The 57,006-nt window shown below is 58.2% G+C and carries 52 protein-coding genes, 1 other RNA gene and 5 pseudogenes (1 of these 58 running past the window's edge); 49 read left to right on the top strand and 9 right to left on the bottom strand.

What is annotated here, in order from left to right; all coding sequences use genetic code 11:
- The 3 genes from CAter10_RS02150 to CAter10_RS23330 form a co-directional block, all read left to right on the top strand.
- Nucleotides 1–365, top strand: partial view of a sigma-70 family RNA polymerase sigma factor gene (locus CAter10_RS02150; protein WP_061532104.1) — the 3' portion only. It extends 136 nt beyond the left edge of the window; only the last 365 of its 501 coding nucleotides appear in the window; its start codon lies beyond the left edge, outside the window; it ends in the stop codon at nucleotides 363–365.
- Nucleotides 362–1,318, top strand: coding sequence for a FecR domain-containing protein (locus CAter10_RS02155; protein WP_061532105.1), 957 nt, complete (start codon nucleotides 362–364; stop codon nucleotides 1,316–1,318). The genes CAter10_RS02150 and CAter10_RS02155 overlap by 4 nt, the downstream gene beginning before the upstream one ends.
- 145 nt (nucleotides 1,319–1,463) lie before the next feature.
- Nucleotides 1,464–3,143, top strand: coding sequence for a TonB-dependent receptor (locus tag CAter10_RS23330; protein ID WP_236905475.1), 1,680 nt, complete (start codon nucleotides 1,464–1,466; stop codon nucleotides 3,141–3,143).
- Here CAter10_RS23330 and CAter10_RS24120 read toward each other — a convergent pair.
- Nucleotides 3,130–3,264: a hypothetical protein gene (locus CAter10_RS24120; protein WP_335340181.1), complete on the bottom strand. Its 135-nt coding sequence runs from the start codon at nucleotides 3,262–3,264 to the stop codon at nucleotides 3,130–3,132. The genes CAter10_RS23330 and CAter10_RS24120 overlap by 14 nt on opposite strands.
- Between CAter10_RS24120 and CAter10_RS23335 the strand changes: the two genes are divergently transcribed.
- The 5 genes from CAter10_RS23335 (at nucleotide 3,209) to CAter10_RS02180 (ending at nucleotide 8,861) form a co-directional block, all read left to right on the top strand.
- Nucleotides 3,209–4,483, top strand: a complete 1,275-nt coding sequence (locus CAter10_RS23335; RefSeq protein WP_335340224.1) for a TonB-dependent receptor domain-containing protein — start codon at nucleotides 3,209–3,211, stop codon at nucleotides 4,481–4,483. The genes CAter10_RS24120 and CAter10_RS23335 overlap by 56 nt on opposite strands.
- A 91-nt stretch (nucleotides 4,484–4,574) precedes the next feature.
- Nucleotides 4,575–6,146 carry a thioredoxin family protein gene (locus tag CAter10_RS02165; RefSeq protein WP_061535127.1) on the top strand — a complete coding sequence of 524 codons (1,572 nt, stop codon included), beginning with the start codon at nucleotides 4,575–4,577 and terminating at the stop codon, nucleotides 6,144–6,146.
- A gap of 135 nt (nucleotides 6,147–6,281) precedes the next feature.
- The gene (locus CAter10_RS02170; RefSeq protein ID WP_061532106.1) at nucleotides 6,282–6,953 is read left to right on the top strand and encodes a glutathione S-transferase; all 672 of its coding nucleotides are present in this window, start codon (nucleotides 6,282–6,284) and stop codon (nucleotides 6,951–6,953) included.
- A 178-nt stretch (nucleotides 6,954–7,131) separates the two neighbouring features.
- On the top strand, nucleotides 7,132–8,625 hold the full coding sequence (locus CAter10_RS02175; RefSeq protein WP_061532107.1) for an AMP nucleosidase: 1,494 nt from the start codon (nucleotides 7,132–7,134) through the stop codon (nucleotides 8,623–8,625).
- Between the two features lie 5 nt (nucleotides 8,626–8,630).
- Nucleotides 8,631–8,861: a hypothetical protein gene (locus tag CAter10_RS02180; protein ID WP_061532108.1), complete on the top strand. Its 231-nt coding sequence runs from the start codon at nucleotides 8,631–8,633 to the stop codon at nucleotides 8,859–8,861.
- Between the two features lies 1 nt (nucleotide 8,862).
- On the opposite strand, the gene CAter10_RS02185 is transcribed toward CAter10_RS02180, so the two are convergent.
- Both CAter10_RS02185 and CAter10_RS02190 read right to left on the bottom strand, forming a co-directional pair.
- Nucleotides 8,863–10,044, bottom strand: a complete 1,182-nt coding sequence (locus tag CAter10_RS02185; protein WP_061535128.1) for a YbfB/YjiJ family MFS transporter — start codon at nucleotides 10,042–10,044, stop codon at nucleotides 8,863–8,865.
- Between the two features lie 51 nt (nucleotides 10,045–10,095).
- Entirely contained in the window at nucleotides 10,096–11,187 is a 1,092-nt protein-coding gene (locus CAter10_RS02190; RefSeq protein ID WP_061536926.1) for an NAD(P)H-dependent flavin oxidoreductase, read from the bottom strand.
- A 146-nt stretch (nucleotides 11,188–11,333) separates the two neighbouring features.
- On the opposite strand from CAter10_RS02190, the gene CAter10_RS02195 reads away from it, so the two are divergent.
- The 27 genes and pseudogenes from CAter10_RS02195 to tatC all read left to right on the top strand — a co-directional run bounded on the left by CAter10_RS02195 (nucleotide 11,334) and on the right by tatC (nucleotide 36,829).
- Nucleotides 11,334–12,215 (top strand): LysR family transcriptional regulator, encoded by an 882-nt coding sequence (locus CAter10_RS02195; RefSeq protein WP_061532110.1) that lies wholly within the window; start codon nucleotides 11,334–11,336, stop codon nucleotides 12,213–12,215.
- Nucleotides 12,216–12,326: 111 nt separating this feature from the next.
- Nucleotides 12,327–13,058 (top strand): transposase, encoded by a 732-nt coding sequence (locus CAter10_RS02200; protein ID WP_061532111.1) that lies wholly within the window; start codon nucleotides 12,327–12,329, stop codon nucleotides 13,056–13,058.
- A gap of 170 nt (nucleotides 13,059–13,228) precedes the next feature.
- Nucleotides 13,229–17,917, top strand: coding sequence for a glutamate synthase-related protein (locus CAter10_RS02205; RefSeq protein WP_061532112.1), 4,689 nt, complete (start codon nucleotides 13,229–13,231; stop codon nucleotides 17,915–17,917).
- Between the two features lie 126 nt (nucleotides 17,918–18,043).
- A complete protein-coding gene (locus CAter10_RS02210; RefSeq protein WP_061532113.1) occupies nucleotides 18,044–19,507 on the top strand; it encodes a glutamate synthase subunit beta in 1,464 nt (487 codons plus the stop codon).
- A gap of 234 nt (nucleotides 19,508–19,741) precedes the next feature.
- Complete coding sequence (locus tag CAter10_RS02215; protein WP_061535129.1) at nucleotides 19,742–20,545, top strand: ABC transporter ATP-binding protein; 804 nt, start codon at nucleotides 19,742–19,744, stop codon at nucleotides 20,543–20,545.
- Nucleotides 20,545–21,333, top strand: a complete 789-nt coding sequence (gene mlaE / locus CAter10_RS02220; protein WP_061532114.1) for a lipid asymmetry maintenance ABC transporter permease subunit MlaE — start codon at nucleotides 20,545–20,547, stop codon at nucleotides 21,331–21,333. Before CAter10_RS02215 ends, mlaE begins: the two co-directional genes overlap by 1 nt.
- A gap of 183 nt (nucleotides 21,334–21,516) precedes the next feature.
- The gene (gene mlaD / locus CAter10_RS02225) at nucleotides 21,517–21,990 is read left to right on the top strand and encodes an outer membrane lipid asymmetry maintenance protein MlaD (RefSeq protein ID WP_061532115.1); all 474 of its coding nucleotides are present in this window, start codon (nucleotides 21,517–21,519) and stop codon (nucleotides 21,988–21,990) included.
- Nucleotides 21,987–22,721 (top strand): MlaA family lipoprotein, encoded by a 735-nt coding sequence (locus CAter10_RS02230; RefSeq protein WP_061532116.1) that lies wholly within the window; start codon nucleotides 21,987–21,989, stop codon nucleotides 22,719–22,721. Before mlaD ends, CAter10_RS02230 begins: the two co-directional genes overlap by 4 nt.
- Nucleotides 22,722–22,937: 216 nt before the next feature.
- Nucleotides 22,938–23,570, top strand: a complete 633-nt coding sequence (locus CAter10_RS02235; protein ID WP_061532117.1) for an MlaC/ttg2D family ABC transporter substrate-binding protein — start codon at nucleotides 22,938–22,940, stop codon at nucleotides 23,568–23,570.
- Nucleotides 23,571–23,658: 88 nt separating this feature from the next.
- A complete protein-coding gene (locus CAter10_RS02240; RefSeq protein WP_061532118.1) occupies nucleotides 23,659–23,964 on the top strand; it encodes an STAS domain-containing protein in 306 nt (101 codons plus the stop codon).
- 200 nt (nucleotides 23,965–24,164) lie between these two features.
- Nucleotides 24,165–25,118 (top strand): ABC transporter ATP-binding protein, encoded by a 954-nt coding sequence (locus CAter10_RS02245; RefSeq protein WP_061535131.1) that lies wholly within the window; start codon nucleotides 24,165–24,167, stop codon nucleotides 25,116–25,118.
- Nucleotides 25,118–25,873, top strand: coding sequence for an ABC transporter permease (locus CAter10_RS02250; RefSeq protein ID WP_061535130.1), 756 nt, complete (start codon nucleotides 25,118–25,120; stop codon nucleotides 25,871–25,873). The genes CAter10_RS02245 and CAter10_RS02250 overlap by 1 nt, the downstream gene beginning before the upstream one ends.
- A 72-nt stretch (nucleotides 25,874–25,945) precedes the next feature.
- A complete protein-coding gene (locus CAter10_RS02255) occupies nucleotides 25,946–26,182 on the top strand; it encodes a BolA family protein (protein ID WP_061532119.1) in 237 nt (78 codons plus the stop codon).
- Nucleotides 26,183–26,257: 75 nt separating this feature from the next.
- Nucleotides 26,258–27,508, top strand: a complete 1,251-nt coding sequence (murA, locus tag CAter10_RS02260) for a UDP-N-acetylglucosamine 1-carboxyvinyltransferase (RefSeq protein WP_061532120.1) — start codon at nucleotides 26,258–26,260, stop codon at nucleotides 27,506–27,508.
- A complete protein-coding gene (gene hisG, locus CAter10_RS02265) occupies nucleotides 27,505–28,164 on the top strand; it encodes an ATP phosphoribosyltransferase (RefSeq protein ID WP_061532121.1) in 660 nt (219 codons plus the stop codon). Before murA ends, hisG begins: the two co-directional genes overlap by 4 nt.
- A gap of 65 nt (nucleotides 28,165–28,229) precedes the next feature.
- On the top strand, nucleotides 28,230–29,552 hold the full coding sequence (gene hisD / locus CAter10_RS02270) for a histidinol dehydrogenase (RefSeq protein ID WP_061532122.1): 1,323 nt from the start codon (nucleotides 28,230–28,232) through the stop codon (nucleotides 29,550–29,552).
- A 19-nt stretch (nucleotides 29,553–29,571) separates the two neighbouring features.
- Nucleotides 29,572–30,359 (top strand): annotated as a pseudogene (locus CAter10_RS02275) (DNA-methyltransferase).
- Between the two features lie 249 nt (nucleotides 30,360–30,608).
- Nucleotides 30,609–31,205 carry an imidazoleglycerol-phosphate dehydratase HisB gene (hisB, locus tag CAter10_RS02280; RefSeq protein WP_061532123.1) on the top strand — a complete coding sequence of 199 codons (597 nt, stop codon included), beginning with the start codon at nucleotides 30,609–30,611 and terminating at the stop codon, nucleotides 31,203–31,205.
- 183 nt (nucleotides 31,206–31,388) lie between these two features.
- Nucleotides 31,389–32,027 carry an imidazole glycerol phosphate synthase subunit HisH gene (gene hisH / locus CAter10_RS02285; protein WP_082797765.1) on the top strand — a complete coding sequence of 213 codons (639 nt, stop codon included), beginning with the start codon at nucleotides 31,389–31,391 and terminating at the stop codon, nucleotides 32,025–32,027.
- A gap of 98 nt (nucleotides 32,028–32,125) precedes the next feature.
- Entirely contained in the window at nucleotides 32,126–32,950 is an 825-nt protein-coding gene (gene hisA / locus CAter10_RS02290) for a 1-(5-phosphoribosyl)-5-[(5-phosphoribosylamino)methylideneamino]imidazole-4-carboxamide isomerase (RefSeq protein WP_061532124.1), read from the top strand.
- The gene (gene hisF / locus CAter10_RS02295; RefSeq protein WP_061532125.1) at nucleotides 32,947–33,711 is read left to right on the top strand and encodes an imidazole glycerol phosphate synthase subunit HisF; all 765 of its coding nucleotides are present in this window, start codon (nucleotides 32,947–32,949) and stop codon (nucleotides 33,709–33,711) included. The genes hisA and hisF overlap by 4 nt, the downstream gene beginning before the upstream one ends.
- Nucleotides 33,708–34,103, top strand: coding sequence for a phosphoribosyl-AMP cyclohydrolase (hisI, locus tag CAter10_RS02300; RefSeq protein ID WP_061532126.1), 396 nt, complete (start codon nucleotides 33,708–33,710; stop codon nucleotides 34,101–34,103). Before hisF ends, hisI begins: the two co-directional genes overlap by 4 nt.
- A gap of 144 nt (nucleotides 34,104–34,247) precedes the next feature.
- Nucleotides 34,248–34,637 (top strand): phosphoribosyl-ATP diphosphatase, encoded by a 390-nt coding sequence (locus tag CAter10_RS02305; protein ID WP_061532127.1) that lies wholly within the window; start codon nucleotides 34,248–34,250, stop codon nucleotides 34,635–34,637.
- Nucleotides 34,638–34,723: 86 nt separating this feature from the next.
- Nucleotides 34,724–35,095 (top strand): histidine triad nucleotide-binding protein, encoded by a 372-nt coding sequence (locus tag CAter10_RS02310; RefSeq protein WP_061535133.1) that lies wholly within the window; start codon nucleotides 34,724–34,726, stop codon nucleotides 35,093–35,095.
- 102 nt (nucleotides 35,096–35,197) lie between these two features.
- Entirely contained in the window at nucleotides 35,198–35,407 is a 210-nt protein-coding gene (gene tatA / locus CAter10_RS02315) for a Sec-independent protein translocase subunit TatA (RefSeq protein WP_061532128.1), read from the top strand.
- Between the two features lie 57 nt (nucleotides 35,408–35,464).
- Nucleotides 35,465–35,974, top strand: a complete 510-nt coding sequence (tatB, locus tag CAter10_RS02320) for a Sec-independent protein translocase protein TatB (RefSeq protein ID WP_061532129.1) — start codon at nucleotides 35,465–35,467, stop codon at nucleotides 35,972–35,974.
- Nucleotides 35,975–36,064: 90 nt separating this feature from the next.
- Nucleotides 36,065–36,829, top strand: coding sequence for a twin-arginine translocase subunit TatC (gene tatC / locus CAter10_RS02325; protein ID WP_061532130.1), 765 nt, complete (start codon nucleotides 36,065–36,067; stop codon nucleotides 36,827–36,829).
- 54 nt (nucleotides 36,830–36,883) lie between these two features.
- On the opposite strand, the gene CAter10_RS02330 is transcribed toward tatC, so the two are convergent.
- On the bottom strand, nucleotides 36,884–37,570 hold the full coding sequence (locus CAter10_RS02330; RefSeq protein ID WP_061532131.1) for a DUF2461 domain-containing protein: 687 nt from the start codon (nucleotides 37,568–37,570) through the stop codon (nucleotides 36,884–36,886).
- Between the two features lie 13 nt (nucleotides 37,571–37,583).
- A complete protein-coding gene (locus tag CAter10_RS02335; RefSeq protein WP_061532132.1) occupies nucleotides 37,584–38,759 on the bottom strand; it encodes a S1C family serine protease in 1,176 nt (391 codons plus the stop codon).
- A gap of 15 nt (nucleotides 38,760–38,774) precedes the next feature.
- On the opposite strand from CAter10_RS02335, the gene CAter10_RS02340 reads away from it, so the two are divergent.
- The 7 genes and pseudogenes from CAter10_RS02340 (at nucleotide 38,775) to CAter10_RS02370 (ending at nucleotide 47,615) form a co-directional block, all read left to right on the top strand.
- Complete coding sequence (locus CAter10_RS02340) at nucleotides 38,775–39,542, top strand: Nif3-like dinuclear metal center hexameric protein (RefSeq protein WP_061532133.1); 768 nt, start codon at nucleotides 38,775–38,777, stop codon at nucleotides 39,540–39,542.
- Between the two features lie 22 nt (nucleotides 39,543–39,564).
- Nucleotides 39,565–39,987, top strand: coding sequence for an RNA-binding S4 domain-containing protein (locus CAter10_RS02345; RefSeq protein WP_061532134.1), 423 nt, complete (start codon nucleotides 39,565–39,567; stop codon nucleotides 39,985–39,987).
- Between the two features lie 322 nt (nucleotides 39,988–40,309).
- On the top strand, nucleotides 40,310–40,978 hold the full coding sequence (locus CAter10_RS02350; RefSeq protein ID WP_061535134.1) for a TetR/AcrR family transcriptional regulator: 669 nt from the start codon (nucleotides 40,310–40,312) through the stop codon (nucleotides 40,976–40,978).
- A gap of 25 nt (nucleotides 40,979–41,003) precedes the next feature.
- Nucleotides 41,004–42,794, top strand: a complete 1,791-nt coding sequence (locus CAter10_RS02355) for an acyl-CoA dehydrogenase C-terminal domain-containing protein (protein WP_061532135.1) — start codon at nucleotides 41,004–41,006, stop codon at nucleotides 42,792–42,794.
- 86 nt (nucleotides 42,795–42,880) lie between these two features.
- A pseudogene (locus CAter10_RS02360) lies at nucleotides 42,881–45,266 on the top strand (3-hydroxyacyl-CoA dehydrogenase/enoyl-CoA hydratase family protein).
- 143 nt (nucleotides 45,267–45,409) lie between these two features.
- Entirely contained in the window at nucleotides 45,410–46,606 is a 1,197-nt protein-coding gene (locus CAter10_RS02365) for an acetyl-CoA C-acyltransferase (RefSeq protein WP_061532136.1), read from the top strand.
- A 244-nt stretch (nucleotides 46,607–46,850) separates the two neighbouring features.
- Nucleotides 46,851–47,615 (top strand): enoyl-CoA hydratase, encoded by a 765-nt coding sequence (locus CAter10_RS02370; RefSeq protein WP_061532137.1) that lies wholly within the window; start codon nucleotides 46,851–46,853, stop codon nucleotides 47,613–47,615.
- 78 nt (nucleotides 47,616–47,693) lie between these two features.
- Here CAter10_RS02370 and CAter10_RS02375 read toward each other — a convergent pair whose 3' ends face one another.
- The 4 genes and pseudogenes from CAter10_RS02375 to CAter10_RS02390 form a co-directional block, all read right to left on the bottom strand.
- A complete protein-coding gene (locus tag CAter10_RS02375; RefSeq protein WP_082798031.1) occupies nucleotides 47,694–47,843 on the bottom strand; it encodes an entericidin A/B family lipoprotein in 150 nt (49 codons plus the stop codon).
- Nucleotides 47,844–48,004: 161 nt separating this feature from the next.
- A complete protein-coding gene (locus tag CAter10_RS02380) occupies nucleotides 48,005–48,676 on the bottom strand; it encodes a MarC family protein (protein ID WP_061532138.1) in 672 nt (223 codons plus the stop codon).
- Nucleotides 48,677–48,819: 143 nt separating this feature from the next.
- Entirely contained in the window at nucleotides 48,820–49,737 is a 918-nt protein-coding gene (locus CAter10_RS02385; protein ID WP_061532139.1) for an ornithine cyclodeaminase family protein, read from the bottom strand.
- Nucleotides 49,738–49,751: 14 nt separating this feature from the next.
- Nucleotides 49,752–51,019, bottom strand: a pseudogene (locus CAter10_RS02390) (D-amino acid dehydrogenase).
- A 237-nt stretch (nucleotides 51,020–51,256) separates the two neighbouring features.
- On the opposite strand from CAter10_RS02390, the gene rnpB reads away from it, so the two are divergent.
- The 7 genes and pseudogenes from rnpB to CAter10_RS02425 all read left to right on the top strand — a co-directional run bounded on the left by rnpB (nucleotide 51,257) and on the right by CAter10_RS02425 (nucleotide 57,001).
- Nucleotides 51,257–51,582, top strand: an RNA gene (gene rnpB, locus CAter10_RS02395) — RNase P RNA component class A.
- Nucleotides 51,583–51,730: 148 nt separating this feature from the next.
- Nucleotides 51,731–52,285 (top strand): fasciclin domain-containing protein, encoded by a 555-nt coding sequence (locus CAter10_RS02400; RefSeq protein WP_061532140.1) that lies wholly within the window; start codon nucleotides 51,731–51,733, stop codon nucleotides 52,283–52,285.
- Nucleotides 52,286–52,500: 215 nt separating this feature from the next.
- Complete coding sequence (locus tag CAter10_RS02405) at nucleotides 52,501–53,661, top strand: acyl-CoA dehydrogenase family protein (protein ID WP_061532141.1); 1,161 nt, start codon at nucleotides 52,501–52,503, stop codon at nucleotides 53,659–53,661.
- Nucleotides 53,658–54,445, top strand: a pseudogene (locus CAter10_RS02410) (enoyl-CoA hydratase). The gene CAter10_RS02405 and the pseudogene CAter10_RS02410 overlap by 4 nt, the downstream one beginning before the upstream one ends.
- A pseudogene (locus tag CAter10_RS02415) lies at nucleotides 54,445–55,615 on the top strand (enoyl-CoA hydratase/isomerase family protein). The pseudogenes CAter10_RS02410 and CAter10_RS02415 overlap by 1 nt, the downstream one beginning before the upstream one ends.
- A 63-nt stretch (nucleotides 55,616–55,678) precedes the next feature.
- Nucleotides 55,679–56,128 (top strand): DsrE family protein, encoded by a 450-nt coding sequence (locus tag CAter10_RS02420; protein WP_061535136.1) that lies wholly within the window; start codon nucleotides 55,679–55,681, stop codon nucleotides 56,126–56,128.
- A 333-nt stretch (nucleotides 56,129–56,461) separates the two neighbouring features.
- Nucleotides 56,462–57,001 (top strand): DUF2244 domain-containing protein, encoded by a 540-nt coding sequence (locus CAter10_RS02425; RefSeq protein WP_335340183.1) that lies wholly within the window; start codon nucleotides 56,462–56,464, stop codon nucleotides 56,999–57,001.
- The last annotated feature ends 5 nt before the right edge of the window (nucleotides 57,002–57,006 follow it).

Here is a 57,006-nt window from a genome sequence, read left to right on the forward strand (position 1 = left end):
TGGCGTTGCCGCCGGCGACGACGATCAAGGAGCCGCGTGCGTTGCTGACCACGATTGCGCAACGTCTGGTGTATGACATCTGGCGTCGGCGCGATCTTGAACGAGCCTATCTGGAATTGTTGGCGGCCATGCCGGAGCAATCGCAGCCTTCGCCGGAGGAGAGTGCGTTGGTTTTGCAATCGCTGCTCACGGTGGAACGCTTGCTGGACGGCTTGTCGGACAAGGCCCGCGCGGCTTTCCTGTACAGCCAGGTGGATGGCATGACCTATGCCGAAATCGCCGCCAGGCTGAAGGTCTCCACCGGCCGCGTCCAGCAATATGTGGCTCAGGGTTTGCTGTGCTGCTACACGGCGACCTCAACATGAAAAAATTCTCATTCGACGATCCGATTGCTACGCAAGCCGCCAACTGGATGGCATTGTTGCGCTCCGAGCGCGCCACGGAAGCGGACCGCCGCGCCTATCTGCAATGGCTGGCGGCCGATCTGCGGCATGCCACCGTGGGCGCCGGCCTTGAACGTGCGCTTGGTACTTTCCAGGCATCGGCGCAGGCCGGCGTCTCTGGCGAGGTGATCGATAAGGCTCTGCAACTATCTGGAAGCCGGCGCCAGGTATTGCGTGGCGGCTTGCTGTTGCTGGGATTGGGGGGCGTTGCTGCGGTGCTGGTCGACCGCGAAACGCCGCTGCTGGAGCTGGCCGCCGATATACGCACAGGCACCGGCCAACGCCGTAGCGTCGGACTGGCGGACGGCAGTACGGTGATACTGAATGCGCGTAGCGCCGCCGATATCGATTTCGATGCACAGCAACGGCTGTTGCATCTGCGTTCCGGCGAATTGCTGGCGCGGGTGGCGCTTGATCATCGGCGGCCGTTCGTAGTGCGCACCGAGCACGGCGCGGTGCGCGCGCTGGGGACGGCGTTTGTGCTGCGGCGGGAAGCCGATTACAGCGAGGTCAGTGTGCTGTCTTCACGAGTTGAAATAGCTACCCGCGACGGTGTGCGGCAGCGCCTGTCGGCGGGGCAGAGCGCGCGTTTTGATCGTGGCGGGATTAGCGCCACGCCTGCGCGGCCGGAAGCGGAGTCAGCCTGGGTCGACGGCTTGTTGGAAGTCAACGACCGGCCGTTGGCGCAGGTAATTTCAGCGATCCGGCCCTATCGTAGCGGCGTGATACGGGTGGCGCAGCGGGCCGCGCAATTGCGCGTGAGCGGGGTGTTCCCTTTGGACGATACCGACCTGGCCCTCAGCATGCTGAGGCAGACCTTGCCGATCCGTATACAGCGTAGCACGCCTTACTGGGTCAGTATTTCGATGGCTTAATTGAGTCGCTTGGCTACAGCAAAATCCGCATATTCATATTAAAAAATCTTCTTCCGAAATCCCTATAAATTTTCTGTCGCCGTTTCACAAACCTAACGTGAAGCAGCAATGAAAAATCATAATAATCGGGAAGGAAGAAAGACACATGCAAAAACTCAAGACGTTGCCGGCGCAGATCGCGCTGGCGCTGCTGGTTGCTTATGCCCTGCCAAACGCCCACGAGGCAGCGCAGGCGCAAACATTACCTGCAGCCGCGGCAACCCAGCAATACGATATCGCCGCCGGTCCGCTCAATGGCGTGCTGGCGCATATCGGCCGCCAAAGCGGAAAATTGCTGTCGTTCGATGCGGAACTAGTGCGACCGTATCAGAGTGCTGCGATCAAAGGCAGCTATACTGCAGAGCAGGCGTTAGCCTTGGCGCTGAAGGGTAGCGACCTGGAGGTCGCTCCGCTCGATCATGGCGTGCTGACCATCCGTCGCGCCAAGGTTGTCAGCCCCGCGTCGGAGGCGATTGCGCCGAAAGCCAAGACCGCGCCAGCGGTCGCGGCGATTGTCGCTACGCCGGATGAAGAGCACAAGGAAGTGTTGGTGACCGGCTCGCGGATTCCGCGCGCCAGCAAGGAGGGACCAACCAGCGTCACCGTGATTACCGGCGAGGAGATCGAGAAGCAGGGTTATCGCAATGTGTTCGACGCGCTCAGCGCACAGACGCAAAATACCGGCATGACGCAGGGCGCCGATTTCGGCAATACCTTCACGCCGGCAGCAAACACCATCAGCCTGCGCGGCCTCGGCCCGAACCATACGTTAATCCTGGTCAATGGCCGGCGCGTCGCCGATTATCCGGTGGCGTATGACGGCTCGGTCAATTTCGTCAATCTGGCGAATATTCCGTCGGCCCTGGTCGACCGTATTGAAATCCTGAACGGCGGTGCTTCGGCGGTGTACGGCTCCGATGCGATTGCCGGCGTGGTCAACGTCATCCTGAAGAAAAAAGCCGAAGGTTTCGATCTCAACGTCAAGGCTGGTGGCACCCAGGATGGCGGCGGGTCGAACCAGCGCATCCAGTTCACCGGCGGTGGCAGCAGCGGTAACCTGAGCGGTGTGTTCGGCATTGAGTTGAGCCGAACCCAGCCGATCTGGAGTCGTCAGCGCGATTTCATGTCGTCAACGTCGTCGGACGGCACGGCGCCGACCCGGATCGCCGGGCGCATGAATGTCGACAGTGAAAATTATGTCGACCCTGGCGCCGGCTGTTCCCAGCTCGGCCAGCTGTTCAGCGGCAGCGTGGTGCAGACCGGCAATCCGTATTGCGCCAGCGGCAAGGCGCAGCCGTCTTACTGGACCACCATGACGCAGAATGAAAGCGAAAACCTGTTCGGTAGCCTGACTTACCAATTGACGCCCAAGACTGAGGTATTCAGTGACCTGATGCTGGGTTTTAACGCCACGCAAAACAATACTCGCGGTCCAAACTGGACCTCGGAAGGCGGCGGCAACAGCTATTTCTTCAATCAGAATACTGGCGCCGACGAAAGCTGGTCGCGCCGTATCGCGCCGGAGGAAATCGGCGACGCTACGCGCTACAACAAAAAATGGCGAGACATCGCCGGCAACTGGACCGTCGGCGTGCGTGGCGATATTCCTGCCACCAGCAGCTGGAACTACGAGGCGGCCTACAATATCTCTGCCTACACAAGCCGTCAGACGACGCCTTTGCTGCTGAATAATGTCGATAGTTTTTCCTCGGCCCGCGCCTTGGCTACAACTCTGACGGCGTCGCCATTTACGCGCCGAATCCCAACCGGCTTTACCAGCCGCTGACGCCAGACCAGTTCAACTCGATTGCTGGCGAGGCGATCAGTCGCAATAAATCGTGGACCCAGACCCTGAGCCTGAGCGCCAACGGTGAGCTGTTCAACCTGCCGGCCGGCCCGGTGCGCATGGCTGTCGTGACGGAGTTAGGCAGCCAGGGTTTCAGCAATACACCGGATCCGCAAATCAACCAGGGCGTGTTCTATAACCAGTCGGAGGCGGAAGGCGCCAGCGGTTCGCGCAAGCGCTATGCACTGGGCACGGAGTTGAATATTCCGCTGCTCAAGCAATTGGTTGCCACCGTCGCCGGCCGTTACGACGAATACAATTTCGCCGGCCGCAGCGACGGCAAGTTCACCTATAACACCGGGTTGGAATTCCGTCCTGCAAAAACACTACTATTCCGGGGCAACTACGCCACCAGCTTCCGCGCGCCGGACATGAATTACATCTATTCGTCGACCACGCACGGCTATTATTCGTCGACCACCGATTACTATCTATGCCAGCAGACGGGGCAACCATTGGCAGGTTGCAGCTACAACAATTATTCGCCGGGCGCCAACTATATCCAGACCGGTAGTAAGGATCTGAAGCCGGAAAACGGCAAGTCCTGGAGCTATGGCGTCGTGTGGTCACCGAGTTCCAACTTCGATATTTCGGCCGATTTCTGGCGCATCCAGATCGACAACCTGGTGACCAATCTCGATCCCGATACCATCTTGCGCAACGAAGCGAATTGCCGCGCCGGCCAGCTGGATATCAACTCGCCAACCTGCGTCGATGCGCTGGCGCGGGTGGTGCGTAATCCACCTAATGCCGTGTACCAGCCGAATGCGATCCAGGACATTCTGGTGAACCCGATCAACGCAGCACAGGAGCGTACCAGCGGCCTCGATTTCAGCGGCAAGTGGCGCATCAAGGGCGGCAACGTTGGCGATTTCGTCCTGAAGGCGAATTACACCAAGGTATTGAGTCACCACTACAAGCAGTTCGCGAACGATCCGGACCAGGATTTGCTGAACTCGCTGACCAATCCGGATTGGGGTTCCAAGGTCAACGCCAGCGTCACCTGGCTGCGCGGCCCATGGACCAGCACGGTGCAGGTTACGCGTTATGGCAGCTTGCCGAGCGCCGACCAGACTCGTCGAATCTCGCCGTTCGCGCTGGTCAACCTGAGCGCCAGCTACCAGATCAACCCGCGCGCCTCGGTATCGCTGATCGTCAACAACGTGTTTAACTCAGTCAAGCAAGACACCACCGCAGGCTGGCCGTATTATCCTGTTGGGAACTACAACCCGTATGGTCGTATGGGGTGGCTGGAATTTAATTATCATTTTGGTTCATAGAACCGGCTGGAACAGATCCGAGATCTGAGTGCAAAAGGGGATGGCGCAGGCCGACCCCTTTTTGTGATTTAACCATTTATACATGTACAAGATGAAAATCCAATCTGTTACTGCTGCCATCATCGCCACCCTGATATGCGCAGCCGGGCCAGCGCTCGCGCTGCCGACCACCGGCCAAAAGCCGGCGGCCGCAACCCCCGCCGCAGTTGATGGCATCAATTGGTATGACGGCGACGTCGATGCCGCTTTTGCCTTCGCCAAGGCACATAACAAGCCATTGTTCCTGTATTGGGGCGCGACCTGGTGCCCGCCGTGCAACCAGGTCAAGGCGACGATTTTCAATCGCCAGGCCTTCATCGAGCGTTCGCGTTTTTTCGTGCCGGTGCATATCGATGGCGACAGCCCTGGCGCGCAGAAGTTGGGTGAGCGTTTCAAGGTGCGCGGCTATCCGACCATGATCCTGTTCAAGCCGGATGGCAGCGAGATCACCCGTCTGCCGGGCGAGGTCGATGCAGAGCGCTATCTGCAGACGCTGACGCTCGGTATCAGTGCCAACCGGCCGGTCAAGCAAACCTTGCAGGCAGCGCTGAGCGGCGGCAAGCTGACGGCTGACGAATGGCGTTTGCTCGGTTACTACTCGTGGGATACCGACGAGCAGCAGTTGGTTGCCAGCAAAGATCTGTTTCCTACTTTGAAGCGCCTGGCGGCAGCTTGCCCGCCGGGTGAAACCGCCAACCGGCTGGCTTTGAGCGCACTGGTGGCGGCTGCCACAGCAACGCCGGGGAACATCCCCGAAATCGACAAAGCGGCTGCGGTCGTGCTGCTGACCAAGGCGGCGTCGGACACCCGCATCGCGCGCGAGAACATGGACCTGTTGACCAACTATCCGACCGATCTGGTCGGGCTGGCAACCGCGCCGCAATCACCCGCGCGAGCCAAGCTGATCGGCGTCTGGACCACCGCGCTGCAACGTCTGGCGCTCGATACCAGCCTGTCCAAGACCGATCGTCTGTCGGCGTTGGCGGCGCAGGTGTCACTCGCACGCCTCGATAGCCCGGAGGCCAAGTTGATGCCGGCGTTGCTCAAGGAAGTGCGGCAGCGGGTGGCGCAAGCTGATGCCGCGACTACCGATGCCTACGAACGGCAATCGGTCATCAACACTGCCGCGCATGCGCTGGGCGATGCCGGCCTGCTGGATGAATCCGATACCTTGCTCAAGGCGGAACTGAAGCGCTCGCATGCGCCGTATTACTTCATGTTGAGCCTGGCATCGAACGCCAAGAAACGCGGCGACAAGACGGCTGCCATCAATTGGTATGAGCAGGCTTATCAGGCCGCGCAGGGACCGGCGACCCGTCTGCAATGGGGCGCAGCCTACCTGTCCGGCGTGCTGGAACTGGCGCCGCAGGACGAGGCGCGCATCGAGAAGGTCGCGCACGGCTTGTTCCAGGAGCTGGCCGGCACCCAGAACGCGTTCTATGAACGCAATCGCTCGGTGCTGGAACGACTTGGACACAAGCTGGTCGATTGGAACGCCGGCGGCAAGCACCAGGCGGTGGTGCAGCGCTTGCGAACGCAGCTTGACGGCGTTTGCGCCAAGCTGCCTGACGCCGATGCGCAGCGGGCCACTTGCCAGGGCTTGCTCAGCCCGACGCGCGCCTGAATAGCGCAACAGTCATGGTCGACGGAAATAATGTAGGGGAAAGGTTCTAACCCAAGATCATTCAGGGTAAATGGGGTACGCTAGCGGCAAATCATCCGCCTTTGCTCCCCCATTTACCTGATCGGATCCGTCGACATGATTATTGTCCATCACCTCAATAACTCCCGTTCGCAGCGCGTGCTGTGGCTGCTAGAAGAACTCGGACTTGAATACGAAATCAAGTTCTATCAGCGCGATCCCAAGACCATGCTGGCGCCGGCATCGCTACGCGCTGTACACCCGTTGGGCAAGTCGCCGGTGATCACCGACGGCGACAACACGATCGCCGAATCGGGCGCGATCATCGAATACCTGGTGCAGCAATACGGAGGAGGGCGTTTGATTCCGCCGGTTGGCAGCAAGGACCGTTTGCGCTACACCTACTGGCTGCATTACGCCGAAGGTTCGGCCATGCCGCCGTTGCTGATGAAATTGATTTTTGGCCGCATCGACCGACCGCCAATGCCGGCCTTGTTGCGTCCGCTGGCGCGCATGATTTCCAAGGGCGTCCAGCGCGGCTATATCGATCCGCAAATCAAGTCGCACCTGGATTTTCTAGAAGGTGAGCTGGGCAAGAGCACCTGGTTTGCCGGCGAAGAATTCACGGCTGCAGATATCCAGATGAGTTTTCCGCTGGAAGCGTCGCAATCGCGCGGCGGCCTCGATGCCAGTCGGCCACGCCTGTCGGCATTCCTGCAACGTATTCATGCGCGGCCGGCGTACCAACGTGCTATCGAAAGAGGTGGTAAATACGATCTTCTGAAATAATTGCCATGATTGCACGGTCGTGAATAGGCGGCCGCGCATTGCGTGATGCACCCATGTCGCGACAATCCCAGTAGAATTGAGTTGAATTGAGTCGTAACGAACGCTGATGTTGCGCTCGACGACGCCAAAGCGTTTGGTCGCATTTGGTTTCACTCACAGATATCGCTACGGAGAGTCAATGTTCCCGACTGAGAAATTCACCGACCCGCACGCCGCCGTCGAACGCGTGATGGAAATCTACGAACATCACACCGCGTTGCTGCGCGATGCATTCAAGCGTTTTTCGAATGGCGAAGTGATGCCCGAGCGGGTGCGTGCCTGCTACCCTTTCGTACGCGTAACGACTGAAGTCAATACTCGCGCCGACACACGCCATTCCTTCGGTTTTGTATCCGGCCCCGGCGTCTACGAAACCACGCTGACCCGGCCGTCGCTGTACGCCAATTACCTTGTCAGCCAGTTCAAGCTGCTGCGCGATAATCATGATGTGCCGCTGGAAATCGGCGTCAGCGAACTACCGATCCCGGTGCACTTTGCCTTCCCTGAAGGAATTCACGTCGAAGGCAATCTCGATCCCGAACATCTGCGTACCTTGCCCGATGTATTCGATCTGCCGAACCTGGCCACCATGGACGACCGCATCGTCAATGGCACTTACGAGGAAATGCCGGGCGAGCCGCATCCGCTGTCGCTGTTCACCGGGCCGCGTATCGATTATTCACTGCATCGCCTGAAGCATTACACGGCGACTTCGCCGGATCGTTTCCAACGCTACGTGCTGTTCACCAACTACGCGTTCTACGTTGATGAATTCATCCGCATGGGACGTGAGCTGATGCAGGCTACCAGCGATCCCGCGCAACGCGAATACCGCCAGCAATACACGGCCTTTGTCGAGCCGGGTGATCTGACTACCTGGAACGCTAATCTCGACGATCTGCCAGCCGACCGTGCGCTGACCGGCATCGCGCCGGCGCGCCAGCCGCAGATGCCGGCTTACCATCTGCAGCGCGCCGATGGTTCCGGTATCACGCTGATCAATATCGGCGTCGGCCCATCCAATGCCAAAACCATCACCGACCACGTCGCCGTATTGCGGCCGCATGGTTGGATCATGCTCGGCCATTGCGCCGGCTTGTCGACTTCGCAGCGCATGGGTGATTACGTGCTGGCGCACGCCTATGTGCGAGACGACCATGTACTCGACGACGACCTGCCGCTGTGGGTGCCGGTGCCGGCGCTGGCCGAAGTGCAGCTGGCGTTGCAGGATGCCGTCGCCACCATCACTCAACTGGAAGGCTACGAGCTCAAGCGCATCATGCGTACCGGCACCGTGGCTTCGGTCGACGACCGTAACTGGGAGTTGCGCGATCACCGCAAGCCTTTGCTGCGTTTCAACCAGAGCCGGGCGATTGCACTGGATATGGAAAGCGCAACCGTGGCGGCCAACGGTTTCCGCTTCCGGGTTCCGTACGGTACCTTGCTATGCGTTTCCGACAAACCGCTGCACGGTGAAATCAAGTTGCCGGGCATGGCGAACCGCTTTTACGAGCAGCGCGTTAACCAGCATTTGAAGATAGGCATCAAGGCGCTGGAGTTGCTGCGCAACCAGGGCGTTGAACAACTGCACAGCCGCAAGCTGCGCAGCTTCAGCGAACCGGCGTTCCGCTAAGCGTCGTGGCTACGGTCATCAAACATCGTGGCGTCAACATCGTCACGCTGGCCGAGGGCGAAGCGATAGCGGAACATTGCCGCGACGGTGACATCGCGCTAGTACAGGATGGGGCCGGCTGGTGGACGCATTTTGTCGGCGCGGATGGCGCCATCGACAGCTACGACGCGCCATTCCCGTCGTACAACAAGGCACTGTGGACCGCCAAGGCGGCAGCCGAATTTGCTGGCGAATAGCTCAAGCGAGCTGCTGTTTGCTTTCCCGGTACATCAACCCTAGCAGGCAAGCGCCCGCCACCAGTGCGACGGCCGCCACGCACAACGAGGAAGTGAAGTTGCCGCTGCCCTGAACCAGACGCGTCGCCAGCGGCGGCCCAATGATCTGGCCGATGCCATAGGCGGCCGTGAGTAAGCCCATCAGGCTGCGTGCCTGGTCGCCGCGCAGACGACGCGCATCCCGCATCGCAAACAAGGTAATCGCGGTGAACGGCAGGCCCAGCAAGATACTGCCAAGCGCAAAGCCGAATACACTGGGTGAGGCCACGCCGATCAGGATGCCGCAGGCCTGTAACAAATAGCATACTGCCAGTAGCAATCGATTGTCCCAATGGATCGGCAAGCGCGTCGCCAGCAAGGCACCCAGCGAAACGCAGATGCCGAACAAAGGCCAGAACAGGTCCGGCCAACTGGAACCCGGCAATGCCTGGCGTGCGATCACCGGCAGGAAAGTGGCGGTGATGATGTAGCCGAATCCAGCCAGCGCATAGGCGATCGTCAGGCCGCGTGTCTGCCTGATGATTTGTGTTGGCGGGAGTGCATGCGAGGCAGATGTTGGCGCGCTGGTGGTAGTTGTTGAACCGGTGAAGGTGCGCCACACGATTGCTGTCAGCAGCAACGCTAGCAGCGCGTAGCTGAGCCAGCCATAGGATGCCTTCCAATCATGCGAGACCATCGCGCTGGTGGCTAACCCGGTCAGCAGGATGCCGAGTCCGGGCCCGCAATAAATGACGCCGCCCAGTGCCGGCGCTTGCAGTTGCGCCAACCGTTGCAGGCACCAGCCGGAGGCGAACACAAACGTGCAGGCGCTGGCGACGCCTGCCAATGCGCGCAGCGCCAGCCAGACCGCGGACGACTGCGATAGGCCCATGCCCAGAGTCAGCAATACGGTGGCAGCGAGGCCGATGCGGATGAAACGGGTGGCGCTGCCGCGTAACGCCATGCACAGCATGGCGCCGACAAAATAACCGAGGTAATTCGCGGTTGCCAGCCAGCCGCCTGCCGCCAGGTCGATCACGCCGTCGTGCAGCATCATCGGCAGCAGCGGCGTGAAAGCGAAGCGGCCGATACCCATCGCTACCGCCAGGCATAGTGTGCCGGCCAGCGCTACGCGCCATGCTTCCCGACTCTGATCTATTTCCATCGCGATGCCTGTAGTTGCGGTGGTTTGTATTTCGTTCAAGTTCAGCTCTTACTAGTAGTTGATGGCATGCGGCACCTTCAATTCAGCCGCCAGCGTGGCGATCAATTCCGCCGCCGGCATCGGCCGCGCCATCGCCACACCTTGTCCGGCCCAGAGCGACATGAATTCGGGCCGGTTGAGTTTGGCGGCGGTTTGGCGGATTTCTCCGGTCAGGGCATTTTGCACCGGATATACCGGCAGTGCGCTTTCATGGGGCGCCATCTGCTCCGTATAGGTATTAGTGATGCCGCGCGCATGGCGGCCGGAGAAACTGCGGGTCAGGCGCGTGCTGTCGTCGCGTGCAACCGCGAGCTGCGCGCGCCACGCTGGGGCAATGCCGGATTCAGGGCAAGCCAGGAAGGCCGTGCCAAGTTGGGCCGCCTGCGCGCCGAGCAGCAACGCCGCAGCGATGCCGCGGCCATCCATGATGCCGCCGGCGGCGATCAGCGGCACCTTTACCGCTGCCGCTGCTTGCGGAATCAACGTCATCAAGCCGACGCTGGACTGTTCGATGTCGCCGAGGAAGGTGGCGCGGTGGCCGCCAGCTTCAGAACCTTGAAGGCAAACGAAATCCGCGCCAACCTGTTCCCAGGCGACTGCTTCGGCGACCGTGGTGGCGGTGCCGATCACCTTGCTGCCTTTGGCGTGGAACTGCGCCACCGTATCTGCGGACAGAATGCCGAACGTGAAGCTGACCACTGGCGGCGCGGCTTCCAGTAGGGCCGCCAGTTGCTCCTCGAAGTTCTCGCTGAATTTCTGTGGACGTGTGGCAAGGCCGAGGCCGAGTGCGTCACGGAACGGCAACAGCAGCTTTTCTGCCAGCGCGATTTCTGCCTCGGCGGGCTGGCGGGTCTCCAGGATCAATAGATTAACGTTGAAAGGCCGCGTCGTCAGCGTGCGAATTTTCTTGACCGCCTCGATGATCGCCGCCGGCGACAGCAATGCCGCCGCAAACGAACCCAGGCCGCCGGCGTTGCAGACTTGCGTCACCAGCTCGATTGGGGATGCGCCGTTCATGGGGCCTTGCACGATCGGATAGCGGAGATCGAGTTGTGCCGCAAATGACCCGCTCTGTGGGGTGGAATTTAAGTTGACATTGGACATGCGGGTGCTCCTGAGGATTGGCGGTCTGGATATGCCTGGTTTGTAAATGATATAGCGCCGTGCCTGATGGAATTCATCCTACCTTGACATCATCATCCTGAAAAATGAATAATTAAAATATTATCCATCTTTAAATGAGATGACCTATGGATCTCCTATCTCTGGAAATCTTCCGCACGGTGGTGCGCGAGGGTGGCATTACCCGTGCGGCAGAACAGTTGCATCGGGTGCAATCGAACGTCACCACCCGCATCCGCCAGTTGGAGCAATCGCTGGGCGTCAGCCTGTTTTCCCGCAACAACAAGCGCCTGGTGCTGACGCCGGCTGGTGAAATCCTGCTGGGCTACGCCGAGCGCTTGCTCAACCTCGCCGTGGAAGCGCGCGAGGCAGTCCAGCCGGCCGTGCCGCAAGGGCGCTTGCGCATCGGGTCCATGGAAAGCACTGCAGCCAGCCGTTTGCCGCTACCGCTGGCGCGCTTCCATCAGCAATGGCCGGCAGTGCAGCTCGAACTGAGTACCGCCCCGACCCAAACGCTGATCGACCGCGTGCGTGCATTTACCCTTGATGCTGCGCTGGTAGCTGGTCCGCTGGAAGATCCGTCGCTGACGATCTTGCCCCTGTATGCCGAAGAACTGGTGCTACTGGCCCCGCGCAACCACCCGCCGATCAGTAGTCCCGACGACTTGCAGACCCACACCCTGATCGCCTTCGAAAACGGCTGCGCCTATCGCCGCCACGCCGAAAACTGGCTGGCCTCCGGCAGCATCCCCGGCCGCCGCCCCGACCGCATCCTCGAACTAGGCTCGTATCACGCCATGCTAGCCTGCGTCGCGGCTGGCGCCGGCATCGCCCTGGCGCCGCGTTCCGTACTCGAGCTCCACAACAGCAGCGAAAGCCTGGCCATCTACCCCATCGGCCCCGCCGGTCAAATCCCCACCTACCTGATCCGTCGCCATGACTACAGCTCCCCCGCCTTCGACGCCCTCAGCCAAATCCTCCAGGCCGAAGCAAAAACAATTCGACTCTGACCCCAATTAATGAAAAATAATTAGGGTCAGAGTCAAATTAAGAAATAACAAATGGGGTCAGAGTCGAATTAATGGATAAAATGAAGGCATCTACACTGCTTTCTTTTTGCCATGGCTCGCTTACCTCGTCTCGTTATTGCCAATCAGCCGCATCACCTTATTCAGCGCGGTGTTGATCGACAGGCAATTTTCCGTGAAACCGAAGATTACGTAAATTTTCTTGGCCGTTTGCGGGATGCTGCCAAGCAGTTCAAGGTCGCTATCCATGGCTATGTGCTGATGACAAATCATATCCACTTGCTGGCTACGCCCAGCGATGTGGAGGGTTTGGCGCGGATGATGCAATGGGTAGGGCGACATTACGTGCCTTATTTCAATCAGAAATACGCGCGTGAAGGGACTTTGTGGCAAGGACGCTACAGGGCGACGGTGATCGATTCGGAGCGGTATTTCATGTTGTGCAGCTGCTATATCGACCAGAATCCGGTGCGTGCCGGGATCACTTCTGCGCCGGGAGAATATCCTTGGTCAAGTTATCTGCACCACGTTGGCATCAAGCCGGACCCGTTGGTGACTGACCATGCGCTTTATTGGGCCTTGGGTAATACGCCTTTCGATCGTGAGGCTGCGTATAAGGCGATGGCTGAGCAAGCGCTTACATCGGATCAATCCAAGCAGCTGATGGAGGCTACAAACAAAGGTTGGCCACTAGGGTCCGATGCGTTCAAGGCCAAGCTGGAAAAGCAGGGCGCCGTGAGAGTGCGTCCGGGCCAGCGCGGGCGGCCGTTCAAGGTGAAGCCAGAGTTGTCGGCGGATGCGGTCGTAGCGACGACAAAAAAATAGAAAAATAATGAAAGCGCCATCGTTTGCACTAAATTGACTCTGTCCCCATTTAATTTTGGTGCAAAAATGGATGCAATTAAATTGACTCTGACCCCATTTATTGTGATTGAAGTCTGTTGGCGTCTGCACTATTCTTAATATCCTTACTCTCAAAGTGGTGGAGCAACGTTATGCAAGCGCAAGGTTTATACGATCCGGCCAATGAGCACGATGCCTGTGGTGTCGGCTTTATCGCCCATATCAAAGGCAAGAAGAGTCATTCGGTCATTGAGCAGGGTTTGCTGATCCTGAAGAACCTCGATCACCGGGGTGCGGTCGGCGCGGATAAGCTGATGGGTGACGGCGCCGGGATCTTGATTCAAGTGCCTGACCAGTTCTATCGCGAAGAGATGGCGAAGCTGGGTGTGACCTTGCCGCCGCCGGGCGAATTCGGCGTCGGCATGGTGTTCTTGCCAAAAGAGAATGCTTCGCGCATCGCTTGTGAACAGGAAATCGAGCGCGCGGTGCTGGCTGAGGGGCAGGTTGTGCTGGGCTGGCGCGATGTGCCGGTCGATATCGAGATGCCGATGTCGCCGACCGTGCGCGACAAAGAACCGGTGATCCGCCAGATTTTCATCGGCCGCGGCCCAGACATCATGGTCACCGATGCGCTCGAACGCAAACTGTACGTGATCCGCAAATCCTCCGGCCACGCGATTCAGGCGCTGAATCTGCTGCATGGCAAGGAATTTTTCGTGCCGTCGATGTCGGCCCGCACCGTGGTCTACAAGGGCTTGCTGCTGGCTGACCAGGTCGGCGTGTATTACAAGGACTTGCAGGATGCGCGCTGTGTATCGGCATTGGCGCTGGTGCATCAACGCTTCTCCACCAACACTTTCCCGGAATGGCCGTTGGCCCACCCGTACCGACTGCTGGCGCACAACGGCGAGATCAACACCGTCAAGGGCAACTTCAACTGGATGCGTGCGCGCGAAGGCGTGATGAAGTCGCACGTGCTGGGCGACGACCTGAAGAAGCTGTTCCCGCTGATCTATGAAGGCCAGTCCGACACCGCCTGCTTCGACAACGCGCTCGAATTGCTGCTGATGTCCGGCTATCCGATTGCGCAAGCGATGATGATGATGATTCCTGAGGCGTGGGAAAACCACACCACTATGGATGACAACCGCCGCGCCTTCTACGAATACCACGCTGCAATGATGGAGCCATGGGATGGCCCGGCGGCGATGGCGTTTACCGACGGCCGTCACATCGGCGGCACGCTGGATCGCAACGGCTTGCGTCCGGCGCGTTACATCGTTACCGACGATGATTTCGTGGTGATGGCTTCCGAATCCGGCGTGCTGCCGATTCCAGAGTCGAAGATCATCCAGAAATGGCGTCTGCAGCCAGGCAAGATGTTCCTGATCGACCTCGACGCCGGTCGCATTATCGACGACAAGGAATTGAAAGACACGTTCGCCAACGCCAAGCCGTACAAGCAATGGATCGAATCGGTGCGGGTCAAACTTGACGAGCTGAAGGCAGAGCCATATGAATCCGGTTCGACCATCCCGTTGCTGGATCGCCAGCAATTGTTCGGTTATACCCAAGAAGACATCAAGTTCCTGATGTCGCCGATGGCTGCTGCCGCTGAAGAGGCGATCGGCTCGATGGGCAACGACTCGCCGCTAGCGGTCATGTCCAACAAGAACAAGACCTTGTATCACTACTTCAAGCAGTTGTTCGCACAAGTCACCAACCCGCCGATCGATCCGATCCGCGAAGCGATGGTGATGTCGCTGGTGTCCTTCATCGGACCGAAGCCGAACATGCTGGACACCAACAACATCAACCCGCCGATGCGCCTGGAAGTGTCGCAGCCGATCCTCAACTATGACGACATCGCCAAGCTGCGCAACATCAGCGCGCATACCGGCGGCAAGTTCAAGTCACATGAGCTGAACATCTGCTACCCGGTTGCATGGGGCAAGGAAGGCATCGAAGCGCGTCTGGCCTCGTTGTGCGCCAAGGCGGTTGACGCCGTCAAGTCGGGCCACAACATCCTGATCGTGTCGGACCGTAAGGTCGACGCGGAGCAGGTCGCGATTCCCGCGCTACTGGCCACGTCCGCGATTCACCAGCATCTGGTGAGCAAAGGCTTGCGCACCTCGACTGGCCTGGTGGTGGAAACCGGTTCGGCGCGCGAGACCCATCACTTCGCACTGCTGGCGGGCTACGGCGCGGAGGCGATCCATCCCTACCTGGCGATGGATACTCTGACCGAAATGGCGCACGGCTTGCCGGGCGCGCTGTCGGCTGACAAGGCGATCTACAACTTCCAGAAGGCGATCGGCAAGGGCTTGCTGAAGGTCATGTCGAAGATGGGTATTTCGACCTACATGTCGTATTGCGGCGCGCAGATTTTCGAAGCGATCGGCCTCAACAAGAGCATGACCCAGAAGTACTTCAAGGGCACTGCATCGAACGTTGAAGGTATCGGCGTGTTTGAAGTGGCGGAAGAAGCCTTGCGCCTGCATCGCGCCGCGTTCAGCGACGATCCTGTGCTGGCCAACGCACTCGACGCCGGCGGCGAATACGCGTTCCGTATCCGCGGTGAAGAACACATGTGGACCCCGGATGCGATCGCCAAGCTGCAACACTCGACCCGCGCCAACAACTTCAACAGCTATAAAGAATACGCCCAACTGATCAACGATCAGTCCAAGCGCCACATGACTCTGCGCGGCTTGTTCGAATTCAAGATCGATCCAAGCAAGGCGATCCCGCTGGATGAAGTCGAACCGGCCAAGGAAATCGTCAAGCGTTTCGCTACCGGCGCGATGTCGCTCGGCTCGATCTCGACTGAAGCGCATGCCACGCTGGCAGTGGCGATGAACCGCATCGGCGGCAAGTCGAACACTGGCGAAGGTGGTGAGGATGAGAACCGCTATCGTCAAGAACTGAAGGGCATCCCGATCAAACAGGGCGAGACCCTGGCATCGGTGATTGGCAAGGACCGCATTGAAGTCGACATCCCGCTGTTGGCCGGCGACTCGCTGCGTTCCAAGATCAAGCAGGTGGCCTCCGGACGTTTCGGCGTCACCGCTGAATACCTGACTTCGGCCGATCAGATCCAGATCAAGATGGCGCAGGGCGCGAAGCCAGGCGAAGGTGGTCAGCTGCCAGGACACAAAGTGTCCGAGTACATCGCCAAGCTGCGTTTCTCGGTGCCAGGTGTCGGTCTGATTTCGCCGCCGCCGCACCATGACATTTATTCGATCGAAGATCTGGCGCAGTTGATCCATGATCTGAAGAACGTCAATCCACGCGCTTCGATTTCGGTCAAGCTGGTGTCGGAAGTCGGCGTCGGCACGGTGGCTGCAGGTGTGGCCAAAGCCAAGTCGGATCACGTCGTGATCGCCGGCCATGACGGCGGCACCGGCGCTTCGCCTTTGTCGTCGATCAAGCATGCCGGTTCGCCTTGGGAACTGGGCCTGGCCGAAACCCAGCAGACGCTGGTACTGAACGGCTTGCGCAACCGTATCCGGGTGCAGGCTGACGGCCAGATGAAGACCGGTCGCGATGTTGTTATCGGCGCCTTGTTGGGGGCGGATGAATTCGGTTTCGCTACCGCACCGCTGGTGGTTGAAGGCTGCATCATGATGCGCAAATGCCATCTGAACACCTGCCCGGTCGGCGTTGCTACGCAAGATCCGGTGTTGCGCGCCAAGTTCTCCGGCAAGCCTGAACACGTGGTCAATTTCTTCTTCTTTATCGCAGAAGAAGTACGTCAGATCATGGCGCAGCTGGGCATTCGCAACTTCAACGAACTGATCGGCCGTGCCGACCTGTTAGACAAGTCCCACGCGATCACCCACTGGAAGGCGCAGGGCCTGGATTTCAGCCGTATCTTCTATCAACCGGTGTTACCAGAAGGCGGCGTGTATTACCACACCGAAGAACAGGATCACGGTCTCGACAAGGCACTCGATCACAAGCTGATCGCGCAAGCCAAGGCGGCGCTGGAGAAGGGCGAGCGCGTCTCGTTCATCTCGCCGATCAAGAATCTGAACCGCACCGTTGGCGCCATGCTGTCCGGCGAAGTGGCGAAGAAATACGGTCATGAGGGCCTGCCCGACGACACTATCCATATTCAGTTGCAAGGCACCGCAGGCCAGTCGGCCGGCGCGTTCCTGGCGCATGGCGTGACGTTGGACCTGGTTGGCGAAGGTAACGACTATGTCGGCAAGGGCTTGTCCGGCGGCCGCATCATCGTCCGTCCGAACACCGAGTTCCGTGGTCGTGCGGTCGACAACATCATCGCCGGCAACACCGTGCTGTATGGTGCGATTGCGGGCGAAGCCTTCCTCAATGGCGTGGCCGGCGAGCGTTTTGCCGTGCGTAACTCGGGTGCGATTGCCGTCGTTGAAGGCACCGGCGATCATGGTTGCGAATACATGACCGGCGGCACAGTCGTGGTGCTGGGCGATACCGGCCGTAACTTCGGCGCCGGCATGTCGGGGGGGCTAGCTTATGTCTACGATCCGGATGGCACGTTTGCGGCGCAATGCAATATGTCGATGGTGGCGCTGGAGCCGGTATTGAGCCAGGGTGAGCAGGAAGCCACGATTGATCGTGCGATCTGGCACAGCACCGTGCGCGGTGGTGAGGCGCAAGCTGACGAAGCGATCCTGAAGGGGCTGATCGAGCGCCACTTCAAGTACACCGGCAGCACCCGTGCCCGTAACCTGCTGGACAACTGGGTTGCCTCGCGCAGCAAGTTCGTCAAGGTGTTCCCGACCGAGTACAAGCGCGCCTTGGGCGAGCTGAATGCGGTCCACAGCACCAAGCCAGCCAAGGAAAAAGTTGCCGCTTGATCGCTGGCCCGGGTTTGCCCGGGTGACGGTTAAGCCAGGTTAAAGCCAAGTAACGATAAGGGGCGTCGCGAGAGTTTCATGGGTTGATCGCGGCGCATCCTGCAGCCAAAAAAATGTGAGTGAAAAATGGGAAAAGTAACGGGTTTTATGGAGTTTCAGCGGGTCGGTGAAACGTATGAAGCGCCAGTGGCACGCAAGAAGCATTACAAGGAATTCATCCTCAGCCTGAGCAATGACGAAGCCAAGACGCAAGGCGCGCGTTGCATGGACTGCGGCATCCCATTCTGCAATAACGGATGCCCGGTGAACAACATCATTCCTGACTGGAATGATCTGGTGTATCGCGGCGCGTACCATGAAGCGCTGGAGACCTTGCATTCAACCAACAATTTCCCGGAATTCACCGGCCGCATTTGTCCGGCGCCATGCGAAAGCGCCTGCACGCTGGGCATCAACAGCGATCCGGTCGGCATCAAATCGATCGAGCATTTCATTGTCGACAAGGGCTGGGAAAACGGCTGGATCGTGCCGCAGCCTGCGCTGGTGAAGACTGGCAAGAAAGTCGCGGTGGTTGGCTCTGGCCCTGCGGGCCTGGCAGCGGCTCAGCAGTTGGCGCGCATCGGTCATGATGTTACGGTGTTTGAAAAGAGCGATCGTGTTGGCGGCCTGCTACGCTATGGTATTCCCGATTTCAAGATGGAAAAATCGCATATCGATCGCCGTGTAGAGCAGATGGAAGCTGAAGGCGTGACTTTCCGTACCGGTGTGCTGGTGGGCAAGGATTTTCCGTCGAATGTGAACAACTGGGCCAAGAAAACCATTTCGCCGGATGAGCTGAAGGCCGAGTTCGATGCCGTGGTCATCGCTGGCGGCGCCGAGCAGCCGCGCGATTTGCCGGTGCCGGGGCGTGAGCTGAAGGGCGTGCATTTCGCGATGGATTTCCTGCCGCAGCAAAACAAGATCAACGCTGGCGACAAGGTCAAGGATCAGATCCTGGCAGGCGGCAAGCATGTTGTGGTGATCGGCGGCGGCGACACCGGTTCCGATTGCGTCGGCACCTCCAACCGTCAGGGCGCGGTATCGATCCAGCAGTTTGAACTGATGCCGCAACCGCCGGAACAGGAAAACAAGCCGCTGGTATGGCCGTACTGGCCGACCAAGCTGCGCACCTCGTCGTCGCATGAAGAAGGTTGCGATCGCGATTGGGCGGTGGCGACAAAGCGTCTGGAAGGCAAGAACGGCAAGGTCGAGAAGCTGATCGCCGCTCGTGTCGAGTGGAAAGACGGCAAGATGCAGGAAGTACCGAATTCGGAATTCGAGATGAAGGCCGATCTGGTGTTCCTGGCGATGGGTTTCGTTTCGCCGGTGGCGCAGGTGCTGGATGCATTCGGCGTCGACAAGGATGCGCGCGGCAACGCCAAGGCCACTACCGACGGCGATGGCTGCTACAAGACATCGGTCGACAAGGTGTTCGCAGCCGGCGACATGCGCCGCGGCCAGTCGCTGGTGGTATGGGCGATCCGCGAAGGCCGCCAATGCGCGCGCGCTGTGGACGAGTTCTTGATGGGAGCATCAGTCTTACCACGTTGATGCTGCAACTTCAGTAGCGGCGCCTATGTCGCACCAGCAACGCGCGAAGAGCATGTCCCCGGCGAAAACCGTGGCCATGCTCTTTTTTTGTCTGCGCGGCTTTTGCACATGCTTTACGGCAAGAGTCAAATTGTTGTAAGAGAGGCACATGCTGATGAGCAGACTATCGCGAGGCCCTGAACGATTGTCGCATTTGCACTACAATACCCACCTTTGGCTTATTCGGTGGGTGTAGTGGCAAATATCGTCGAAATCCGTGATCTGCAATTTGGCTATGGTGAGAGAACGATTCTATCGGGACTCAACATGGACTTCGCACGCGGCAAAGTGATTGCCGTCATGGGCGGTTCCGGTTCCGGCAAGACCACTATATTGCGCCTGATCGGCGGCCAGTTGCGGCCGCAGGCCGGCAGCGTCAAGGTTGACGGCGAAACCGTGCATACCTTGTCGACCAAGGCTCTGTATGCGTTGCGTCGCAAGATGGGCATGCTGTTCCAGAGCGGCGCATTGTTTACTGACCTGACGGCATTTGAGAACGTAGCGTTCCCGCTGCGCGAACATACCGATTTACCGCCGGAACTGTTGAACAACCTGGTGCTGTTGAAATTGAATGCAGTCGGCTTGCGCAATGCGGCGCAATTGAAACCGTCCGAGATTTCCGGCGGCATGGCGCGGCGCGTGGCGCTGGCGCGCGCGATCGCGCTGGATCCGTCGCTGATCATGTACGACGAGCCGTTTGCCGGGCTTGATCCGATTTCGATGGGTGTCACCGCCAACCTGATTCGCAAGTTGAATGATGCGCTTGGCTCCACCAGCATCCTGGTGTCGCATGACGTGAACGAGTCGTTCGCGATTGCCGATTACGTGTATTTCCTGTCGCAAGGAGAAATCGTGGCGCAAGGTACGCCTGCAGAAATGCGCGTATCGACCCACCCGTATGTGAAGCAGTTCGTGAATGCTGAACCGGACGGCCCAGTGCCGTTCCACTATCCAGGCAAGTCGTTGGCCGAGGATCTGGGACTGAAGGGACTGCGCTGATGTTTAACTGGATAAGCAATGGCCTGGCTACGATCGGTCGTACCTTGCGTGAATCGATTACCGGCCTGGGCGTGGCGACGCGCATGTTCCTGTCGATCCTGCGCGTTTCGCCCGGCTTGTGGCGGCGGCCGCGGCTGATTACCGACCAGATTCATTTCATCGGTAATTACTCGCTGGTCATCATTGGCGTATCGGGCCTGTTTGTCGGCTTCGTGCTGGGTTTGCAGGGCTATTACACGCTGAATAAGTATGGCTCTGAGCAGGCCTTAGGCCTGCTGGTGGCGTTGTCGCTGGTGCGCGAGCTGGGGCCGGTCGTGACTGCGCTGCTGTTCGCTGGCCGCGCCGGCACCTCGCTGACTGCCGAAATTGGACTGATGAAGGCCGGCGAGCAGTTGTCGGCGATGGAAATGATGGCGGTCGATCCGTTGCAGCGCGTCGTGGCGCCGCGCTTCTGGGCTGGCGTCGTGGCGATGCCGGTACTGGCGGCGCTGTTCAGCGCGCTTGGTATCTTTGGCGGCTATCTGGTTGGCGTCAAGCTGATCGGCGTCGACGAAGGCGCATTCTGGTCCCAGATGCAGGGCGGGGTGGATGTCTGGCTGGACGTGGCTAACGGCGTGCTGAAAAGCGTCGTCTTCGGGGTCGCTGTGACCTTTGTGGCGGTATGGCAAGGGTATGAGGCCAAGGCAACGCCGGAGGGCGTATCCAGGGCCACCACACGCACCGTGGTAATCGCCTCGCTGGCGGTCCTGGGGCTGGATTTCCTGTTGACCGCGCTGATGTTTAATTGACTTGATTGACAGGCGGCGCATTGTCCCGGTTGCCGGAGCCGGCGTTGTTTGCAGCAGATCGTTTTACTTCTCGTTACTATTTTCTTGAGATTGTTCAGTCAATCGCCGGGTATTCGGCGCCAGCTATGGCAGTATGTCTGGACTGAATCAATGCCTCGGGTTGTATTTTTAAGGTGATGAATCATGCAACAAAAAACTGTAGATGTCTGGGTAGGTATGTTTGTATTGATCGGCGTGCTGGCCCTAGGCTTTTTGGCGCTGAAGGCAGGCAACCTGAGTAGTTCATCTTTCAATGCAACCTATCCGGTAACCACCAAGTTCGACAATATCGGCGGCTTGAAGGTGCGGGCTTCGGTCCGTAGCGCCGGCGTCGTGGTAGGCCGTGTCGCCTCGATCAATTTCGACGACAAGAGTTTCCAGGCGGTGGTGACCTTGAATATGGACGACCGTTACAAGTTTCCAAAAGACAGCTCGGCCAAGATCCTGACAGCAGGCCTGTTGGGTGAGCAATACATCGGCATCGAGCCGGGCGGCGATACCAAGAATCTGGTCGCCGGCGATAATATTAAATTGACACAATCTGCAATCGTGCTGGAGAACCTGATCAGTCAGTTCTTGTACAGCAAGGCCGCGGACGTAAAGGATAGCGAACAATGAAAATGACGATGCGCCTCGGGTCCCTGGCGATGGTTGCCGCGCTGAGCGGCTGCGCCACCACCGGCAATACAAGTAACAGTAATCCGCAAGACCCACTGGAGGGTTTCAACCGTGCGATGTTCAGCTTTAACGATACGCTGGACAAGGTTGCGCTCAAGCCAGTGGCCACCGCTTACCGCTCGTGGCTGCCAAGTTTTGTGCAAACCGGCATTCATAATTTCTTTGGCAATATCGGCGATGTCTGGAGCTCGGTCAACGGCTTCCTGCAAGGCAATGTCGCAGATGGAACTTCGGACGTGATGCGGGTTGCCGTCAACTCTACCCTGGGTCTTGGCGGTTTGCTGGATATCAGCTCGGAAGCCGGTTTGCAGAAGCACAACAAGGATTTCGGTCAGACTCTCGGCAAATGGGGCATCGGCTCGGGTCCCTACCTGGTGCTGCCGTTGTTCGGCCCATCCAATATCCGCGATACGGCGGCTTTGCCGGTGGATTTCTACGGCGACCTGTGGTCTTACAAATATCCGGTGCGCTGGCGCAATACCGGTTCGGTGGTGCGCCTGATCGACAAGCGGGCCAACCTGCTGGACGCCGGCGATCTGCTGGAGGATGCGGCGCTCGACAAGTATCAATTTGTGCGTGATGCCTACACCCAGCGCCGCCAGAGCCAGATCAAAGGCGATGACGATAGCGACGCGACGGATAAGCCAGGCAAGACCAAGTCGGACGAGTAATTTTCCGACTTATGTTGCCGGTTTGTTAGGCATCTTCATGCTTCTTGCTTAATGATTTGGCATGGAGCGATTTGTCGCAGCGTCGCGAATTTTGAGCTTTGCTCTACAATTTGTAACATTGGGCGCAGGAACCGGGCATTGAAATTGCCGTCTTAGGGCTTATCTGCAACAGCGCCATAAGCGTCCTCTAACAAACATTGGGATTGTTAAAAATATATGAATATTCTGAAAAAATACCTGGCCTTGTCGCTGACAGTTGGCAGCCTCTTGTTCAGCGCTGCAGCCAGCGCACAGGAAGCGCCTGATGCTCTGGTGAAACGCATCAGCCAAGATGTCCTGGACACCGCCAAGGCCGATAAAAGCGTTCAGGGCGGCAACCAGCAGCGCATCCTGGCGCTGGTTGAAGAAAAGATCATCCCTTATGTTGATTTCGATCGCATGACAGCATTGGCAGCCGGCCGTTACTGGCGTGACGCCACGCCTGACCAGCAAAAGCAATTGATTGCGCAGTTCCGCAGCTTGCTGATCTACACATATTCCGGCGCCCTGTCGCAAGTGCGCGACCAGAAGATCGATTTCAAGCCGATGCGTGGCGATCCATCCGATACCGACGTCGAAGTGCGTTCGCAAGTGATTCAGCCTGGTCGCGAGCCGATCCAGTTAAATTACCGTATGGAAAAAATCAGCGCCGGATGGAAAATTTATGATGTCAACGTATTGGGCGCGTGGCTCGTTGAATCATACAAGGGCACTTTCGCCACCGAAATCGGTAAGTCCGGCATCGATGGCTTGATCAAGACGCTGACCGACAAGAACAAGGCGCGTGCTGCTGCCAAGGGCGGTAAATAATTGCCGGAAGGGCATGTTGGCCATCGTAGCGTGGCCCGATGCTGCTCCAGCCGGTTGATGTTTTTATGAAATTTGTTGATTGACTACCATGTTCAGGCCTTCTCACTCGCTTACTGTCGGTAACGCCAAAGTCACTCTGGAAGAGGGCTTGCGCGCGATCGCCGGGGGCGAGACCGAGATCGATCTGAGCGACGTGGTGGCCGTCGATTCGGCCGCCGTCGCAACATTGCTCGCATGGCAATGTGCCGCCCTTAATCAGGGCCACTCCTTGCATTTTTCCAGTTTGCCAGCCAATCTGGAAAGCTTGATCGACCTGTACGGCGTGACGGAATTGCTGTCGCCGGCAACCGTAGTGGTTGCCGCCAGTACACAGGCAAATACGCAGCATCATTGACCTCTCTCTTTTTCCTCCCCAGTAGCTTGCCGGGTTTGTCGCTGTTACCCGGCCTCCGCAGCAAAAATCCAATATAATCAAGGGTTACGCCACCAGGCAGCATGTCAAGGTGTTCGGATTCAGCATGGTTCTTCAGCTCGATTCGAATGCGTACCGGCAATGTTGCGGCGACCCAATTTGAGAGCATTTACCAAGGCACTATGGCGGCCATTCAAATCACCAACGTCAAGAAACGTTATCAGTCCCTGCAAGCATTGGGCGGCGTTTCGTTGACTATCGAAGAAGGCGAATTCTTCGGTTTGCTCGGCCCGAACGGCGCCGGCAAGACCACCTTGATTTCGATCATTGCCGGCCTGAATCGCCCCGATTCCGGCAACGTCACGATCCATGGCCACGATGTCGTCAGCGACTATCGCGCTGCGCGCCGCAATCTCGGCGTGGTGCCGCAGGAGCTGGTGTTCGATCCGTTCTTTACGGTGCGCGAGACGTTGCGCATGCAGTCCGGCTATTACGGCCTGAAGAACAACGACAAATGGATCGATGAGGTCATGGAAAACCTCGACCTGACCAACAAGGCCGACACCAACATGCGCGCGCTGTCCGGTGGCATGAAGCGGCGTGTGCTGGTGGCGCAGGCGCTGGTGCACAAGCCTCCGGTGATCGTGCTCGATGAGCCGACCGCCGGCGTCGACGTCGAACTGCGCCAGACCTTGTGGAAATTCATTTCGCGCCTGAATCGTGAAGGCCATACAGTAGTGCTGACTACGCACTATTTGGAAGAAGCGCAAGAGCAATGCAACCGCATCGCCATGCTGAAGCTGGGGCAGGTGGTGGCGCTCGATTCGACGTCCGCGCTGATCAAGCGCATCGCCGGTTCGCAGCTGCTGGTCCAGCTGTCGGGTGGCAGTCTGCCAGCTTCGCTGCAGCATCTGGTATTGCACGCCGATGGCGGCAAGTTCGCGTTGCGGGTCAATGAATACGCCGATGTCGAGCCTATCCTCGGCGCCTTGCGCCATGCCGGCGCGGTGATCGAGGACATGCAGCTGCAACAGGCCGATCTGGAGGATGTGTTCCTGCAGATCATGGATAGCAAGATCAGTTCCGGCGGCTTCAATGTGTTTGCCGATGAATACAATGTGGGCGGTGTCAAATGATGGTGGGTTTCCAAACTTTGTTTTACAAGGAAGTATTGCGCTTCTGGAAAGTGGCGACGCAAACCATTTGCGCGCCGATCCTGACCGCCATGCTGTACCTCCTGATTTTCGGCCACACGCTCAAGGACCATGTCCAGGTTTATCCCGGCGTGCAATACACCTCATTCCTGATTCCCGGCCTGATCATGATGAGCGTGTTGCAAAATGCCTTCGCCAATACCTCGTCATCGTTGACACAGTCGAAAATGACCGGCAATCTGGTGTTCGTCTTGTTGCCGCCGTTGTCGCACTGGGAGCTGTTCGGCGGCTACGTGCTGGCATCGGTGGTGCGCGGCGTGGCGGTTGGCCTGGGTGTCTTCGTGATTACTGCCTGGTTTGCCAACCTGTCATTCGTAGCGCCGTGGTGGATCGTGATTTTCGCTGTACTGGGCGCGGCGCTGCTGGGCACGATGGGTTTGATCGCCGGGATCTGGGCCGACAAATTTGACCAGTTGGCGGCCTTCCAGAACTTCCTGATCATGCCGGCGACTTTCCTCGCAGGGGTGTTCTATTCCATTCATTCGTTGCCACCGTTTTGGCAAGTCGTGTCGCATCTGAACCCGTTTTTTTATATGATTGACGGCTTCCGCTATGGATTCTTTGGTCAGTCGGACATCAATCCGTTGATCAGCCTGGCAGTCATTTGCGTGACGCTGGCATTGCTGTCGACGCTGGCGGTGCAGATGCTGAAGCGCGGCTATAAGTTGCGTCACTAAGTTACGCCACCAAGCAACAAGTTAAGCAATCAAATTAGGTCATTAAATTACGTCACCAAGTCAGAAACTGCCATGTTCCCTACACCAGATTTAGTTAAAAGTTATATAGCCGCCGGCCTTGAGTGTTCGCACCTGGAAGTGGAAGGCGATGGCCAGCATTTCAAGGCAGTGATCGTCTCGGCGGCGTTTGCCGGCAAGCGCCCGATACAGCGCCATCAGATCGTCTACGCGGCATTGGGCGATCGCATGCGCGAAGAAATCCACGCGTTGTCGATGAAGACACTGACACCGGAAGAGTACCAACCTTAATAAAGCGGGCGGGGCAGTTTTTTGCCCACGCGCAGCAGACTAGATACCACGTTTAAATTACAGCGAGAAGCAAGAATGGATAAATTATTGATACAAGGCGGCAACCGCCTTTCCGGTGAGATCACCATCTCCGGCGCCAAGAATGCCGCGCTGCCGATCCTGTGCGCGGGTCTGCTCACCTCCGATCAATTGCAATTGTCGAACGTGCCGAACTTGCACGATGTGTCGACCATGTTGAAGCTGCTGCGCCAGCTGGGTTTGAAAGCGACTCAGGACGGCCATTTCGTGATGCTGCAAGGCGATGCGATCAGCAGTCTGGAAGCGCCCTACGAATTGGTGAAAACCATGCGCGCCTCGATCCTGGTGCTGGGTCCATTGCTGGCCCGCTTCGGCGAAGCGCGGGTATCGTTGCCTGGCGGCTGCGCGATTGGTTCGCGTCCGGTTGATCAGCACATCAAGGGTTTGCAAGCGATGGGCGCCGAGATCACGATCGAAGCCGGCTATATCCACGCCAAGGCCAAGAAGTTGAAGGGCACCCGCGTGGTGACCGACATGATTACCGTCACCGGCACTGAAAACCTGCTGATGGCGGCAACGCTGGCTGACGGCGAAACCGTGCTGGAAAACGCTGCACGTGAACCGGAAGTGACTGACCTGGCCAATCTGCTGGTAGCGATGGGCGCCAAGATCGAAGGCATCGGTACCGACCGCCTGGTGATCCAGGGCGTGGAAAAATTGCACGGCGCTGAACATGCCGTGATCGCCGATCGTATCGAAACAGGTACTTTCCTGTGCGCTGTAGCAGCCACCGGCGGCGATGTCATGCTGAAGAACACCCGCAGCCACATCCTTGATGCTGCGCTCGACAAGTTGCGCGAAGCCGGGGTGATCCTGACTTCCGGCGACGACTGGATTCGCGTGCAAATGGCGGCGCGACCGAAAGCGGTCAGCTTCCGCACCACTGAATATCCAGGCTTCCCGACCGACATGCAAGCGCAGTTCATGGCTTTGAACAGCATTGCCGACGGCACCAGCCACGTCACCGAAACGATCTTTGAGAACCGTTTCATGCACGTGCAGGAAATGAACCGCCTCGGCGCGGCTATTGATGTGCAGGGCAATACTGCCATCATCAAGGGCGTCGACAAGCTGGTCGGCGCGCCGGTAATGGCAACCGACTTGCGCGCTTCGGCGTCGCTGGTGATTGCCGGCCTGGTCGCGCAGGGCGAAACGCTGATCGAACGCATCTATCACCTAGATCGCGGCTATGACCAGATGGAGCGCAAGCTGTCGGCCGTCGGTGCCAAGATCGAAAGAATCAAATGAGCCAGAAACTGACGCTGGCCCTGTCCAAGGGCCGCATCTTCGAAGAAACCTTGCCGTTGCTGAAGGCCGCAGGGATTGTCGTAACCGAAGATCCGGAAACCTCGCGCAAGCTGATCCTGCCGACCAACGATCCGCTGGTCAATGTGATCATCGTGCGCGCTTCCGATGTGCCGACCTACGTGCAATACGGCGCTGCCGATTTCGGCGTGGCCGGCAAGGACGTGCTGCTGGAACATGGCGGCGAAGGCCTGTATCAACCGATCGACCTGGAAATCGCCAAGTGCCGCATGTCGGTTGCGGTATCGGCCGGTTTCGACTACGCCAGCGCGATCCGCCAAGGCGCGCGCTTGCGCGTCGCCACCAAATACCTGCTGACCGCGCGTGAGCATTTTGCCCGTAAGGGGATGCACGTTGACCTGATCAAATTGTATGGCTCGATGGAATTGGCGCCGCTGGTCGGCCTGGCCGATGCGATTGTCGATTTGGTCAGCACCGGCGGCACCTTGCGCGCCAATAATCTGGTTGAAGTCGAACACATCATGGATATTTCGTCGCGGCTGGTGGTGAACCAGGCGGCGTTGAAACTCAAGCGCGAACGCCTGCAGCCGATCCTGGATGCGTTCGAAAAGGCATCGGGGCAATCGGCAGCGGCATGATTCGAAGCACGGCTCCTGCCGTGGCTTGGCAGACCGGCTCTGTCATTTAGCAAATTGGAAGCAACATGAGCATAGCAATCAGAAAACTCGATGCCGAACGGCCGGATTTTCGCACACAGCTGAGCGCCGTCCTGGCGTTCGAAGCGAGCGAAGACGAGGCAATCGAGCAGGCCGTGGCCAAGATACTGGCCGACGTCAAGGTACGTGGCGATGCCGCCGTGCTGGAGTACACCAATCGCTTTGATCGTCTCAGCGCTGACGACGTCGGGCTGCTGGAAATCGGTCAGCAAGAGTTGCAGGCTGCGCTGGCGCAGTTGTCGCCGCAACGCCGTCATGCATTGCAGACTGCCGCCGACCGGGTGCGTGCTTATCATGAGCGCCAAAAGCAGGAATGCGGCTCGGATGGCTTTACCTACACGGAAGCTGACGGTACCGTGCTCGGCCAGAAAGTCACGCCGCTCGATCGCGTCGGCATCTATGTCCCGGGCGGCAAGGCGGCTTATCCATCATCGGTATTGATGAACGCGATCCCGGCCAAGGTCGCCGGCGTGCAGGAAGTCATCATGGTGGTGCCGACCCCGGATGGCGTCAAGAACCCGTTGGTGCTGGCTGCTGCGGCCATCGCCGGCGTTGACCGCGTGTTCACCATTGGCGGCGCGCAGGCGGTAGCCGCACTGGCCTACGGCACCGCGACCATTCCGCAAGTCGACAAGATCGTCGGCCCCGGCAATGCCTATGTTGCCGCCGCCAAGCGCCGCGTATTCGGCACGGTCGGCATCGACATGATTGCCGGACCGTCGGAGATCCTGGTGTTGTGCGACGGCACTACCGATCCGGACTGGGTCGCGATGGACCTGTTTTCACAAGCCGAGCACGACGAACTGGCGCAGTCGATCCTGCTGTGTCCCGATGCCGACTATATCGCTGCGGTCGAAGCCAGCATCAACCGCCAACTGCCGTTGATGCCGCGCCATGAAGTGATCCGTACTTCGCTGACCAATCGCGGCGCGCTGGTCAAGGTGCGCGACATGGAACAGGCTTGCGAGATCGCCAACCTGATCGCCGCCGAGCACCTGGAAATTTCGACCGAAAATCCGCAGCACTGGGCCGATCGCATCCGTCATGCCGGCGCCATGTTCCTCGGGCGTTTTTCGTCGGAATCGTTGGGCGATTACTGCGCCGGCCCGAACCACGTGCTGCCCACTTCGCGCACCGCGCGTTTCTCGTCGCCGCTTGGCGTCTACGATTTCCAGAAGCGCTCCAGCATCATCAACATCAGCGAAGCCGGCGCGCAAACGCTTGGCAAGATCGCCGCTGAACTGGCCTATGGCGAGGGTTTGCAGGCGCATGCGCGTTCTGCAGAATATCGTTTGAAAGATGCGCCGTGATGGTAACGACTGCATTGGCATGAGCGGCGACTGGCTCAACCGGGTCTTTCGCGAGGATGCGCTGCAAGGCTTGCAGCGCATTCCGGACGGCTCGGTCGATCTGTTGCTGGCTGATCCGCCGTACGGTCTCGGCAAGGACTATGGCAACGATTCCGACAAGCTCGATACCGCTGCTTACTTGCGCTGGACCGAATCATGGATCGACGCCGCGCTGCCGAAGCTGAAGCCGAACGGCAGCTTGTATATCTTTTTGACCTGGCGCTTTTCCCCGAAATTTTCGTCATGCTCAAGCAGCGCATGACCATGATCAACGAAATCATCTGGGACCGCCGAGTGCCTTCGATGGGCGGCGGTACGCGGCGCTTTTCGTCGGTGCACGACACCATCGGGTTTTTTGCCGGCGCCAAGGATTATTACTTCGATCTCGATGCGATCCGGATTCCCTACGACGCCGAAACCAAGAAAGCCCGTTCGCGCTCGATTTTCGTCGGCGCCAAATGGCTGGAGCTGGGTTACAACCCGAAGGATGTATGGAGTGTTTCCCGTCTGCATCGCGAACACCGCGAGCGGGCCGACCACCCAACCCAAAAGCCGCTGGAAATCGTCGAACGGATGATCAAGGCTTCTTGCCCACCGGGCGGCATTGTGCTCGATCCGTTCATGGGCAGCGGCACGACCGCTGTTGCGGCACGGCGCTGCGGCCGCAATTTTGTTGGCTTTGAATTAAATCCGGAATATTGCGCGTTGATCGAGCAACGTCTGGCGCAACTGGATGGCGAGCAACCCGATGAGCGGGCGCTGGCTTGACCGTTTGCGCCAAATAGCAACATCCATATCGATTATCAGGGCCGGCATTAGCGGGAAAACATGAAAATGTCGGTAAAATGGTGGTGCGACTCACAAGGCCGCAGCGGTTAGGCTTCGATAACGGAGAAGCAGCAACAAATTTCGATCTCAGATCGAAGCCTCGAATAATTTAGTACACTTACCTTCTCGACGCCGAAATTGCCTTATTTTTTGCGTCATTTGCCTTGTAACTTTGGTCTCAACTTCAACATGTCTACGCCTAGAACTGCAGCGATTACCCGCAATACCAACGAGACGCAAATTCGCGTCGCGATCAATCTGGACGGCACCGGCCAGCAAAAACTGAACACCGGCGTGCCGTTCCTGGATCATATGCTGGATCAAATCGCGCGACATGGCCTGATCGACCTGGATATTGAAGCCAACGGCGACCTGCATATCGACGCCCACCACACGGTGGAAGATGTCGGCATTACCCTTGGGCAAGCATTTGCCCAAGCCATCGGCGACAAGAAAGGCATTCGCCGCTACGGCCATGCCTACGTGCCGCTGGACGAAGCGTTGTCGCGCGTCGTCATCGACTTCTCCGGCCGTCCCGGACTCGAATTCCACGTACCGTTCAAGCGCGCCATGATCGGCGGCTTTGACGTCGACCTCACCCACGAATTTTTCCAGGGCTTCGTCAATCACGCACTGGTGTCATTGCACATCGATAATCTGCGTGGCGAAAACGCCCACCATCAATGCGAAACCGTATTCAAGGCCTTCGGCCGGGCGTTGCGGATGGCTTCCGAGCTCGATCCGCGTTCCGCCGGCACGATTCCTTCGACCAAAGGCAGTTTGTAAAATTGCGGGACAGAGTTCAGGAGCCGCTGAAGCGTGGCGAATTACACTATCTGTGTGACTCTGTCCCCCAACTGATGAGACTGAAAAACGCTTAAATTGCAAAGAAAGCAATGGAGCAAGGCCGTAAAGGCGCCGTAGCTACGCTTGGCCCCACGATCCGTTTCCTCGACTTGAATCCTTATCATGAACAAAATTGTAGTGGTTGACTATGGCATGGGTAACTTGCGCTCGGTGGCGCAAGCCCTGCGTCAGGTAGCGCCGGAAGCCGATGTTCGCATTTCCGGTACGATTGCCGATATCCAGGCCGCTGATCGTCTGGTCTTGCCGGGCCAGGGGGCGATGCCGGATTGCATGCGTTCCTTGCGCGAGTCCGGACTGCAGGACGAACTGCTGGCGGCGGCGCGCAACAAGCCGCTGCTGGGCGTGTGCGTGGGCGAGCAGATGCTGTTCGACATGAGCGAGGAGGGCGATACCGCCGGCCTTGGCCTGTTGCCAGGCAAAGTCGTGCGTTTCCGCCTGGATGGCAAGCTGCAGGAAGACGGTTCGCGTTTCAAGGTGCCGCAGATGGGCTGGAACCGCGTGCATCAGGCGCAGTCTCACCCGCTCTGGAATGGCGTGGCCGACGATGCTTATTTTTATTTCGTCCACAGTTATTACGCCGTGCCGGCCGATGTGGCGCATACCTTCGGTGAGACTGATTACGGCGCGGCGTTTAGCTGCGCGGTCGGCCGTGATAATATTTTTGCGACACAGTTCCACCCGGAGAAGAGCGCTGCCGCCGGTTTGCAGTTGTACAAGAATTTTGTGCAATGGCAACCCTGACGCAATGTGCAACACAGAATTTACGAGCCACCGCAGCGTGGCGAATGATGCCGTTCCCAATCAATCAGATTTTTAACTGACCTAATACAACTGTAGCCATGCTGCTGATACCTGCCATCGACCTCAAAGACGGTCACTGCGTACGCCTGAAACAAGGCGATATGGACCAAGCCACTGTGTTTTCCGACGATCCGGGTGAAATGGCCCGCCATTGGCTGGCCCAGGGCGCACGACGCCTGCATCTGGTCGACCTGAATGGGGCATTTGCCGGCAAGCCGAAGAACGAACCGGCGGTCAAATCGATCATCAAGGCGGTGCGCGAATTCGCGCTGGCCAACGGCGTCGACGAAATCCCGGTACAACTCGGTGGCGGTATCCGCGACCTCGACACCATCGAACGCTATCTCGACGATGGCCTCAGCTACATCATCATCGGCACCGCAGCGGTCAAGAACCCCGGCTTCCTGCAGGATGCCTGCAGCGCGTTCCCGGGACAGATCATCGTCGGTTTGGATGCCAAGGACGGCAAGGTGGCGACTGACGGCTGGAGCAAATTGTCCGGCCACGAAGTGATTGACCTGGCCAAGAAATTCGAAGACTACGGCTGCGCCTCGATCGTGTATACCGACATCGGCCGCGACGGCATGATGGGCGGCGTCAACATCGAAGCCACCGTCAAGCTCGCGCAAAGCATGACGATTCCGGTGATCGCGTCCGGCGGCGTGCATAACGTCAAGGATGTCGAGGATCTGTGCGCGGTACAGGATGAAGGCATCGAGGCAGTGATTTGCGGGCGCTCGATTTATGAAGGTACGCTCGATTTGCGTTCGGCGCAGGACCGCGCCGATGAATTGAGCGATCAACTCGGTAACCTCGCCGGCAACGAAGATTTATCGGAGCAGCCCGACGCTGACAAGCCATGAGCCTCGCCAAACGCATCATCCCTTGCCTGGACGTGACCAATGGCCGCGTCGTCAAGGGCGTCAATTTTCTTGAACTGCGCGACGCCGGCGATCCGGTCGAGATCGCTCGTCGCTACGATGAGCAGGGCGCCGACGAAATCACTTTCCTCGACATCACCGCATCATCCGATAACCGCGACCTGATCCTGCCGATCATTGAAGCAGTCGCATCGCAGGTCTTCATCCCGCTGACGGTGGGTGGCGGTGTGCGTGCGGTCGAGGATGTGCGCCGCTTGCTGAACGCAGGCGCCGACAAGGTCGGCATAAACACTTCCGCCGTCACCAATCCGCAACTGGTGGCCGATGCCGCCGCCAAGTACGGGTCGCAATGCATCGTGGTTGCCATCGACGCCAAGCAGGTCGCGCCCGGCAAGTGGGAAGTGTTCACGCATGGCGGCCGCAAGGCTACCGGTCTCGATGCGATCGAATGGGCGCAAAAGATGGAACAACTGGGGGCGGGCGAAATACTGCTCACCAGCATGGACCGCGACGGCACCAAGGTCGGCTTCGACCTGGCCCTGACCAGCAGCGTGTCGAACGCCGTGACGATCCCGGTGATTGCCTCCGGCGGCGTCGGCGGTTTGCAGGACCTGGCCGACGGCATCAAGATCGGCCGCGCCGATGCGGTGCTGGCAGCCAGCATTTTTCACTATGGTCAACACACTGTGCAGGAAGCCAAGCAGTTCATGGCGGCACAGCAGATTCCGATGAGGCTAGCATGAGCAGCGTAAGTTGGTTAAACAAGGTCAGATGGGATGAACACGGCCTGGTGCCGGTAATTGCCCAGGAAGTCGGTTCCAACGACGTATTGATGTTCGCGTGGATGAATCGCGACGCGCTGGCGAAGACCGTGGCGCTGGGCGAGGCAGTTTACTGGAGCCGCTCGCGCAAGAAACTCTGGCACAAGGGCGAAGAATCCGGCCACGTGCAAAAGGTGCATGAAATTCGTCTCGATTGCGATGAAGACGTGGTCTTGCTGAAAGTGACCCAGGCCGGCGATATTGCTTGCCACACAGGGCGCCATTCCTGCTTCTTCCAGAAATACGAGAGCGACAGCAAGAGCTGGGAAGCGGTCGACCCGGTATTGAAGGAACCGGACGAAATTTACAAATGACCGGCTGAGGCCATGTAGCCATTGAATTTGGCCATGGCTGGCGCCGTCCCCGCGAATGCGGGGATCTATTTTACGGCCATCAAGTCGGATTCTCGCGTGTGTGGGAATGACAGATGGCGATAACAGTGCGGATTTGAAGCAATCATGAGCGATACCTTACAGCGTTTGGCGGCCGTCATTGAGTCGCGCAAGCCGGCCAACGGCGGCAATCCGGAGACGTCCTACGTGGCGCGTCTGTTCGTCAAGGGCGACGATGCGATCCTGAAGAAGATCGGCGAGGAGGCGACAGAAACCGTGATGGCAGCCAAGGACGCGCGGGTCGATGGCGATGTTTCACACGTGCTGTATGAGTGTGCGGACCTGTGGTTTCATTCGATGGTCCTGCTGGCCCAGTTCAACCTGACGCCGCAAGATGTGCTGAACGAGTTGGCGCGGCGCGAAGGTTTATCCGGGATCGAAGAAAAAGCTAGCCGGAAGTTGAGCGAGGGCGTGAGCGTGGGCGAGCAGCGGGAATCTGGCAAGAACAAGATCTGACGCAATTTTCCATCCGGAAAATGCTACTCCGGGTAACATGCAACATCGCTGATTAACTGTCTCATTGTGTGACGCTGGGAGATAATTTGGAAAATTGTATTTTTTGCAAAATTGCAGCCAAGCAGATTCCGTCGAAACTGATTTACGAGGACGACGACCTGATCGCCTTTCACGACATCAATCCGGCGGCGCCGGTGCATCTGCTGATCGTGCCGAAGCAGCATATCCCGACGCTGGCCGACTGTACCGAACAACACGCTGCGCTCCTGGGTAAAATGGCGCTCCTGGCGCCGCGCCTGGCGCAAGAACAGGGTTGCGGCTACCAGCTGGATGCACAGGGCCAAGCCAGTGGCGGCTACAAGACCTTGTTCAACGTCGGACCCGACGGTGGCCAGGAGGTGTACCATTTGCATATGCACGTCATCGGTGGTCCACGGCCATGGCGCGGACAGCGCTGATTCCGTTTCGACGGATGGTGAACACTGTCGATGGTTGTAAGGATTTAACGGTTAACTTGACTTAATAGGCTGGGACACGCGGTGTCCGGCGAGGAGAAAAAAATGGGTTCGTTCAGTATTTGGCATTGGCTGATTGTGTTGGTCATCGTGATGTTGGTGTTTGGCACCAAGAAAATCGGCAATATGGGTTCCGACCTGGGTAAGGCGGTCAAAGGCTTCAAGGATGGCGTCAAGGGCGAGGAAGAAAAATCCGAGGCGGACAAGGCCGCTATCGACGTGACAGCCAAAGAAAAGGACAAGTCCGGCAACTGATTCGGCGTTGCCGGCGCCGTCGTGCCGGTTTAACCGAACCTTGGCCGCTAAGTACCCATGATCGATATTGGTCTCACTAAACTCGCACTGATTGGCGTCGTCGCACTGATTGTGGTCGGCCCCGAAAAACTGCCGACCGTGGCGCGTATGGCCGGGTCGTTGTTTGGCCGCGCCCAGCGCTATATCAATGAGGTGAAGTCGGAAGTCAGCCGCGAGATCGAGCTGGAAGAATTGCGCAAGATGCAGAAGGATGTGCAGGAAGCTGCCAGCGACATCGAGCAAAGCATTTCGCAGAGCATCTCTGAAACCAAGCATTCCCTGCATGCGGCGTGGGACGACAATCTCGAAGTCGGCGCCAACGGCAACACAACGGATCAACTGAAGGTTGAGCAGTTGGCGATCAAGGCCAAGAGTTTTCGCAAGAAAAAATTGGCACGCAGCAGCGCCATCCCGGCCTGGTACAAGCAACAGAACGGCTACCGGGCCAGTGTGCTGTCGGGCGCAGCCCGCGTCGCCAAATACCGCCCCGCCAGCCAAGGCAAGGCTTCTGGCTCATTCTTTTCATGAACCCTGGCCCCATTTCCGCCTGCGACAGCTTGTCATCGATAGCTGCGGGCGTATCGGCAATCTCGCCTGCTAGCAACACACCATGCACCCATGACTGAAGAACAGAAAACCGGCGTAGAAGAGACTTTCATTTCGCATCTGGTGGAATTGCGGAATCGCATCATGAAGGCCGCGATTGCGATTGTCGTGGTGTTCCTGTGCCTGATGCCGTGGTCGGCGAATATCTACGACTTCCTGGCGGCGCCTATGCTGGGCGCCCTGCCACATGGCAGCAAGATGATTGCTACCGGTGTCATCACGCCATTCCTGATCCCGGTCAAGGTGACATTGCTGGTCGCCTTCGTCATCGCCCTGCCTTGGGTGCTATATCAGTTGTGGGCATTCATCGCACCGGGTTTGTACTCCCATGAAAAGAAACTTATCGCGCCGCTGGTGGTGTCTTCCTCTATCCTGTTCATCGCCGGAGTGGCTTTCTGTTATTACTTGGTGTTCGGCGTAATTTTCCACTTCATCAACAAGGTGGCGCCGGCATCGATTTCGGTGACGCCGGATATCGACAACTACTTCGATTTCGTGATGACCATGTTCATCGCCTTCGGCGTGACCTTTGAGGTGCCGATCGTGGTGATCGTGCTGGTGCGCATGGGCTTGGTCTCGCTGGAAAAATTGAGATCGATCCGCCCCTACGTGATTGTCGGCGCGTTCGTGGTAGCGGCGGTGGTGACACCGCCCGATATCATGAGCCAGATGCTGCTGGCCGTGCCTTTGTGTCTGCTGTACGAGGTTGGCCTGCTGTTCGCGCCGCTGTTTGTCAAAGCCACGCAGGCGCCTGCCGAATCGGAAGAGACGATCTAATACTCCTTTGCCATGCCGGGCGCAACGGCACCCGGCGGCAACGCCTGTCTGGGGCTATTCCTCTATCGGTGTCTTGATCTGCCGTAGCCAGCCCACCAGCGGGAGGGCATCCTTGAAGCTGCTGACCAATTCCTTTTCCAGCTCGTCGGACAGCATCTTCTTCAGGTGCTGTTCTTTCCAGACGATGAAATTCTTCAACTTGATGTATTCGATGTGCGGCAGGTCGGCATCGAAACCCTTGGGCGGCCGAGTCAATTGGCCTTCCGTTTGCAGGTCGCCGTAAGTCCCCATCAATTTCTTGTTTTTCAGCAGCTTGCCGAATCCGCCAGCGTCATCAACGATGTGGCGGCGAATCGCGCGCAGCCGATCCGATGGCGGCATATATTCGCCGCCAGCGACCAGCAGGGTGCCGCTAGCATCGATGTGGAAGTAATAAGCAGGGCCGCCGCCCTGGCTTGGCTTCTTCAGGCCGCTGGCCGTGATGGATGCGGAAAAATGTGTTTTATACGGACTCTTGTCGTGCGAAAAACGCATGTCGCGATTGATCCGGAACAGCGCCTTTTTCGGATTGCAGGCGGCAACTGCAGGATCGAACTTGCTGATTTCCGCAATCAGGCGGATCACCAGTTCGAGGAACTCGGCGCGCAGGATATCGTAGCGTGGCTTGTTCATGACGAACCAGGCCCGGTTGTTGTTTTCCGATAGTTCGGCGAGGTATTGCGTGAGGTCGCGTACGTGCATTGCTGTTTTTCCCTTATTCCGACTCAGCCTGGCGTTTTACCGGTGGGCGTTTCCCGATGACCGCTTCCAGAGTCGATTCCTGTGTCTTGCGCAATACGGTCAGCTTGGCTTTGGTGCCAGGCTGTAGCTGGGCGATCTGATTCATCATGTCGGTGGTGTCGGCAATCGGCTTGCCTTCGACGGCAACCAGGATATCACCGGGCTTCAGGCCGGCTTTGTCGGCCGGGCCGTTTTTCAGCACGCCAGCAATGATGGCGCCGGTCTTGCGAGTCAGACCAAAGCTTTCCGCCAGTTCCGGCGTGATGTCCTGCGGTTCGACGCCGAGGTAGCCGCGCACTACGTGGCCGGTATTGATGATCGATTCCATCACGGTCTTGGCGGTCGTCATCGGGATCGCAAAGCCGATGCCAAGCGAGCCGCCGGTGCGTGAATAGATGGCGGTATTGATGCCTAGCAGGTTACCGTTGGTGTCGACCAGCGCACCGCCGGAGTTGCCTGGGTTGATCGCGGCATCGGTCTGGATGAAGTTCTCGAACGTATTGATGCCGAGATGGTTGCGGCCGAGCGCGGAAATAATGCCCATGGTCACGGTCTGGCCGACGCCGAATGGATTGCCGATCGCCAGCACCACATCGCCGACGCTGGCCTGATCGGCGTGGCCGAGCGTGATCGCCGGCAGGTTTGGCAGATCGATCTTGATCACGGCCAGGTCGGTTTCCGGATCGGCGCCCACTACTTTGGCGGTTGCGGTGCGGCCGTCGGCCAATGCCACCTCGATCTCATCTGCAGCTTCAATCACATGATTATTGGTCAGGATGTAGCCTTGCGAACTGACCACCACGCCCGAGCCAAGGCTGGATTGCTTGTCGTCCGAATCGTCGCCGCGATCGCCGAAGAATTTTCTGAGCAGCGGGTCTTCCAGTACCTGTGGCGGAGTGGTCGGCTTGGCGTCTTTGCTGGTAAAGATGTTCACCACCGACGGCATCGCCCGATGTGAGGCGTCGCGATAGGAGCCCGGCGTTGGCGTTCCTGGCGCCACCTCCTGCAACGGCACCTTCGATGCGGCGATATGCAGAGGCGAGCTTGTCAGCGATCCGGTTGCCCAGTCGGGCTTCAAGGTCGTTACAATGAACCAGATCGCTAAACCGATGGTTACGGTTTGCGCAAATAACAGCCAGAAACGTCGCATAGTGGGAGTCTTTAAATGAGTCAAAAGTCGGTAAGTCGTACCGAACTGGCAAAATATCTTGCCGAAGCATTAAATATTACACAGTTCCGAGATTATTGCCCAAATGGCTTGCAGGTGGAAGGACGCGCTGAAATTAGCCGGCTGGTGACCGGTGTCACCGCCAGTCAGGCGTTGCTGGAAGCGGCGCTGGACAACGACGCAGATGCGATCCTGGTGCATCACGGCTACTTTTGGCGGGGTGAGGACGCGCGCGTGATTGGCCCCAAATACAAGCGTCTGAAATTGCTGTTGACGCATGACATCAATTTGTTCGCCTATCATCTGCCGCTCGATTCGCCCCCACTCTTCGGCAACAATGTACAGTTGGCGCAGCAACTCGGCTTGGCGCCGAACGGACGCTTCGGTGACGACAATCTGGGCTGGCTCGGCAACATCAGCGATGCTGGGGTGCGCACAGTCGGCGATCTTGCTGCTGTGATCGAACGCAAGCTTAAACGTGTCCCGGTGCTGATCGGCGATCCAGACCAGCCGCTGGCGCAAGTGGGCTGGTGTACCGGCGCCGCTCAAAGTCTGTTGGGTGACGCCATTGCTGCCGGAGCAGGCGTATTTATCAGCGGTGAAATTTCCGAACCGACCGTACACCTGGCGCGGGAAAGCGGCGTTGCTTACCTGGCGGCTGGTCATCATGCGACCGAGCGCTACGGTGTTCAGGCGCTAGGAAGCCATCTCGCCGAGCATTTCGGTTTGCAGCACCAGTTCATCGATATCGACAACCCTGTGTAGTTGCGCGGCGGCAAATCAACGTATGAGCAAAACAGTCAGCAAAACAGCAGGCAAAGCAGTGAGCAACACCGTCGACGCGGTACGCATCGACAAATGGCTCTGGGCGGCGCGGTTTTTCAAGACCCGCACACTGGCCGGCGACGCAGTTGATAACGGCAAGATCCGCCTGAACGACGAGCGTACCAAGCCGGCGCGCAATCTGAAGATCGGCGACATGCTGGCGATAGACAATGGCGCCGGCACGTGGGAAGTGGAAGTGATGCTGCTGGCCGATACGCGCAGTGCGGCGGCGATTGCACAGACGCTTTACCGCGAAACCGAGGAAAGCGTTGTCTTGCGCGGCAAACTGGCCGAAGACCGCAAGTTCTTCCGTGAACCGACCATCGAAATCAAGGGCCGGCCGACCAAGCGCGACCGCCGTTTGTTGGACAAGGCGCAATCCTGAAGTGCCCTGATTCGATGGTAATTTGATATCGCTTCTGCCCACTTTTCGGGGTAGCGTGAGAGAGCCCAGAGCATTTTCCAGGCGCGCGGCGGGGAGCATTTCCGCAGCCAAGGCGCGTAAATGGAGGTGCAATAAATTTCGAATGAGTTCTCGGTAGAACACGCGCTCTAAGTCGCTGTTTGACATTTCGATTCTGGTGCATAATAGTACGAGCGTTCGCATTCTTGCAGGCAGCTGTCATCAAGCGAGCAAACGCCAATACCAACCAGACAGAGACAGGACTATCGTGGCACATCCGATCACCGACACGCCGCCGAAATTCATGCGTAAAGGCGAAATGACGCGCGCAGCGATTCTCGACGTCGCCATTACTCTGGCAAGCCGTGACGGCCTTGAAGGTTTGACGATTGGCTTGCTCGCCGAAAAAATGAACATGAGCAAATCCGGCGTGTTCGCGCATTTCGGCTCGCGTGAGGATCTGCAGATCGAAGTGGTGAAGTTGTACCACCGCCAGTTCGAGCAGGAAGTATTCTATCCCAGCATCAAAGAAGCGCGCGGCTTGCCACGCCTGGAAGCCATGTATGCGCGCTGGATCCGTCAGGTGACGATTGAAATCGCCTCGGGTTGCATCTACATCAGCGGTGCCGTCGAATACGACGATCGTCCTGGTGAAATCCGCGAGCAATTGGTCAGCATGGTGCGTACTTGGCAGCAGGCGTTGCATCGCTGCGCGTTGCAAGCCATCGAAGCAGGTCACCTGCGGGACGATACCGATGCCGACCAGTTGGTCTACGAAATGTACGGTCTGATTCTCGGACTGCATCACGATGCCCGTTTCCTGAAGAAGGCAGGCAGCGTCGAACGTGCGCAAAAAGGCTTCGATCGCCTGATTGACAGTTACCGCAATACCGCGCAGGTTTCCAAGCCAGTTGCAGCGGCAAAGAAATCCTCGCAAACGAATCAAAAAATCTCTGCCAAGACGGCAGCTTGACAAATTTAATCATCAGGAGAGCACCATGGGTCAATACGTCGCGCCACTGCGGGATATGCAATTCGTCATGCACGAGTTGCTGCATGTAGAAGATGAGTTGAAGCAATTGCCGAAGCATGCCGAGATCGATGCCGACATCATCAATCAGGTGCTGGAAGAGGGCGGGAAATTTACCTCCCAGGTATTGTTCCCGCTGAACCATTCCGGCGACCGCGAAGGCTGCCACCACGACAAGACTACGCACACTGTCACTGCACCAAAAGGCTTCAAGGAAGCCTACAAGCAGTACGTCGAAGCCGGCTGGCCTGCGCTCTCCTGCGATCCAGAATTCGGCGGCCAGGGCCTGCCGCTGGTGATCAACAATTCGTTCTACGAAATGATGAATTCGGCCAACCAGGCCTGGACCATGTACCCGGGCCTGTCGCACGGCGCCTACGAGTGCCTGCACGCACACGGCACTCCGGAGCAGCAAGCGCTGTACCTGCCTAAACTGGTTTCCGGCGAATGGACCGGCACCATGTGCCTGACCGAATCGCATTGCGGCACCGACCTTGGCATGCTGCGCTCGAAAGCCGAGCCGCAAGCCGATGGTTCTTACAGCATCACCGGCAGCAAGATTTTCATTTCGGCCGGCGAGCACGACATGTCGGAAAACATCATCCACCTGGTGCTGGCGCGCCTGCCTGGCGCACCGGAAGGTTCCAAGGGCATCTCGCTGTTCCTGGTGCCGAAATTCCTGCCAAATGCAGACGGTTCACTGGGTGCACGCAATCCGATCACTTGCGGCGCCATCGAAGAAAAAATGGGCATCCACGGCAATTCGACCTGCCAGATGAACCTGGACGGCGCGACCGGCTGGCTCATCGGTGCGCCGCACAAGGGCTTGAACGCGATGTTCGTGTTCATGAACGCCGCCCGCCTGGGCGTCGGCATGCAAGGTTTGGGTTTGACTGAAGTGGCTTACCAGAACGCTTTGGTCTATGCGAAAGACCGTATCCAGATGCGCAGCCTGTCGGGCATCAAGGCGCCTGACCGCCCAGCCGATCCGATCATCGTCCATCCTGACGTGCGTCGCATGCTATTGACCGCAAAGGCGTATGCTGAAGGCGCGCGCGCTTTCTGTTCTTACGTGGCGCTGCAACTGGACAAGGAACTGAACCACCCGGACGAACAAGTGCGCAAGGATTGCGCTGATGAAGTCGCTCTGCTGACACCAGTGGTCAAGGCTTTCATCACCGACAATGCCTGGACTTCGACATCGGAATGCATGCAGGTGTATGGCGGCCACGGCTTCATCGCAGAGTGGGGCATGGAGCAATATGTGCGCGATGCCCGCATCAACATGATCTATGAAGGCACCAACACCATCCAGTCGCTCGATCTGCTGGGCCGCAAGGTGTTGATGGACAACGGCGCCAAGCTGAAGAAATTCGGCGCCAAGGTGCAGGCGTTCATCGAAGAGAACGGCGCCGACGAAGCGCTGTCGGAATTCATCACGCCGCTGGCCGACCTCGGCGACAAGGTCAGCAAGCTGACCATGGAAATCGGCATGAAGGCTTTCCAGAATCCTGACGAAGCCGGTGCAGCAGCAGTACCTTACCTGCGTGTAGTTGGCCACCTGGTGTACGCCTACTTCTTTGCACAAATGGCAAAGATCGCTTTGGCCAAGCAAGATTCAGGCGACAAGTTCTACGTTTCCAAGTTGGCGACCGCACGTTTCTATTTCGCCCGTCTGCTGCCAGAAACTGCAATGTTGATTCGTCAGGCGCGTTCCGGTTCGGGCAGCCTGATGGCGCTGGAAGCAGATTTGTTCTAATGGATTTGTTCTAAATAAGCCGTAGGGTGGGCCTGGCGCGATCAGCGCGGGTCCACGCTCCCAACAGACTGACCAAGGAGAAACAAGTGTCGAATTTCATCGTTAAAAAAGTCGCCGTGCTCGGCGCCGGCGTGATGGGTGCGCAAATCGCCGCCCACTGCCTGAACGCCAAAGTGCCGGTGGTGCTGTTCGATCTGCCAGCCAAGGAAGGCCGAAGAACGGCATCGTTCTGCGCGCCATCGAAAACCTGAAGAAGCTCAGCCCTGCGCCGCTCGGCAACAAGGATGACGCTTCCCTGATCGAAGTCGCCAACTACGAAGACAATCTGGATGTGCTGGCCGGTTGCGACCTGATCATCGAAGCCATCGCCGAACGCATGGACTGGAAGCATGACCTGTACAAGAAGGTTGCGCCGCACATTGCACCAAACGCAATTTTTGCATCCAACACATCCGGCCTGTCGATCACTGCATTGTCGGAAGGTTTCGACGCCGAACTGAAAGCACGCTTCTGCGGCGTCCACTTCTTCAACCCGCCACGCTACATGCACCTGGTGGAACTGATCCCGACCGCCACAACCAAACCAGAGATCCTCGATCAGCTGGAAGGCTTTCTGGCGACCACGCTGGGCAAGGGCGTGGTCCGCGCTAAAGATACCCCTAACTTCATCGCCAACCGCGTAGGCGTGTTCGGCATCCTGTCGACGGTTCATCAAGCTGAAAAATTCGGCCTGTCGGTGGATGTTGTCGATGACCTGACCGGCGCCAAGCTGGGCCGCGCCAAGTCCGGTACTTTCCGTACTGCTGACGTGGTCGGCCTGGACACCATGGGTCATGTCATCAAGACCATGCAGGACAACCTGAAGGACGATCCTTTCTACGGTGTGTACGCAACGCCGCCGCTGCTGGCCAAGCTGGTCGAGCAGGGCGCGCTGGGCCAGAAGGCCGGCGCCGGCTTCTACAAGAAGGTTGGCAAGGACATCCTGCGCATCGACGCCGCCAAGGGCGAGTACGTGACCGACGGCGGCAAGGCCGACGAGCTGGTAGCGCGCATCCTGAAAGACAAGGATCCGGTCAAGCGCATGAAAACCCTGCGCGAATCGACCAATCCGCAAGCGCAGTTCCTGTGGGCCATTTTCCGTGACGGCTTCCATTACATCGCTGTCCACCTGGAATCGATCGCCGACAATGCACGCGACATCGATTTCGCCATGCGCTGGGGCTTCGGCTGGAGCGTAGGCCCATTCGAAATCTGGCAAGCCGCCGACTGGAAGCAGATCGCCGGTTGGGTCAAGGAAGACATCGACGCCGGCAAGGCGCTGTGCAACGCACCGCTGCCAGCCTGGGTCTTCGACGGCCGCACCGGCGTGCACGCTGCCGACGGTTCCTACTCGCCAGCGAAGAAGGCGAACGTTGCCCGTTCCACTCTGCCAGTCTACGAGCGCCAAGTATTTCGCGCGCCGTTGCTGGGTGAAGGCGTCGCCGACGGCAAGACTGCTGGCACCACCGTTTTCGAAGACGACTCGGTACGTGCATGGCACCAGAACGACGACGTCCTGGTCCTGTCGTTCAAGACCAAGATGCACGTGATCGGACCAGGCGTTATCGCCGGCCTGAACAAGGCAGTCGCTGAAGCCGAAAAGAACTACAAGGGTCTGGTCCTGTGGCACGCGGATGCAGCCGAAGGCGGCGCATTCTCCGCTGGCGCCGATCTGCAATCGATGCTGCCATTGTTCATGTCGGCGGCGCCAAGGCGATCGAGCCGATGGTCGCCGAATTGCAGCAAGCCTTCATGGGCCTCAAGTACGCCAGCGTACCGGTAGTGGCTGCAGTGGCCGGCCTGGCGCTGGGCGGTGGTTGCGAGCTGGCCTTGCATACAGCCAAGCGTGTGGCATCAATCGAATCGTATATCGGCCTGGTTGAAGTCGGCGTTGGCCTGATTCCTGCCGGCGGCGGTTTGAAGGAAGCGGCAGTGCGCGCGGCCAACGACGCCAAGGGCAACGATATCCTGCAATTCCTGAAGACTTCCTTCATGAATGCGGCGACTGCCAACGTCTCGAAATCGGCGTTGCAAGCCAAGAGCATGGGTTACCTGAAAGCCGACGACGTGATCGTGTTCAATGCCTACGAGCTGCTGCACGTGGCCAAGGTCGAGGCGCGCGCCATGTTCGACGCCGGCTATCGTCCGCCGCTGAAGGCACAGGTTGCGGTGGTTGGCCGGAATGGCATCGCCACCATCCTGGCGCAGTTGGTCAACATGCGTGATGGCGGTTTCATCTCGGCACACGACTACAAGCTGGGCCACATGATTGCCAATATCGTTTGCGGCGGCGAAGTGGACGAAGGCAGCATCGTGAATGAACAATGGTTGCTGGACCTGGAACGCAAAGCGTTCGTCGAACTGCTGAACAACCCTAAGACGCAAGAGCGGATCATGGGCATGATGCAGACCGGTAAGCCAGTGCGAAACTAATCCATTGGGGACAGAGTTTAAGAGCCACCGAAGCGTGGCGAATTACTCTGTACTCAACTGACTAGATAAAACGGTTAAATTGCAAAGAAAATTGCAGGACGGAGTTTACAAACACTCCGTCCCCAACTGATCAGGAGATCAAAATGAGCAAACAACTTCAAGAAGCGTACATCGTCTCCGCGACCCGTACCCCAATCGGCAAGGCGCCGCGTGGCATGTTCAAGAACACCCGCCCGGACGACCTGTTGGTGCGCGTCATGCAATCCGCCATGGCGCAAGTGCCAGGCCTGGATCCTAAGCTGGTGCAGGACGCCATCATCGGCTGTTCCTTCCCTGAAGGCGCACAAGGCCTGAACATGGCGCGTAACGCCGTGCTGCTGGCTGGCCTGCCGAACACCATCGGCGGTGTCACAGTCAACCGCTACTGCGCATCCGGCATTACCGCGATTGCCATGGCAGCCGACCGCATTCGCGTCGGCGAGGCTGACGTCATGATCGCCGGTGGCGCCGAATCGATGTCGATGGTGCCTATGATGGGTTTCCATCCGTCGATCAACATGAACGCCTTCAAGGATGAAAACGTCGGCATGGCCTATGGCATGGGTTTGACGGCAGAAAAAGTCGCCCAGCAATGGAAAGTCTCGCGCGAAGCGCAAGATGCGTTCGCGGTCGAATCGCACCGCCGCGCCATCGCCGGCCAGCTGGCTGGCGAGTTCAAGGATGAAACTACTTCCTACGACATCATAGATCGTGCTCCGAACCTGGCTACCGGCCAGATCGACCTGAAGACCCGTACCGTTGATCGCGACGAAGGCGCACGCGCCGAGTCGAGCATGGAAACCCTGGGCAAGCTGAAGGCTGTGTTTGCCGCCAAAGGCACGGTCACAGCAGGTAACAGCTCGCAAATGTCGGACGGCGCTGGTGCACTGATCCTGGTCAGCGAAAAAATCCTCAAGGAACACAACTTGACTCCGCTGGCCCGTTTCGTCTCGTTCGCGGTGCGCGGCGTACCACCAGAAATCATGGGGATCGGTCCTAAGGAAGCGATTCCAGCAGCGCTGCGCGCCGCCGGCCTGACCCAGGATCAGCTGGACTGGATCGAACTGAATGAAGCATTCGCAGCGCAAGCGCTGGCAGTGATCCAGGATCTCGGCCTCGACCCATCCAAGGTCAACCCGTTAGGCGGCGCAATTGCACTGGGACACCCGCTGGGCGCAACCGGCGCCATCCGCGCCGCTACTGCGATCCACGGTATCCGCCGCCGCAACCAGAAATACGGCATGGTCACCATGTGCGTTGGTGCAGGCATGGGCGCTGCAGGTATTTTCGAACGTATGTAATCGTTTGAATTAGCAGATTGTCATAAGCAATCGTAAAAAACAAAGAAAGCCGTGCTGCCATCCCCGCACGGCTTTTTTTGTCTTCCAGTCCGCTACAGAGACGATAACTGCGTTGCATGGCGCTTGCCGTGCTCGCGCACTGTCTGCGCTCAATGCGACTTGTTCTCACCTCTGTAGCGAACTGGAAGATGTTGGGTTTGCGATTTGTTCTATCGAACTTGTGTAGTGATAAATGGAGTAACAGATGGATATCTTGACCAGCAAGGAAAACGGCATCCTGACGATTGAATTCAATCGTCTTGAAAAGAAGAATGCAATTACCGCCGCCATGTACCAGACCATGGTCGATGCGTTGAAAGATGCGGAAACGGATAGTGCGGTGCGGGCGATTCTGTTTGTCGGCAAGCCGCAGATTTTCAGCGCCGGCAACGACCTCGAAGATTTCATGAAGAACCGGCCGAACAGCCCAGACAGCCCGGTGTTCCAGTTCCTGTGGCAGATCAGCCATGCCAGTAAGCCGATGGTGGCTGCGGTGGCCGGCGCTGCGGTTGGCATCGGCACTACGCTGCTGATGCATTGCGACCTAGTGTATGCCGCTGACAATGCACGCTTTTCGATGCCATTCACGCAGCTTGGCCTGTGTCCAGAAGCCGCCTCCAGTCTGATCCTGCCGCAAATTGCCGGTTATCAGCGCGCCGCCGAGAAGCTCTTGCTGGGCGAAGCCTTCACTGCGGAAGAGGCCAATGCAATGGGCCTGGTCAACAAGGTGTTGCCGCCGGAAGAGTTGCTGGCATTTGCGCAAGCGCAGGCGGCGAAGTTGGTGGCTTTGCCAGCGGCGTCGATCCGCACCACCAAGCGCTTGATGAAAGGGAGCCAGGTCGCTGCGGTGGAAGCGCGAATGAAGGAAGAAATTGATCATTTCGGCGCGATGCTGAAATCGCCGGAAGCGGCGGAAGCATTCACCGCTTTCTTTGAGAAGCGCCGGCCGGATTTCAGCAAATTTTCCTGAGCCACCGCCCTGCTTGTAGAGCGCAAAGAAAAACCCGACGCAAGGTCGGGTTTTTTATGGTGAAGCGCTACGACATCATTACATTTTCTTTTGAACGTCCTGCGCAGCGTCCTGCACCTTCTCACCACCGGATTGCACATCCTTGCCCATGCCCGCGACAGTATTGCAGGCTGACAGCGCGCCGAACATGCCGAACATTGCTGCGATCACCATTACTTTTTTGATCATCGTGTTCTCCTTCATGGGTTGGTAACGGGATAATCTTATCATCGGCATTTGGATTGTCCATACCGGACGGTAATTTTTCCTGCGCGCTCGATGATTTTGCAACGTACCTGGATGCAAGCGATGAATTGCCAGCGGTTAAACCAATCGCTCTGCCTGAGCGGTTAACGCGCTTGTAACAACTGCAATAATCCGCTGATGCCATCCCATAGAATCTGCACGCCGATGCAGAGCAGAATGAACGAAGTCATGCGTTGCATGACGGTGGTGCCGGTATCACCCAGCAAACGTATCAATACGCCAGCAAAACGGTTGCTCAGGTAGACGGCCAACGCCGCCAGGGCAAGACCGAGCACAGCAGCAATCAGGGACAGTGGCAGTGGTACATTCGGCACCCGAACCCCCGCGCCGAGGGTGATTGCGACAGAGATTGAGCCGGGGCCGACGGTGAGTGGAAAGGCCAGTGGATAAAACGCCTTCTTTGACGCCAGTTCCTCGGTCCAGAGCGATTCCGGAACCGCTTCACCCTTTGGCATTTCATCCGAGTTGAGCATTTTCCAGGCAGTGGCGACGACCAGCAAGCCGCCCGCAACCTTGACCACCGGCAGCGACAGACCGAAAAAAGCCAGCACGTGGGTACCGATGAACATGCCGCCCATCAGCAGCAGGAAGGAGTTGATCGCCACGCGTCGGGCCAGCGAATTGCGAGTGGCATCGGAAGCAGTGATGGTCAGCGAGTGGAAAATCGGTGCGCCGCCGGGCGGGTTCATGATCGGCAATAATGCCGCCAGCACGAACAGCACTGTCTTCAGGAAACTAAGTAAATGAAATTCCATGTGCGCTGTTGTTAGTCATTGTAGGTAAATCGGGGCGGCAAGCTGGCCAGGATGCGATAGTTCGCTGCGCGTGCCCGATTCTAGACTGACAACATAGCCGCCGCAAGCGCCCTTATGCAAAGGGCCTTGGCGGCATGGCCTGCCTACCAGCCGAAACGTTCGCAGGCGCGGCGATATACCAGACCCGACAGAGCAATATCTTCCACGCCGACGCCGATTGCTTTGTAGATCACCAGGTCGCTTTCCTGACGTGCGTAAGCGCTGCTGCCATCGACGATCTGGCCCAGCTCCCATACCTGGTCCCAGGAGAAAGTGCCAGGCTGGCACAGCAGCAGATCGCCGGCTTCCTGTTGCGCCTGCGGTTTCCATTCGACCACCAGCGCATTGGCGCGGGCGATGGCGCGGTCATCCAGTTCGCGCACATTGCCCTTGCTGGCGCCGACTGCGGCGACGAACGCTCCAGGTTTGAGCAAGCTGCCGGAGAACAGTGGTTCCGCGGAACGCGTCACGGTGACCACTACATCGCCGCCCGCAGCCGCATCGTCAATGCTGACGGCGCGCGTCGGTACGCCGGTTTGCTGCGCGACTTGTTCGGCAAATTGCTGTTGGCCGCTGCGGCCGGCAATCAGGATTTCCTTGAATTTCCGTACCTGTAGCAAGGCAGGCACGTGTGAATGCGCCTGGGTGCCGGTGCCGATGATCGACAGCGTTTCAACTTTCGCATTGGCGAGGTGATCTGTGGCTACCGCAGTTGCTGCGGCGGTGCGGAAACCGGTCATGGTGTCGGATTCGATGGCGGCTAGCGGTTTGCCATCCGCGGTCGAAAACAGCACGGTGACGAAATGGAATTTACCGTTGATCGTGGTGTAGACCTTGTAGCCGGCGATGCCTGCAGCGGGCAGTAGAGCGCCCATGCTGGACATCATGACCGGGCCAGCGCTGGTGCGGATACGCGCCTGCTGCGCGCCTTGTCCGATGCCGGCGAACGCCAGACGCATGGCGTCGATGGCATCGGCGGTGGTGATCAGTTCGGCGACTTGCTCGTTGGTGATGAGTTTCATGTGGTTTCCTTTGCCTAAGCGCTGAATGAAAATGGGCTGGCATCGATTGACGTACGCTGACCGTCAATCAATTCTGTCAACAAGGTGGCGCTGCCGTGCGCCAAGGTCCAGCCGAGGCTGCCGTGGCCGATGTTCAAGTACAGGTTCTTGATCGGGGCGGCGGCAATGATCGGCACGCCGCTTGGCGTCGCCGGCCGGAAGCCGCTCCATGGCGACAGCGTGCTGTTGTCGGACAGGTCGCCGCAGCCGGGAACAGCTCGTCGACGCCGCGTTTCAATTCATCGATTGCGGTTGCCGGAATGCTGCGATCCATGCCGAGCAGTTCGACCCGGCCGGCAACGCGCAGCCGATTCGCCAGGCGCGCGTAGACGATTTTTCGTGAGATGTCGGTGATCGATACCTGCGGCGCGGCGGCCTGGTTGGCGCTGTCGAACAGTGGCACCGTGATGCTGTAACCCTTGAGCGGATAGAGTGGCAACGTGAATCCGACCTGGCGCGCGAAGCCGGCGCTTTCTGCGCCCAAGGCCAGTACAAATGCATCGGCAGCAATTTGCTCCTGCCCGGCGTGTACCGCAGTCAGTGCGCCGCCGCGCATTTCCACTTTGCCGATGCGTTGCGAATGCGCGAAGCGGAAGCCCTGGCGCTGCGACATCGCGTCAACCAGTTGTCGGCAGAACAGCGCGCAATCGCCGGCTTCTTCGCTCGGCGTGTAGACGCCGCCGATCCAATCGCGCTTGGCGTTGGCCAGCGCCGGTTCAATTTGCATGCAGCGCGCGGCGTCGACGATTTCCTGTTGGCAGCCATGCTGCGCCTGGAAATCAATCTGCCGACGCGCGCCTTCCAGACCTTTGGCGTCGGTGTACATCACCAGCTTGCCGGCAGTACGGTGCTGGAAATCGAATGGGACTGCCTGGCTCAGTTGTTGTAACTGGTCGCGGCTGAAGAAAGCCAGTTTTAGTAGATCGATCGTGGTCTGCCGAACACGATTAGCGTTGCAGGCAGCCAGGAATTTGAGTAGCCAGCGCCATTGGGCCGGATCCATTTTCGGACGCAGCGTTAGCGGCGAGTCGCTGCTGAACAGGTATTCCGGCCAGTGCGTCCACACGGATGGATCTGCCAACGGAGCGACGTAGGAGTAGCTCAGTTGTGCGCCGTTGCCAAGACTGGTCTGGCTGCCCGGCAGCGCTGCGGCGTCGACCAGGGTTACTTGATGGCCGGCTTCCAGCAGGCGGTAAGCGGAAGTCACGCCGATGACGCCAGCACCTAGTACGCAAATGTGCATGTGTTCTGTCCTGTTGCGGAAATGTTTAAATCGATGATCTTTGTTGCTGGCACGGCAGATACCGTCGGGTGGGCAGCGGTCTGCGGCTTGCGAGTTTGCGTTGCAACAATCTGGATACTATACGTATGCTGCCAGCTTGTGTCTCATGCTGTTTTGGCATCATCCACGTGGGCCTTCTTGGGCGTCGCAACGAAATACAGCGGGCCGCGCGCCTTGCATTGCGGTAGAATGCCGCCTGAAGTAAGCCAGACAGCCGCTGGCTGGCGCTGCAAGGCGTCGGCGGGAGGAAGGTCCGGACTCCATAGAGCAGGGTGACGGTTAACGGCCGTCCGCCGTGAGGCGAGGAATAGGGCCACAGAGACGAGCGTATTAAGTTACGGTGAAACGCGGTAACCTCCACTCGGAGCAATCTCAAATAGGCACGCGTTGATGTTGCTCGCGGAGCGTGCGGGTAGAGAGCTGGAGCGCTGGAGCAATTCAGCGCCTAGAGGAATGGTTGTCATAACGCGAGGGTGCAAGCCTGAGCGTCGTAACAGAATCCGGCCTATCGGCTTACTTCATTTTCTTTCGATCGCTGCAGCAAGTGCAGCATCATCTTGTGGTTATCCCACGTCTTGCATGATTTTTTGAATCCGGCGAATCCAGTTGCGGAACAGTTGCGTATATGACTGTGCAGGCTCCGAAAACTGACTCTCTTTCAAAGGAATCATCATGCGCAAACTTACTTATGCTTTGACTTTGTCCGCCGCTTTGATCGCCGCCAGCGCGGCTTATGCAGAAGATACCGTGATGGTGGGTGGTCAGCAAATGTACCCCAGCAAGGACATCGTCGATAACGCCGTCAATTCAGCCGATCACACCACTCTGGTCGCGGCAGTAAAGGCCGCCGGCCTGGTTGATACGCTCAAGAGCAAAGGTCCGTTCACCGTCTTTGCGCCTACCAACGCAGCGTTCGCCAAGCTTCCGGCCGGGACCGTTGAAACCTTGGTCAAGCCCGAAAACAAGGCAACCCTGACCAAAATCCTGACGTATCACGTTGTGCCTGGTCGCTACGGTTTTGCCAAGCTGGAAAGCGAGATCAAGAAGGGCGGCGGCAAGGCTGAACTGGCAACCGCCAGCGGCGGCAAGCTGACTTTCATGCAGAACGGCCCGCATAACATTTACATCGTGGACGATGGTGGCCATATTGCCAATATCACTACCTACGATGTGAACCAGTCGAACGGTGTGATCAACGTGATCGATACGGTGTTGTTGCCAAAATAACGAAGATGATAGGCGGCAACCGCTGAATTTAGTAATCGAGTGGCAGCGAGTTGGGCGACGGAAATCTCCACGTCGCCCTTTTTTTCGTCCAAATGATTTGGGTGACGTTTACGTTAACGTCAATTATTGTTATTCTGCCGTAAGGGCAATGCAGGCCGCATCGACGGTGCATCGACAATAAATTCAACACTCATCCGCTTTGGAGACAAACCACCATGGACTTTGAATTATCAGAGGAACAACGCGCCTTCCAGCAGACCGCGCGCGACTTTTCAATTGGAGAGCTGGCGCCGCACGCGGCCAGATGGGATGCCGAGGCGATCTTCCCGATTGATGTGATCGCTAAGGCCGGTGAGCTGGGTTTTTGTGGTTTGTACACGCCGGAAGAAGTGGGCGGTTTGGGTTTGTCGCGGCTGGATGCCACTATCGTGTTCGAGGAACTGGCGCGCGGCTGCACTTCCACCACGGCCTACCTGACGATTCACAATATGGTGAGCTGGATGATCGCCAACTGGGCCACGCCGGCAGTGAAAGAGGCCTGGTGCGGAAAACTGGCGAGCGGACAAAAGCTCGGCTCCTATTGCCTGACCGAACCGGGCGCGGGTTCCGATGCCGCTTCCTTGAAAACCAGCGCTGAGCTGGTCGGCGGCGAGTATGTGATCAACGGTTCCAAGGCGTTCATCTCCGGCGCCGGTGCGACCGACGTGCTGGTGCTGATGGCGCGCACCGGCGGCGCCGGTTCGCATGGCGTGTCTGCATTCGTGGTTCCCGCCAATGCATCAGGCATCAGCTATGGCCGCAAGGAAGAAAAAATGGGTTGGAACAGTCAGCCCACTCGTACCATCAGTTTTGACAATGTGCGGATACCCGCTGATCACCTGCTGGGCCAGGAAGGTGAAGGCTTCCGGCTGGCGATGCGCGGCCTGGACGGCGGCCGTATCAACATCGCCACTTGTTCGGTCGGCACTGCGCAGGCGGCGCTGGATGCAGCGCATGCCTACATGAGCGAACGGCGTCAATTCAACCGGCCTTTGTCGGATTTTCAGGCGCTGCAGTTCAAGCTGGCGGACATGCAGACTGAGCTCGTCGCGGCACGGCAGATGGTGCGCCTCGCGGCCTGCAAGCTCGATGCCAAGGATTCCAACGCTACTACCTATTGCGCGATGGCGAAACGCTTCGCCACCGATATCGGTTTCCGGATCTGCAACGAAGCGCTGCAAATCCACGGCGGCTACGGCTACATCCGCGAGTATCCGCTGGAGCGGCACTTCCGCGATGTGCGCGTGCATCAGATCCTGGAAGGCACCAATGAAATCATGCGCGTCATCATCGCGCGCCAGTTGTTGAGCAACGCATCCAATGAGGACATCCGATGAATAGCGTGAACTACACCAACCTGAAGCTGGAAACGATCGGCCACACTGCGGTCGTGACGATCGCCAATCCACCGGCCAATACCTGGACCGGCGACGCCTTGCGCGACTTGACGCGCCTGGTGAAAACGCTCAACGCCGACGACAATATCTACAGCATGGTGGTCACCGGCGAAGGCGAGAAATTCTTTCCGCCGGCGCCGACCTGAAGCTGTTTGCCGACGGCGACAAGGTCGTGGCGCGTGAGATGGCGCGCCGCTTTGGTGAAGCGTTCGAGACCTTGTCCAGTTTCCGTGGCGTGTCGATTGCCGCCATCAACGGTTACGCAATGGGCGGTGGCCTGGAGTGTGCGCTGGCCTGTGATTTGCGCATCGCCGAAGAGCATGCGCAACTGGCGTTGCCGGAAGCGGCAGTCGGTTTGTTGCCGTGCGCCGGCGGCACCCAGAACCTGCCATGGCTGGTTGGCGAAGGTTGGGCCAAGCGCATGATCCTGTGCGGGGAGCGCGTCAATGCTGAAACGGCATTACGGATCGGCCTGGTCGAGGAAGTTGTGAAAAAAGGCGAAGGCCGGCAACGCGCATTGGCGCTTGCTGCACAAGTCGACAAGCAAAGCCCGTCCAGCGTCACCGCTTGCAAGAAACTGATCCAGGGCGCGCGCGCCAATCCGTTGGCGACCTTGCTGCCGGTCGAGCGTGAATTGTTCCTGGATCTGTTCGATACCCAGGACCAGAAGGAAGGCGTGAACGCATTCCTGCAGAAGCGTCCGGCACAGTGGAGCAATCAATAATGACGGAACTGAATCTGCAGCAAGCGGCTCCTCACGCCTTGTTTGAAGAGCTGCACACGGACAACGGCAAACGGATCGGCGTCGCCACACTGAATGTGGAAAAGACCCTGAATGCGATTTCGCTGGAGATGGTGGATCTGCTCGACCATCAGTTGCGCGCCTGGGCCGCCGATCCGCAAGTCGCGCTGGTGGTCATGCAGGCTGCCGGCGAAAAGGCGTTTTGCGCCGGTGGTGATTTGCAACATTTGTACCGCACCATGCTGGACCAGCACGCCATTGATCGACAGGAAGATATCCGCAGCAATACCTACGCCTGCGATTCTTCGAGCGCGAATATCGGCTGGATTATCTGATCCACACCTACCCCAAGCCGATCCTGGCCTGGGGCCATGGCATCGTGATGGGCGGTGGCATCGGCCTGATGGCCGGGGCCAGCCATCGCGTGGTCACCGAGAAATCGCGCCTGGCGATGCCGGAGATCACGATCGGCCTGTATCCGGATGTCGGCGGCACCTGGTTCCTGAATCGGATGCCGGGCCATGTCGGTTTGTTCCTGGCATTGACCGGCGCTACCTTCGGCGCGGCTGACGCCATCTTCGCCCGGCTGGCCGACTATCAACTGGAGCATAACCAGAAGCAGGCGTTGCTCTCAACCTTGCTGAGCCAGTCCTGGGACGGCAAACAGGACGACATACTACTGACGCGGATATTGCTGGCCGCAGAACAGCAGGCGAAGCCTGCATTCGCCGCCGCACCGTCACCGTTGCGCCAGAACTTCGAATTAATCAACCAGCTGTGTCGCGCACCGACGCTGGATGAGGTCGTGCAAAACATCGTCGGCTTGCAGACTGATGACGCGTGGCTACAAAAAAGCATCGCTACCCTGGTGGCCGGCAGTCCGGCTTCGGCCTGGCTATCGCATGCATTGCAGCGACGCGCGCTGCACATGTCGCTGGCTGAGGTTTTCCGGCTGGAGTATGTGGTGTCGCTGCATTGCGCGGCGCGCACCGATTTTGCAGAAGGCATACGGGCGCTCATCGTCGACAAGGACCGTCAGCCGAAATGGCAGCCGGCCAGCCTGGCGCAAGTCAGTAAGGAATGGGGCAACGGCTTTTCGACGATCCGTGGTCGGCGAGTGATCACCCGTTGGCGGATTTGGGCTTAAGTTGACGATCTAGCCGGCCTTGAACGAGGTCGGTTTATCCTGTTTCATTTTTCCGACCGGGAGTGAAGATGCAACGACGCAGCATTCTGTGGACCATGTTTTCATCAATCGGCGCGGCTTCCGTGCTGGCGGCGACCGCCAAGTCGGCGCATGCCACCACAGTGGATAAAGCCAAGGTTGCCTATCATTTGAGCGAGCAAGGCCGCGTCGCCTTTGTGCTCGGCAATATCCAGAATCACTTCGATGGCATGGGTGGTCCGGGCAATGTGAAAATCGTGCTGGTGATACATGGTCCGGCGCTCCAGGCATTTCATGCCGCGCAAGCACACCCGGAATTCGTTGCGCAGGTTGCTCAGTTGGCAAAAAACGGTCTAGAAATGAACGCCTGCATCAATACCATGAAAGCGCAGGGGATTAGTCTGAAAGACCTGCTGCCAGGCTTCGGCGTGGCTGACAAGGGCGGAGTGGTGATGCTGGCAGAGCTGCAAGGGCAGGGTTACGCCTATTTGCGGCCTTGATGCCGCTCCTTTTCTTGACGGAATCGATCCGCATGGCGTCTGCCAGCAGAAATTCGACTCTGACCCTAATTATTTTATTGACGAATGCTTAGGGTGGTAATTGCAATTTAGGCATGTTGCAGCACCGCATGTATTCTGGGGGTCTAAAGGTCTGTTGCCAAAATGTCGGTAGGGTGCTGCTTTCAGTCGTATTGATATACAAAATGGCAGATAACGGGTATCTTGGGGCAGCGATATTTGCATTGCCATGCAGCATGCGAATCGGCCGCAAAGCCGCATGAAATCAAGGACTGACACGGTTGCGCAGAGGCTCTTCCGGTAATTTGATTCTCCTTGATAACAAGTTCGGTTACCCCTTATACTTCGAAGGTTTTAGCTTGTGCATACAAGCAACTTGCCGCGGGTGGATGGTGCGCCATGGTGAAGCGAGAATGGGACTTGAGGCGTAACTGCGCAATCGCGCCGCGCCAGCTTGGCTTTTTCTATGCGATCCTCTGTGCGACTTCGTTTACCGTGGCAATCGGTTTTACTTTGCGCGGTGCCTGGTTTGTCTTGCTATTTGCAGTGGTTGAGATGTCCGCAGTTGCTGTCGCATTTCTCATCTATGCCCGGCACGCCACAGACCGCGAGCACATCGCAATGTTGGACGATTATCTGCTTGTAGAATTGATACAAGCACAACAGGTACGGCAGTTTAAACTCGATTTACGTTGCATCCGGATTGCGGTGCCGGATACCGGCCGGGGCCTGGTAGGCCTGGAAGCGCTCGGCACCAGGGTTGAGATTGGACAGTTCCTGACGGAATGGAAACGGCGCGAATTTGTACAGGAGTTGAGGCAGGAACTACAGCGCGTGTCTGCGTCTGCTGGTTGACATAA

The organism is Collimonas arenae, from assembly GCF_001584165.1.
GTDB lineage: Bacteria > Pseudomonadota > Gammaproteobacteria > Burkholderiales > Burkholderiaceae_D > Collimonas > Collimonas arenae.

Excerpts from the sequence above, each read along its gene's own strand:
- hisF (WP_061532125.1), top strand. The coding sequence starts at position 32,947 with ATGAGCCTCGCCAAACGCATCATCCCTTGCCTGGACGTGACCAATGGC.
- CAter10_RS02245 (WP_061535131.1), top strand. The coding sequence starts at position 24,165 with ATGGCGGCCATTCAAATCACCAACGTCAAGAAACGTTATCAGTCCCTG.
- CAter10_RS02240 (WP_061532118.1), top strand. The coding sequence starts at position 23,659 with ATGTTCAGGCCTTCTCACTCGCTTACTGTCGGTAACGCCAAAGTCACT.
- CAter10_RS02230 (WP_061532116.1), top strand. The coding sequence starts at position 21,987 with ATGAAAATGACGATGCGCCTCGGGTCCCTGGCGATGGTTGCCGCGCTG.
- tatC (WP_061532130.1), top strand. The coding sequence starts at position 36,065 with ATGACTGAAGAACAGAAAACCGGCGTAGAAGAGACTTTCATTTCGCAT.
- CAter10_RS02165 (WP_061535127.1), top strand. The coding sequence starts at position 4,575 with ATGAAAATCCAATCTGTTACTGCTGCCATCATCGCCACCCTGATATGC.
- CAter10_RS02205 (WP_061532112.1), top strand. The coding sequence starts at position 13,229 with ATGCAAGCGCAAGGTTTATACGATCCGGCCAATGAGCACGATGCCTGT.
- CAter10_RS02210 (WP_061532113.1), top strand. The coding sequence starts at position 18,044 with ATGGGAAAAGTAACGGGTTTTATGGAGTTTCAGCGGGTCGGTGAAACG.
- CAter10_RS02175 (WP_061532107.1), top strand. The coding sequence starts at position 7,132 with ATGTTCCCGACTGAGAAATTCACCGACCCGCACGCCGCCGTCGAACGC.
- CAter10_RS02400 (WP_061532140.1), top strand. The coding sequence starts at position 51,731 with ATGCGCAAACTTACTTATGCTTTGACTTTGTCCGCCGCTTTGATCGCC.
- CAter10_RS02195 (WP_061532110.1), top strand. The coding sequence starts at position 11,334 with ATGGATCTCCTATCTCTGGAAATCTTCCGCACGGTGGTGCGCGAGGGT.
- CAter10_RS02185 (WP_061535128.1), bottom strand. The coding sequence starts at position 10,044 with ATGGAAATAGATCAGAGTCGGGAAGCATGGCGCGTAGCGCTGGCCGGC.
- hisD (WP_061532122.1), top strand. The coding sequence starts at position 28,230 with ATGAGCATAGCAATCAGAAAACTCGATGCCGAACGGCCGGATTTTCGC.
- CAter10_RS02365 (WP_061532136.1), top strand. The coding sequence starts at position 45,410 with ATGAGCAAACAACTTCAAGAAGCGTACATCGTCTCCGCGACCCGTACC.
- hisI (WP_061532126.1), top strand. The coding sequence starts at position 33,708 with ATGAGCAGCGTAAGTTGGTTAAACAAGGTCAGATGGGATGAACACGGC.
- murA (WP_061532120.1), top strand. The coding sequence starts at position 26,258 with ATGGATAAATTATTGATACAAGGCGGCAACCGCCTTTCCGGTGAGATC.
- CAter10_RS02350 (WP_061535134.1), top strand. The coding sequence starts at position 40,310 with ATGCGTAAAGGCGAAATGACGCGCGCAGCGATTCTCGACGTCGCCATT.
- CAter10_RS02335 (WP_061532132.1), bottom strand. The coding sequence starts at position 38,759 with ATGCGACGTTTCTGGCTGTTATTTGCGCAAACCGTAACCATCGGTTTA.
- hisA (WP_061532124.1), top strand. The coding sequence starts at position 32,126 with ATGCTGCTGATACCTGCCATCGACCTCAAAGACGGTCACTGCGTACGC.
- CAter10_RS02385 (WP_061532139.1), bottom strand. The coding sequence starts at position 49,737 with ATGAAACTCATCACCAACGAGCAAGTCGCCGAACTGATCACCACCGCC.
- CAter10_RS02255 (WP_061532119.1), top strand. The coding sequence starts at position 25,946 with ATGTTCCCTACACCAGATTTAGTTAAAAGTTATATAGCCGCCGGCCTT.
- CAter10_RS02340 (WP_061532133.1), top strand. The coding sequence starts at position 38,775 with ATGAGTCAAAAGTCGGTAAGTCGTACCGAACTGGCAAAATATCTTGCC.
- CAter10_RS23330 (WP_236905475.1), top strand. The coding sequence starts at position 1,464 with ATGCAAAAACTCAAGACGTTGCCGGCGCAGATCGCGCTGGCGCTGCTG.
- mlaD (WP_061532115.1), top strand. The coding sequence starts at position 21,517 with ATGCAACAAAAAACTGTAGATGTCTGGGTAGGTATGTTTGTATTGATC.
- CAter10_RS02155 (WP_061532105.1), top strand. The coding sequence starts at position 362 with ATGAAAAAATTCTCATTCGACGATCCGATTGCTACGCAAGCCGCCAAC.
- CAter10_RS02305 (WP_061532127.1), top strand. The coding sequence starts at position 34,248 with ATGAGCGATACCTTACAGCGTTTGGCGGCCGTCATTGAGTCGCGCAAG.
- CAter10_RS02355 (WP_061532135.1), top strand. The coding sequence starts at position 41,004 with ATGGGTCAATACGTCGCGCCACTGCGGGATATGCAATTCGTCATGCAC.
- mlaE (WP_061532114.1), top strand. The coding sequence starts at position 20,545 with ATGTTTAACTGGATAAGCAATGGCCTGGCTACGATCGGTCGTACCTTG.
- hisH (WP_082797765.1), top strand. The coding sequence starts at position 31,389 with ATGAACAAAATTGTAGTGGTTGACTATGGCATGGGTAACTTGCGCTCG.
- CAter10_RS02200 (WP_061532111.1), top strand. The coding sequence starts at position 12,327 with ATGGCTCGCTTACCTCGTCTCGTTATTGCCAATCAGCCGCATCACCTT.
- CAter10_RS02330 (WP_061532131.1), bottom strand. The coding sequence starts at position 37,570 with ATGCACGTACGCGACCTCACGCAATACCTCGCCGAACTATCGGAAAAC.
- tatB (WP_061532129.1), top strand. The coding sequence starts at position 35,465 with ATGATCGATATTGGTCTCACTAAACTCGCACTGATTGGCGTCGTCGCA.
- hisB (WP_061532123.1), top strand. The coding sequence starts at position 30,609 with ATGTCTACGCCTAGAACTGCAGCGATTACCCGCAATACCAACGAGACG.
- CAter10_RS02235 (WP_061532117.1), top strand. The coding sequence starts at position 22,938 with ATGAATATTCTGAAAAAATACCTGGCCTTGTCGCTGACAGTTGGCAGC.
- CAter10_RS24120 (WP_335340181.1), bottom strand. The coding sequence starts at position 3,264 with ATGCGCACCGGGCCGGCCGGCAGGTTGAACAGCTCACCGTTGGCGCTC.
- CAter10_RS02420 (WP_061535136.1), top strand. The coding sequence starts at position 55,679 with ATGCAACGACGCAGCATTCTGTGGACCATGTTTTCATCAATCGGCGCG.
- hisG (WP_061532121.1), top strand. The coding sequence starts at position 27,505 with ATGAGCCAGAAACTGACGCTGGCCCTGTCCAAGGGCCGCATCTTCGAA.
- tatA (WP_061532128.1), top strand. The coding sequence starts at position 35,198 with ATGGGTTCGTTCAGTATTTGGCATTGGCTGATTGTGTTGGTCATCGTG.
- CAter10_RS02370 (WP_061532137.1), top strand. The coding sequence starts at position 46,851 with ATGGATATCTTGACCAGCAAGGAAAACGGCATCCTGACGATTGAATTC.
- CAter10_RS02380 (WP_061532138.1), bottom strand. The coding sequence starts at position 48,676 with ATGGAATTTCATTTACTTAGTTTCCTGAAGACAGTGCTGTTCGTGCTG.
- CAter10_RS02375 (WP_082798031.1), bottom strand. The coding sequence starts at position 47,843 with ATGATCAAAAAAGTAATGGTGATCGCAGCAATGTTCGGCATGTTCGGC.
- CAter10_RS02190 (WP_061536926.1), bottom strand. The coding sequence starts at position 11,187 with ATGTCCAATGTCAACTTAAATTCCACCCCACAGAGCGGGTCATTTGCG.
- CAter10_RS02170 (WP_061532106.1), top strand. The coding sequence starts at position 6,282 with ATGATTATTGTCCATCACCTCAATAACTCCCGTTCGCAGCGCGTGCTG.
- CAter10_RS02345 (WP_061532134.1), top strand. The coding sequence starts at position 39,565 with ATGAGCAAAACAGTCAGCAAAACAGCAGGCAAAGCAGTGAGCAACACC.
- CAter10_RS02250 (WP_061535130.1), top strand. The coding sequence starts at position 25,118 with ATGGTGGGTTTCCAAACTTTGTTTTACAAGGAAGTATTGCGCTTCTGG.
- CAter10_RS02405 (WP_061532141.1), top strand. The coding sequence starts at position 52,501 with ATGGACTTTGAATTATCAGAGGAACAACGCGCCTTCCAGCAGACCGCG.